Genomic DNA, 57,671 nt, shown 5'->3' with positions numbered 1-57,671 from the left:
TATGCGGGGTTCGAGCTGTGCGAGAACACCCCGGCCAAGCCGGGGAGCGAGGAGTACCTGCACTCGGAGAAGTACGAACTGCGTCCGAGGGACTGGGAGTCGGCGGAACGCGAGGGTCGCACGCTGACGCCCCTGATCACCTCGCTGAACCGGATCCGACGACGCAACCCCGCGCTCCAGCAGCTGCGCGAGGTGCACTTCCACCACGCCGACAACGAGTCGCTGATCGTCTACAGCAAGCGTTCCGGTTCGAACACCGTTCTGGTGGTCGTGAACCTCGATCCTCACCACACCCAGGAGGCCACGGTCTCGTTGGACATGGAGCGGCTCGGCCTTCAGGGGCACGAGCGCGTACCGGTGCGCGACGAGCTCACCGGCGACACCTATCACTGGGGCAGGGCCTTCTATGTGCGCCTAGAGCCGGGCATCACGCCCGCGCACATCGCCGTCCTGCGACCGTCCCCGCCGACCGGAGGGTCACCCACACCATGATCGTCAATGAGCCTGTCCACGACACGTTCGAGGACACACCCGCCAAGGACCGTGATCCCGACTGGTTCAAGCGCGCCGTCTTCTACGAGGTGCTCGTCCGGTCCTTCCAGGACTCCAACGGCGACGGAATCGGCGACCTCAAGGGCATCACCGCCAAACTGGATTACCTCCAGTGGCTCGGTGTCGACTGCCTCTGGCTGCCGCCGTTCTTCAAGTCCCCGCTGCGCGACGGCGGTTACGACGTCTCCGACTACACCGCGGTACTGCCGGAGTTCGGCGATCTCGCCGACTTCGTGGAGTTCGTGGACGCCTCGCACCAGCGGGGCATGCGCGTCATCATCGACTTCGTCATGAACCACACGAGCGACCAGCACGAGTGGTTCCAGCAGTCCCGCTCCGACCCCGACGGGCCGTACGGCGACTACTACGTCTGGGCGGACGACGACAAGCAGTTCCAGGACGCCCGGATCATCTTCGTCGACACCGAGACGTCCAACTGGACCTTCGACCCGGTGCGCAAGCAGTACTACTGGCACCGCTTCTTCTCCCACCAGCCGGACCTCAACTACGAGAACCCGGCGGTCCAGGAGGAGATCCTGGCGGCCCTGCGGTTCTGGCTGGACCTGGGCATCGACGGCTTCCGGGTCGACGCGGTGCCCTACCTCTACCAGCGCGAGGGCACCAACTGCGAGAACCTCCCCGAGACCCACCACTTCCTCAAGCGGGTCCGCAAGGAGATCGACGCCAACTACCCGGACACCGTGCTCCTCGCCGAGGCCAACCAGTGGCCCGAGGACGTCGTCGACTACTTCGGCGACTACGAGGCGGGCGGCGACGAGTGCCACATGGCGTTCCACTTCCCCGTGATGCCGCGCATCTTCATGGCGGTGCGACGGGAGAGCCGCTACCCGGTCTCCGAGATCCTGGCGAAGACCCCGGAGATCCCGAAGAACTGCCAGTGGGGCATCTTCCTGCGCAACCATGACGAGCTGACCCTCGAAATGGTCACGGACGAAGAGCGCGACTACATGTACGCGGAGTACGCCAAGGACCCGCGGATGCGCGCCAACATCGGCATCCGCAGGCGGCTGGCCCCGCTGCTGGACAACGACCGCAACCAGATCGAGCTGTTCACCGCGCTGCTGCTGTCGCTGCCCGGCTCCCCGATCCTCTACTACGGGGACGAGATCGGGATGGGCGACAACATCTGGCTGGGCGACCGGGACGCGGTGCGCACCCCGATGCAGTGGACGCCCGACCGCAACGCCGGTTTCTCCTCCAGCGATCCGGGGCGGCTCTACCTCCCCACGATCATGGACCCGGTCTACGGCTACCAGGTCACCAACGTGGAAGCGTCGATGGCCTCCCCGTCCTCGCTGCTGCACTGGACCCGGCGGATGATCGAGATCCGCAAGCAGAATCCGGCCTTCGGGCTGGGTGAGTACACCGAGCTGCCGTCCTCCAACCCGGCGGTGCTGGCGTTCACCCGCGAGTACAAGGACGACCTCGTCCTGTGCGTGCACAACTTCTCGCGGTTCGCGCAGCCGACGGAACTCGACCTGCGATCGTTCGCAGGACGTCATCCGGTGGAATTGATCGGCGGGGTACGCTTCCCGGCCATCGGCCAGTTGCCCTACCTGCTGACTCTGGCCGGGCACGGCTTCTACTGGTTCCGGCTGCGCAAGGACGCGCCGCCGGCCTGACCCGGCGGCAAGCCGTGCGGGGCGGTTTCCACCGCCCCGCACGGGGCACTCTGACCGAGACGAAAGGCCTGGGGCTCTCACGGTTCCACCGCCTCGGGCCTTCTCTGTTCCGCCGTTCGAGTCCGTACGGACCTTCCTCTCCCGACACGTCCCGCACAGCCGGACAGCCATTGCCGCAATCCGGGACACTCTTCGCATCCTGTGGTGTGCCCGGGGAAAGGACGCGATGCCATGTCGGAGGCTGCATCCACTCACGTCGCCCTGGCGAAGAGCACAAGGAACAGCGCGACCCCCAGCAGTACGGTGGACGGCGCTCTGCTGCCGTCCCTCGCCCCCCTGCTCCATGAATGGCTGCCCCGGCAGCGGTGGTTCGCCGGCAAGGGCCGGCCGGTCACCGGCTTCGCCCTGGTCTCGGCCACCGAGATGCTGCCGCTGGACGGCACCGCGGGCCCCGGCCTGCTCCATCTGCTGGTCCGGGTCCAGCAGCCCTCAGCGTCGGCCCGCCCGGCCGACGACTGCTACCAGCTCCTGATCGGCGTACGCGGCTCGCTGCCGGCCACGCTCACCGCGGCCCTGATCGGGCGGGTGGAGCGCGGACCGCTGGCCGGGCGGACCGTCTACGACGCGCTGCACGATCCGCGCCTGGCGGACCTTCTGCTGGAACGATTCCGCCGGCCGGGCACCCTCGGCTCCCTCCGCTTCGAGCGGACCGCCACGATCCCGGACGGGCTGCCGCCCCGGATGCTGGACGCCGAACAGTCCAACTCCTCGCTCGTCTACGGCGATGCGTACATCCTCAAGATCTTCCGCCGGGTCTTCCCGGGCACCAACCCCGATCTGGAGCTGCCGCTCGCCCTGGCCCGCGAGGGATGCGAACGCGTCCCGGCCCCCATCGCCTGGTTCGAGGCCCCCGGCCCCGAACCGCTCACCCTCGGCGTCCTCCAGCCCTTCCTGCACGGCGCCCGGGACGGCTGGCAGCTCGCCCTGACCGCGCTCACGGCGGGCCGCGACTTCGTCCCCGAGGCGCGGGCGCTGGGCCGGGCCACCGCCGAGGTGCACACCGCGCTCGCCGCGGCGCTGCCCACCCCGGCGCTGCACGGGACGCAGACCCGGCAGCTGATCGCCCAGATGACGCAGCGTCTGGAGGCCGCCGCCCAGGCGGTGCCCGCGCTCGTCCCGTACGTCCCGGCCCTGCGCACCGCGTTCGACGCCGTCACGGCGCTCGGGCACCGGGGCGGCGGCTGGGCGCAGCAGCGGGTGCACGGCGATCTCCACCTCGGCCAGGCGCTCCGCTCCCCCGACGGGTTCTGGTCGCTGATCGACTTCGAGGGCGAACCGGCCCGCCCGCTGGACGAGCGCCGCCGCCCGGCACCCCCGGTCCGCGATGTGGCGGGCATGCTGCGCTCCTTCGACTACGCGGCCCGCTCACACCGCCCGTGGAACCCCGAGTGGGCGGCCCGCTGCCGTGCCGCCTACTGCGAGGGGTACGCGCTCGCCTCGGGCACCGATCCGCGCGGCGAGCCGGAGCTGCTGCGCGCCCATGAGACCGACAAGGCGGTGTACGAGGTGGTGTACGAGGCCCGGCACCGCCCCGACTGGCTACCGGTCCCGATGGCCGCCATCCAGCGACTGGCCCAGTCCGCCGCGGCCTGAGCCCCTCCCCCTCTCCCTCTTCTCCCCTCCGCCCTCCGAACCTCCCGAGGAGGCAGTCCCCGTGACCGCCCGCAAGCCGTCCCGCAAGGGATCCCGCAAGACCGCAGCCGCCGAGGCCAACGCTCCTGTCGAAGCCGCGCGGGTGGAGACGGCACCGGAGCCCGCTCCGGCACCCGCGCCCGCCTCCGTGGAGACCGTCGGAGCCGAGGCCGCCACGACGACCACGGCCACCAAGGCCGCCTCCGCCAAGCGCACCCGGCCCAAGCGGGCGGACGCCGTCCCGCCGCGCCCCCGGCAGGGCGGCGACGGCTCGGGCGCGCGCCCGGCGCCGGCCCTGGACGGGGCGGACCGGGGCCGGCTGCTGGCCGGTGACCACCACGCCCCGCACGACGTGCTCGGCGCCCGTCCGATCCCGGGCGGTGTGCTGGTGCGGGCGCTGCGCCCGTTCGCCCGGTCGGTCACGGTGCTGGCCGAGGGCGTGCGGGCCGAACTGCACGACGACGGTGACGGGTTCTTCTCCGGTGTGCTGCCGGTGAAGGAGGTCCCCGTCTACCGGCTCCAGGTCGCGTACGACGACAACACCATCGAGGTGGACGACCCGTACCGCTTCTGGCCCTCGCTCGGCGACCTCGACCTCCATCTGATCGGGGAGGGCCGCCACGAGGAGCTGTGGCGGGCGCTCGGATCGGAGCCGATGGTCCACCAGGGGGTGGCCGGGACCCGGTTCACCGTCTGGGCGCCGAACGCGCGCGGAGTGCGGGTGACCGGTGACTTCTCCTACTGGGACGGCACGGCCCTGCCGATGCGTTCGCTCGGGTCGACCGGGGTGTGGGAGCTGTTCCTGCCCGGGGTCGGCGAGGGCGCGCTCTACAAGTACGACATCTGCCGCCCGGACGGTTCGCACACGGTCCGGGCCGACCCGATGGCCCGCCGTACCGAGGTGCCGCCCGCGACCGCCTCCATCGTCACCGCCTCGCACCACGAGTGGCGGGACGCCGACTGGATGGCCCACCGGGGCGACCGCCCGGTCCACGAGGCGCCGTTCTCGGTGTACGAGCTCCATCTCGCCTCCTGGCGGCCGGGGCTGACCTACCGTCAACTCGCGGACCAGCTACCGGCGTACGTCAAGGACCTCGGCTTCACGCATGTGGAGCTGATGCCGGTCTCCGAGCACCCCTTCGGCGGCTCCTGGGGGTACCAGGTCACCGGCTTCTACGCGCCGACCTCCCGCATGGGCACCCCGGACGACTTCCGGTATCTGGTGGACGCCCTGCACCGGGCGGGCATCGGCGTGATCATGGACTGGGTTCCGGCCCATTTCCCGCGCGACGAATGGGCGTTGGCCGAGTTCGACGGGCGGCCGCTGTACGAGCACGCCGACCCGCAGCGGGCGGCGCACCCGGACTGGGGGACGCTGGAGTTCGACTACGGACGTACCGAGGTCCGTAACTTCCTGGTCGCCAACGCGACGTACTGGTGCGAGGAGTTCCACATCGACGGGCTGCGGGTCGACGCCGTCGCCTCGATGCTCTACCTCGACTACTCCCGCGAGGACGGCCAGTGGTCGCCCAACGACCAGGGCGGGCGCGAGAACTGGGACGCGGTCGGCTTCCTCCAAGAGATGAACGCGACCGTCTACCGGCGCAACCCCGGCGTCGTCACCATCGCCGAGGAGTCGACCGCCTGGGACGGTGTCACCCGGCCCACCGACAGCGGCGGCCTGGGCTTCGGGCTCAAGTGGAACATGGGCTGGATGCACGACTCGCTGCTGTACATGGCGAAGGAGCCGGTGCACCGCAAGCACCACCACAACGAGATGACGTTCTCGATGGTGTACGCCTACAGCGAGAACTACGTGCTGCCGATCTCGCACGACGAGGTGGTGCACGGCAAGCACGCGCTGGTGGCGAAGATGCCCGGCGACTGGTGGCAGCAGCGCGCCAACCACCGCGCCTACCTGGGCTTCATGTGGGCCCACCCCGGCAAGCAACTCCTCTTCATGGGTCAGGAGTTCGCCCAGGGCGCGGAGTGGTCCGAGAGCCACGGACCGGACTGGTGGCTGCTGGACCCGACGTACGGGGCGTCCGACGACCACCGCGGGGTGCGGAACCTGGTGGGCGACCTGAACGCGGTGTACGGGGCGGTGCCCGCCCTGTGGCAGCGCGACACCGTGCCGGAGGGGTTCAGCTGGGTGGACGGCGGGGCGGCCGAGGACAACGTCTTCGCCTTCCTGCGCTACGACGCGGACGGCTCGCCGCTGCTCGCGGTCTCGCACTTCTCCCCGGTGGTCCGCCACGACTACCGCCTCGGGGTGCCGGAGACCGGGACGGAGGGGTGGGTGGAGGTCCTCAACACGGACGCGGACCGGTACGGCGGCAGCGACGTACGGAACGAGGAGCCGCTGAAGGCGGAGACGGTGCCCGCACACGGCCGCCCGTCCAGCATCTCGCTGACGCTGCCGCCGCTGGCGACGGTGTGGTTCCGGCCGGCCTGAACGCCTGAGCCGTAGGCGGAGAAGGGGCCCGTCCCGTGTCATGGCCGGCACGGGACGGGCCCCTTCCCTTTTGAGGCGGGGTCAGCCGTTGCGGGTCGCCGTGCGGCGGCGCGTCGCGGAGAACAGACCGCCGCCCGCGAGGAGCGCCGCGCCCGCGAGGACCGCCATCGGGAGGGTGGAGTCGGAGCCGGTCGCCGCCAGGCTGCCGCCCGTCCGCGGGGTGGCGCCGCCGGCCGTGGCGCCGCCGCCCGAGGTGGTGGCGGAGCCGGTGGTGCCCGTGTCGCCGCTGGTCGTGGCGCCGGAGGAACCGGCGGTGGAGCCGCCCGTGGAGGACGCACCGCCGTCGGAGCCGCCGGAGTCCGGGCCGCCGGTGGAGCCGGAACCGCCGGTGGAGCTCGCCTCGCCGGTCTCGACCACGATCTCCGCGGTGTCGTTGGCCGCGTTCCTGTCGAAGGGGCGGGCCTGGCCGTCGAAGGAGACCTTGCCCGTGGTGCGGCCGACAGCCTTGTCGATCCGGAGCACGAAGGGGTAGGTCTCGCCGCCCGTGGGCCGGACCCACGACTGGCTGGTGCCGCACGCGTAGTGCGTCCTGGTGACCTTCGAGCAGAAGCCGTTGGCCTTGACCACCGACGTACCGGCCGGGATGCGTACGTCGACGGTGGTGACGCTGGTGTCCAGCTCGCCCTGGACCCAGGCGGGGCCCTTGTTGGTGAACTTCACCCGGGCGGTGACCTTGTCACCCACCGTGCCCTTCAGCTCGGCGCCGGTCAGGGCGAAGTCGGCGGTGCTGTCCGCCGTGACATCCGTACGCACCGAGGTCCGGGCGTGGGCGGCGCGGTCCGTCTCCGTGGCCTCTCCGCGCTCGACCAGCTTCAGGGGCGCGCCCGTACCCGGTACGTGCTCGCTCTCGCCGCCTTCGTCGGGCGCCGGCTCGTCCGCCGAGACCCCGTACCCCGCGTTGTCGCGCAGCGCGCTCGCCCCCGCCCTGAGGCCGAGCGGCTGGTCCGTCCCGTACAGCACGCCAGGCTTCAGGGGCTGGTCGACCGTGCAGACGGCGTGGTTCCGCTCCGGCTGTTCGTCGTAGGAACTGACCCTGAAGTACACGCAGTTGGAGTAGGTTTCGGCGGTCTCCACGCCTGGCGAGAAGCTGTAGGCCAGGTAGACCCTGGGCACGGTGTCCGTCCCCTTGTTGAGCACGCTCACCGGCAGCCCGAACCCGTCGCCCGGTGCGACACCGGTGACGGGGGCGAGTCCGCCGACCCCCAGATCGGGCTCTGTCCCGTCGGCCAGGGCCGGCCCGGAGCCCAGCGCGATCAGGGCGACGGCCGCCAGCGCTGCGGTTCCGCTCAGCAGCGTACGGCGGCCGGAAACGACGTTCCCCATGAGAATCCCTCGGTCGGATGACGGTCGACTGCCCGGCAGGGCAGTGCAGTTGCTCACCCGGAAGACATGTCCCGGCAGCGAATGGTTGTGCGGGGCACGCGCATGGCCGTACGCGGACGACAACAAGGACACCCGTACCGGGGGATACGGGTGTCCTTGCGTGGGGGGTGTCGCAGTGGCTGGAAAGGGCCGGTCAGACCTTGGCGGGCTCCGTCGCCGTCTCGCGCTGCTCGGGTACGTCACCGGAGTCGGCGGAGTCCCGAGCGGGGGCGTGGTCGTCGACCAGCGTGCGCTCGTCGAACGGGATCTGTCCGGCGAGGACCTGGCCGACGCGCTCCTTGTCGATCTCCTTGGTCCAGTGGCCGACCAGGACCGTGGCGACCGCGTTGCCCGCGAAGTTGGTCAGGGCGCGGGCCTCGCTCATGAAGCGGTCGATGCCGACGATCAGGCCGACGCCGTCGACGAGTTCGGGGCGGTGCGACTGGAGGCCGCCCGCGAGGGTGGCGAGCCCTGCGCCGGTCACGCCCGCCGCGCCCTTCGAGGCGATGACCATGAAGATGAGGAGCGAGATCTGCTCGCCCGCGCTCAGCGGGGAGCCCATCGCGTTGGCGATGAAGAGCGAGGACATCGTGAGGTAGATCGCGGTGCCGTCGAGGTTGAAGGAGTAGCCGGTCGGCACGGTGATGCCGACGACGGGCTTGCTGACGCCCAGGTGCTCCATCTTGGCGATCAGCCGGGGCAGGGCCGACTCGGAGGACGAGGTCGAGAGGATCAGCAGGAACTCGCGGCCCAGGTACTTCAGCAGGGAGAGCAGGTTGACCCCGGCGACCAGGCGCAGGATCGCGCCGAGCACCACGAAGACGAAGAGACCGCAGGTGACGTAGAAGCCGATCATGATGATGGCCAGGGACTTCAGGGCGTCGAGTCCGGTCTCGCCGACCACCGCCGCGATCGCGCCGAACGCGCCGACCGGGGCGGCCCACATGATCATGGCGAGGATGCGGAAGACGAGCCGCTGGATGTGGGTGATGCCGCGGATGATCGGCTCGCCCGCCGAGCCCATCGCCTGGAGCGCGAAGCCCGCGAGCAGCGCGACCAGCAGCGTCTGGAGCACCTCGCCCGCCGTGAAGGCGGAGACGATGGTGGTCGGGATGATGCCGAGCAGGAAGTCGACGGTGGACTCGCTGGCGCCGGACGCCTGCTTCTCACCGGCCGCGCGGGCCGCCTCGGTGATGTGCAGGGTGGAGCCGGGCTCCAGGAAGTTGCCGACCAGCAGGCCGATGGCGAGGGCCACGGTCGACATGACCAGGAAGTAGCCGAGCGCCAGGCCGCCCACGGCGCCGACCTTGGCCGCCTTGCGGACCGAGCCGACGCCCAGCACGATCGTGCAGAAGATGATCGGCGAGATCATCATCTTGATCAGGTTCACGAAGCCGGCGCCGATGGGCTTGAGCTCCACGGCCACCCCGGGGGCGACGAAGCCCACCAGGATGCCGAGCGCCACGGCGGCGATCACGGCGATGTACAGGTAGTGGGTACGGTCCCGCTGTTTGGCTGCCACGGCCATGGTGGGGCTCCTCGGCTCGGTCAGGGGGGTGCGCCCCCGTCCCTGGGGGCTCCGGTGACTATCCACCGCCCTGTGACCCCGGTCACCCTTGCGTTCATATCGTTCACGGGCGCTTTCGAGCCACTGGGAGAGCGCGCTCACGCGAGGCAGACTGTGAGCATGCGCCTCCCCCGTACCCGCCCCCGCAGCCTGGCCGGGCAGCTCTTCGCCATGCAGGTCGTGCTGATCGCCGCCGTGGTGGCGGGGTGCGCGGTCTTCGCGTACGTCTCCGGCTCCGCGCAGGCGGAGCAGACGGCGACCCGGCAGGTGCGGGCGGCGGCCGTGGCGGTGGCCGATTCCCCCTCCGTACGGGAGGCCATCCGTACCCCGGATCCCTCCGCCGTACTCCAGCCGTACGCGGAGCAGGTGCGCCGGGACACCGGGATCGCCTTCGTCACGATCATGGACACCGAGCGGCGGCGGTGGACGCACCCCGACGCGTCGCTGATCGGCGAGACGTTCCTCGGCCACACCGAGGAGGCGCTCGCCGGGGCGACCTTCACCGAGACCTACACCGGCACGCTCGGCCCCTCGATCAGGGTGGTCACCCCGGTCCGCGACGGCGAGGAGATCATCGGCCTGGTCAGCGCGGGCATCACGGTGGACCGGGTCTCCTCGCAGGTACGCGAGCAGCTGGGCGCCCTGGCGCTGGCGGCGGGCGGGGCGCTGGCGCTGGGCGGGATCGGCACGTACGTGATCAACGCCCGGCTGCGGCGCCACACCCACGGGATGAACGCGGCCGAGCTGAGCCGGCTGCACGACTACCACCAGGCCACGTTGCACGCGGTGCGCGAGGGGCTGCTCATGCTGGACGGGCAGCGCCGGATCGCGCTGATCAACGACGCGGGGCGGGAGCTGCTGGGGATCGCCCCGGAGACCGAGGCGCTCGGCCGGACCGTGGACGAGCTGGCCCTGCCCGCACCGCTGACCGGGGCGCTGCTGGCGTCCGAGGCGCGGGTGGACGAGCTGCATCTGACGGCGGACCGGGTGGTCGTGGTCAACACCCGTCCGGTGGTGGGCGGGGAGCGGCGCGGCACGGTGGTGACCCTGCGGGACCACACCGAACTCCAGGCGCTGACCGGGGAGCTGGACTCCGAGCGCGGCTTCACGCAGGCGTTGCGCTCGCAGGCGCACGAGGCGGCGAACCGGCTGCACACGGTGGTGTCGCTGATCGAGTTGGGCCGGGTGGAGGAGGCGGTGGAGTTCGCGACGGCGGAGCTGGAGCTGGCCCAGGTGCTGACCGACCGGGTGGTGGGCGCGGTCGAGGAGCCGGTGCTGGCCGCGCTGCTGCTGGGCAAGGCGGCCCAGGCGAACGAGCGCGGGGTGGAGCTGGAGCTGGCGGAGGACAGCCTGATCGACGACGGGGCGCTGCCCGCCTCGCTGGCCCAGCGGGATCTGGTGACGATCCTCGGCAATCTGATCGACAACGCGGTGGACGCGGCGTCGGAGGGCGACGCGGCGGCAGCGGTGCCCGCGCAGCGAACGGCTCCGCAGGGCGGCTCCGCAGGGGCCGTGCCGCACCGTACGGCTCCGCAGGGCGCCGGGCGGGCCCGGGTCACCGTGACCGCCCTCGCCGACGAGCGGGAGCTGCTGCTGCGGGTCTCGGACACCGGGCCGGGCATCGGGCCCGAGGAGGCGGACGAGGTGTTCCGGCGCGGCTGGTCGACGCACGGGGCGGGGCGCGGGCTCGGCCTCGCGCTGGTGCGGCAGGCGGCCCACCGCAACGGCGGGTCGGTGGAGCTGGACCGGGCGCCGGAGGGCGGGGCGCGTTTCACGGTGCGGCTGCCGCTCGGGACCGTACGGCTTCCGGCGGCCGGGCGAAGGAGGTGACCGCGTGATCCGGGTCCTGGTGGTGGAGGACGATCCGGTGGCCGCCGACGCGCACCAGATGTACGTGGAGCGGGTCGCCGGCTTCACCGTGGCCGCCGTGGCCCACACCCGGGCGGAGGCGGTACGGGTGCTGGAGCGCACCCCGGTCGACCTGCTCCTGCTGGACCTCTACCTGCCCGACGGCCACGGGCTCGGGCTGCTGCGCTCGCTGCGGGCCGCCGGGCACGGGGCGGACGTGATCGCGGTGACCTCGGCGCGGGACCTCGCGGTGGTGCGGGAGGGGGTGTCGCTGGGGGTCGTGCAGTACGTGCTGAAGCCGTTCACGTACCCCACGCTGCGGGACCGGCTGGTGCGGTACGCGGAGTTCCGGGGCGCGGCGGGCGAGGCGAGCGGACAGGAGGAGGTGGACCGGGCGCTGGGCGCGCTGCGGGTCACCGAGCCGGCCGCGCTGCCCAAGGGCCTCAGCGGGCCGACCCTGGAGGCGGTGACCCGGGTCCTGCGGGAGTCGGAGGAGGGGGTGACGGCCGCGGCCGCCGGGGAGCGGCTCGGGATCTCCCGGATCACCGCGCGCCGCTATCTGGAGCACCTGGTCACCGTGGGGAGCGCCGCACGGCGTCCACATTATGGGCAGGTCGGCCGACCTGAACTCCACTACCGCTGGCTGGCCGGCGGCCGCTGACCCCCGGTCGGCCCTGCATACGGCAAGCGTTTGCCGCAAGGGCGCACGGAGGTGGAAGGGCGGTGGTACCGGCGGTGAGGAAAGCGCTGGTGGGGCGCTTGATTGCGTACCGCCCGCCCGGTTCGCGCTAGGAGGTTCCTACGAAGCGTGTTCCGTGCGGGACGGACCGTAGCCAGCGGCGAAATGGACTCCTACGGTGGGGCCGTGCACCCCACCCCGCCCTTCAACGCCCCCGCCGCGCGCCGACTCCGTGAGGCACTGGGGATGGCTCCCGGACATGTCGCCTACGGTCTCGCCGCGCAGTACGGGCTCCGGATACCCGCCGAGACGGTCGTCGCCTGGGAGCGCGGTCTCGCGACCCCCGGTGAACGCGAACTGACCGCCCTCGCCGGGGTCCTCTGGTGCGCCCCCGGCGAACTGCTGGCCGCCGCCGCCACCCTGCGCGAGCACCGGCTGAGCCGGGAGCTCTCGGTGGACGACCTGGCGCGGCAGCTCGGGATGACCGGGGCCTCGTACCTGCGGATGGAGGAGACGGGGCGCTGGAAGGGCAACGAGCGGCAGTCCGCCGCGCTGTGCCGGGCGCTCGGCCTGTCACCGGCCCAGTTCCTCACGGCGACGGGGCGCGACGAGGAGCTGGCGGAGCTGCTGACGAGCGCGGTCACCACGCGCTGGCAGGCGTACGTCCGTCCGGTGGCGAAGATCGTCCCGCTGGAGCGGGCCCGGATCCAGGACGTGCTGGAGCAGCTGCACGCCGACTACCAGGCCCTGATGGTCTCCACCCTGAGCTGGAGCAGCACGGGCCAGGAACGGTCCGCGACGACGGGCGACGCGGGGCGGGCGTTCCTGGCCCGGTTGGTGGACCAGTTCTGGCGGACGGCCGGGGCCTGAGTCCCGGAGCATGAGGAGCCCGCAGGCGGCTAGAAGACCGACTCCGCCTCGTACATCCGCTCCAGCGGGACCGTCTTCAGCTGCGTGACCGCGTCCGCGAGGGGCACCATGGCGATGTCGTTGCCGCGCAGGGCGGTCATCCGGCCGAAGTCGCCGCGGTGCACGGCCTCCACCGCGTTCCAGCCGAAGCGGGTGGCCAGGACCCGGTCGTACGCGGTGGGCGTGCCGCCGCGCTGCACATGGCCGAGAATGACCGGCCGGGCCTCCTTGCCGAGCCGGGTCTCCAGCTCGACGGCGAGCCGGTTGCCGATGCCCTGGAAGCGCTCGTGGCCGTACTGGTCGATGGCGCCCTTGGCGTACGGCATGGAGCCCTCGGCCGGGTGCGCGCCCTCGGCGACGCAGATGACGGCGAACTTCTTGCCGCGCGCGAACCGCTCCTCGACCATCTTGACCAGGTCGCCGACCTCGAAGGGACGCTCGGGGAGGCAGATGCCGTGGGCGCCGCCGGCCATCCCGGACTCCAGCGCGATCCAGCCCGCGTGGCGGCCCATGACCTCCACGACCATCACCCGCTGGTGGGATTCGGCGGTCGTCTTGAGACGGTCTATGGCCTCGGTCGCGACGCCGACGGCGGTGTCGAAGCCGAAGGTCCGGTCGGTGGCGGAGATGTCGTTGTCGATGGTCTTCGGGACTCCGACGACCGGCATGCCCGCGTCGGAGAGCATCCGGGCCGCGGTCAGCGTGCCCTCGCCGCCGATCGGGATGAGCGCGTCGATGTCGTAACGGCGGGCCAGCTCCTCGCAGTTCTCGGCGGCCTCGCGCAGCCGGTCGCGCTCCAGGCGGGCCGAGCCGAGGATGGTGCCGCCCCGGGCGAGGATGCCGCTGACCGCGTTGAGGTCGAGGGGGCGGTAGTGGCCGTCCAACAGCCCCTTGAAGCCGTCCTCGAAGCCGATGACCTCGTCGCCGTGGCCCACGACGGCCCGGTGGACGACCGACCGGATCACTGCGTTCAGGCCGGGGCAGTCGCCGCCCGCGGTGAGAATTCCGATGCGCATCGAGGTGTGTCTCCTGCTCGTTAGTCGCGCTTTCCGGAAGCCGACCGAGGCGGCCTCCGTGCCCTGAACCAGCTCGATTGTCCCACGCCGGGCCCGCGGACCGCGCTTTCGGCCGGGTAGGGCGGAGAAGTCGGGAGCGGGTAGGAGGGATACCGGAGGCGGAACCTCCGGCGGGCGGCCTAGCGGCCCGCGCAGGTATCGTCAAGAGGCAATGCAGGCCAATGGCCGCACCCCTCGGAGCGCCGGGGACAGCGCGGGGAGACCCCCCACGTCCCGGACGGACCGCGGGGAGCGGCACCGCACAACGACGGGAGAGCACGCGTGGCGCGCAGCGTGTACGTGACCGGGATCGAGCGGGGGGACGGCCGGCAGGTCGTCGAACTGGGTGTCATGGAGCTACTGACGCGTCAGGTGGACCGGGTCGGGGTCTTCCGTCCACTGGTCCACGACGGACCCGACCGGCTCTACGAGCTGCTGCGGGCCCGCTACCGGCTCTCCCAGACCCCCGCCTCCGTCTACGGCCTGGACTACCACGAGGCCTCCGCCGTGCAGGCGGAGAAGGGGACCGACGAGCTGGTCTCGCTGCTGGTGGACCGCTTCCACCAGGTGGCCCGGGAGTACGAGGTGGTCCTCGTCCTCGGCAGCGACTTCGCCGCCACCCAGCTCCCCGACGAGCTGGCGCTCAACGCGCGGCTGGCCAACGAGTTCGGCGCCTCGGTGATCGCGGTCGTCGGCGGCAAGGGCCAGACCGCGGAGTCCGTCCGCGCCGAGACCCGTAACGCCTACCGCGCCTACGCGGGCCTGGGCTGCGATGTACTGGCGATGGTGGTGAACCGGGTCGCCCCCGAGGACCGCGCGGTGATAGCCGAACGGCTGGCGGCCCGGCTGCCGGTGCCCGTCTCCGTGCTGCCGGACGATCCGGCGCTCTCCGCCCCGACGGTCGCGCAGGTCACCGCCGCCCTGGACGGCACGGTGCTGCTGGGTGACGACGCGGGGCTGGCTCGGGACGCGCTGGACTTCGTCTTCGGCGGGGCGATGCTGCCGAACCTGCTGAACGCGCTGACGCCCGGCTGCATGGTGGTGACGCCCGGGGACCGGTCCGACCTGGTGGTCGGTTCGCTGGCCGCGCACAGCGCCGGGACCCCGCCCATCGCGGGCATCCTGCTGACCCTGAACGAGCGCCCCGGCGAGGAGATTCTCACCCTGGCCGCCCGGTTGGCGCCGGGCACCCCGGTCGTCTCGGTGGCCGGCGGCTCTTTCCCCACGGCGGCCGAACTCTTCACGCTGGAAGGGAAGTTGAACGCGGCGACGCCCCGTAAGGCGGAGACAGCGCTCGGCCTCTTCGAGCGCCATGTCGACACCGGCGCCCTGCTGGAGCGGATCTCGGTGGCCCGCAGCGGCCGGGTCACGCCGATGATGTTCGAGCACGAGCTGCTGGAGCAGGCCCGCTCCGACCGCAAGCGCGTGGTCCTGCCGGAGGGCACCGAGGAGCGGGTGCTGCGCGCGGCGGACGTGCTGCTGCGCCGCGACGTCTGCGACCTCACCCTCCTCGGCGATGTGGACACCATCCGCAAGAAGGCCGCCGACCTCGGCATCGACCTCGCCGAGACCCAGATCGTCGACCCGCACACGTCCGAACTGCGCCAGGCGTTCGCCGAGCGGTACGCGCAGCTGCGCGCGCACCGCGGGGTGACGGTGGAGCTGGCGTACGACGTGGTGTCGGACGTGAACTACTTCGGCACGCTGATGGTCCAGGAGGGTCTGGCCGACGGGATGGTGTCGGGCTCGGTCCACTCCACGGCCGCGACCATCCGCCCGGCCTTCGAGATCATCAAGACGAAGCCGGACGCCTCGATCGTCTCGTCCGTCTTCTTCATGTGCCTGGCCGACAAGGTCCTCGTCTACGGCGACTGCGCGGTCAACCCGGACCCGAACGCCGAGCAGCTCGCCGACATCGCGGTGCAGTCGGCGGTGACGGCGGCCCGCTTCGGCGTCGAGCCACGGATCGCGATGCTGTCGTACTCCACCGGCACCTCCGGCTCCGGCGCGGACGTCGACAAGGTGCGCGAGGCGACCGAGCGGGTGCGGGCCGAGCGGCCCGAGCTGCGGGTGGAGGGGCCGATCCAGTACGACGCGGCGGTCGAGCCGACCGTCGCGGCGACGAAGCTGCCGGGGTCGGAGGTGGCCGGACAGGCCACCGTGCTGATCTTCCCGGACCTCAACACCGGCAACAACACCTACAAGGCCGTGCAGCGCTCGGCGGGCGCGGTGGCGGTCGGCCCGGTGCTCCAGGGGCTGCGCAAGCCCGTCAACGACCTCTCCCGGGGCGCGCTCGTCCAGGACATCGTCAACACGGTGGCCATCACGGCGATCCAGGCGCAGGGCGAGGAGCGCCCCGCATGACGACTTCTCCCGTTCCCGACCACGAAAGCACGGCAGCCCCTGTGGAACCGCACCGCGTCCTCGTCCTCAACTCCGGCTCCTCCTCGGTGAAGTACCAGCTCCTCGACATGCGCGACCGCTCGCGGCTCGCCTCCGGTCTGGTGGAGCGGATCGGCGAGGAGACCTCGCGCCTGGTGCACACCCCGCTGGCCGGCGGCGGCGCCGAGCCACGGGAGCGTACGGGCCGGATCGTGGACCACGACGCGGCGCTCAAGGCGGCGGCCGAGGAGCTGACGGCGGACGGGCTCGGCCTGGACTCCCCCGAACTCGCCGCGATCGGCCACCGGGTGGTGCACGGCGGGCTGAAGTTCTCCGCGCCGACCGTGATCACCGACGAGGTGCTGAAGGAGATCGAACGCCTCGTCCCGGTCGCCCCGCTGCACAACCCGGCCAACATCACGGGCATCCGTACGGCGCGGGCGCTGCGCCCGGACCTGCCGCAGGTCGCGGTCTTCGACACGGCGTTCCACACGACGATCCCCGAGGCGGCCGCCCGGTACGCGATCGACGTGGAGACCGCCGACGCGCACCGCATCCGCCGCTACGGCTTCCACGGCACGTCTCACGCGTACGTCTCCCGGAGGACCGCGAAGCTGCTGGGCAAGGCACCGGAGGACGTCAACGTCATCGTGCTGCACCTGGGCAACGGGGCCTCCGCCTCGGCGGTCGCGGGCGGGCGGTGCGTGGAGACCTCCATGGGGCTGACCCCCTTGGAGGGGCTCGTGATGGGTACGCGCTCCGGGGACATCGATCCGGCCGTCACCTTCCACCTCAAGCGGGTGGCGGGCATGTCGACGGACGAGATCGACGTCCTGCTCAACAAGCGGAGCGGGCTGGCCGGGCTCTGCGGTGACAACGACATGCGGGAGATCCGCCGCCGGATCGAGGAGGGCGACGAGCGGGCCGCGCTCGCCTTCGACATCTACATCCACCGGCTGAAGAAGTACATCGGCGCGTACGCGGCGGTGCTCGGCCGGGTGGACGCGGTGGCGTTCACGGCGGGGGTCGGGGAGAACTCGGCCCCGGTGCGGGAGGCTGCCATCGCGGGTCTGGAGGAGTTCGGTCTCGCGGTCGACGCCGGGCTCAACGCCGTACGGTCCGGTGAGCCGCGGCTGATCTCGCCGGAGTACGCACGGGTGGCGGTCGCCGTGGTGCCGACGGACGAGGAGCTGGAGATCGCCGACCAGACGTTCGCACTCGTCGAGGGGCCCGGTTCGTCCCGGTCCGGGGGCCTTGGAGAGGTCGACAACTGAGCGCCTCCGCGCCCCTTTGTATCTTCCACCAGACGGAATATTCCGCATCGAAACAAACCGATAGGATCCGCCTCATGCGCCGTTCCAAAATCGTCTGCACCCTCGGTCCCGCCGTCGACTCCCATGAGCAGCTCGTCGCTCTGATCGAGGCCGGCATGAGCGTGGCCCGTTTCAACTTCAGTCACGGCTCCCACGAGGAACACCAGGGCCGTTACGACCGCGTCCGCAAGGCGGCCGCCGAGACCGGCCGCGCGGTGGGCGTGCTCGCCGACCTCCAGGGCCCGAAGATCCGGCTGGCCAAGTTCGCCGAGGGCCCGGTGGAGCTCGTCCGCGGGGACGAGTTCACCATCACCTCCGAGGACGTCGCCGGCGACAAGTCGATCTGCGGCACGACCTACAAGGGTCTGCCCGGCGACGTCACCAAGGGCGACCCGATCCTGATCAACGACGGCAACGTCGAGCTGAAGGTCATCGAGGTCGTCGGCCCCCGGGTCAAGACCATCGTCATCGAGGGCGGTGTCATCTCCGACCACAAGGGCATCAACCTGCCCGGCGCGGCGGTGAACGTCCCGGCCCTGTCCGAGAAGGACGTCGAGGACCTGCGCTTCGCGCTGCGGATGGGCTGCGACCTGGTCGCCCTCTCCTTCGTCCGGGACGCCGACGACGTCAAGGACGTGCACAAGGTGATGGACGAGGAGGGCCGCCGGGTCCCCGTCATCGCCAAGGTGGAGAAGCCGCAGGCGGTCGAGCACATGGAGGGCGTCGTCATGGCGTTCGACGGTGTGATGGTGGCCCGTGGCGACCTGGCGGTGGAGTATCCGCTGGAGAAGGTCCCGATGGTGCAGAAGCGCCTCATCGAGCTGTGCCGCCGCAACGCCAAGCCGGTGATCGTGGCGACCCAGATGATGGAGTCGATGATCACCAACTCCCGGCCGACCCGCGCCGAGGCGTCCGACGTCGCCAACGCGATCCTGGACGGCGCGGACGCGGTCATGCTGTCGGCCGAGTCGTCGGTGGGCGCGTACCCGATCGAGACGGTCAAGACGATGTCGAAGATCGTCTGCGCCGCCGAGGAGGAGCTGCTCTCCAAGGGCCTCCAGCCGCTGGTCCCGGGCAAGAAGCCCCGTACGCAGGGCGGCTCGGTGGCCCGTGCGGCCTGCGAGATCGCGGACTTCCTGGACGGCAAGGCGCTGGTCGCCTTCACCCAGTCCGGCGACACCGCCCGCCGCCTCTCCCGCTACCGCGTGGCCCAGCCGATCCTGGCCTTCACCACGGACGAGTCCACCCGCAACCAGCTCGCCCTGAGCTGGGGCGTCGAGTCGCACGTGGTCCCGCACGCGGACAACACCGACGCGATGGTCGACCTGGTCGACGCGGAGCTGCTGAAGCTGAACCGCTACAACCAGGGCGACACGATGGTCATCACGGCCGGTTCGCCCCCCGGCATCCCCGGCACCACGAACATGGTCCGGGTGCACCACCTGGGCGGCGAGCAGGGCTGAGCCCGGTAGGCATTGATGCATGCGAAGGGGGCCCCGGAGAGTTCCGGGGCCCCCTTCGCAAATCATCTTCGTGGAGGCATTGTCCTCAGTGCCCCGCTGGTCGCCCGTCTCGCCCTCGCACGTGCCGATGTGGACATCGACCAGTACGTCTTCCATGAGTGCGAAGAGTCCGCCGACGCGTGAGGCAGCGTCAACGGCCGGTCATTCCGCTGCGGAGCCCGGCCGTTCGCCTTCGCGACCGTGGGCCGTACCCCTGGCATCAGGGGCACGGCCCACGGCTCCGTGCGGCTCCCGGACGGGATCGGGTGGTGGCGGCTAGCCCTTGCCGCCCTCCAGGTAGTTGTTGAGGCCCGGGATCCTGAGTGAGCCGCCGAACTGGCCGGCCTGGACGACCTTGACCTTGGTGAAGAAGGCGAAGGGCACGTTCAGGGGCGGCGGGGTCTGCGGGCTGAAGGTGATCGGGATGAGGCCGAAGAGGTTGCCCTTCAGCTCCTCCGTGTACATCGTCACCGTGCCGTTGCGGATGGTCGACGTGGAGCCCGGACGCGACTTCACGTGGCCCGTGGTGCCCGCCGGGCCGACGGTCAGCTGGTGGAGGTCCTTGATGTCGATGGAGCCGGCGGTGAACTTCAGGACCTTCTTGATGGAGCCGTCCGCCTTCTTCACCTCGACGATGCCCTTGTAGTCCAGGCCGTTGAGCGTGAGCAGCGAGGACTCCAGGATCCACGGGTCGGCCGGGAGCAGCGGGATGCCGGGCTCCAGGGACGCCGCGGCGAGGGCCTTGGGGTCGGGCTCGGGGCAGGGGAAGCGCGGCTTCGCGCCTTCCGGGATGTCCTCGTCCTTCTTGGGGTCGAGTCCCTTGACGTCGTCGTCGAGCTCCTCGACGTCCTTGCCCGCCTTCGCGGCGGCCTCGCGGATGGCGTCGGCCGTCCTGTCGGAGGCGTCCTCGGCCGGATCCTTCGAGGGGCTCCTCGGCGCTTCCTTCTCCGGGGCCTTCGGCTTGTCCGCCGGCTTCGGGGACTCGGCCGTGGGGCTCGGGGACGGGCTCGCCGTCCCCTCGGGCTTCTCCTCGGCCTTGTCCTTGCCCTTGTCCGGGTCGAAGAGGTCCTTGAGCGCGTCGCCCAGGCCCAGCGGGTCGAGGGGGTTCTTCGACTTGGTGGGCGTCGGGGTGGGGCTCGGCTCCTCGGCGGGCTTCTTCGCCGCGTCGGGCTGCTCGGCCGCGTCCGGCTTCTCGTCGGCCGCCGGGTCCTCGGTGGCCGTGCCGCTCTCCGTGGGCTTCGGGGTGGGGCTGTCGTCCTGGCCCGGCTCGTCCGTGGGCGTCGCCGACGGGGTCGGGGTGGCCTTCGGGGACTCGGACTCCGGCTCGCCCGGCTCGTCGGACCGGGTGACGCACGGGCCCGGGGCGAAGGGGATGTCGGCGTTGCCGTCGGCCATGGCGAGCTTGGGCGTGAGGCCCATGCCGACGAAGACGGCGGTCGGCATCGCGGCGAGCGCGAACGCCTTCTTGCCGCTCGGCATGTGCAACTTGGTCAGCAGCGACTTCTTGGGGGCCGCGTGACGGGGGCCCTTGCGCTCGCGGAGGTCGTCGCCGGGGTACGCGTCCGGCCGCTGTTTCTCGTCACCCCGCACGGTGTGTCCCCCCGTCGTAGCCGGAGGCCGTGTCGTGGTCACCCGCCGGCTGTTGCGGTACGGCCGCGCCGTACAGGGCGCCCTCGGCCGCGTACTCGCTCTCCGTCTCCCGCTTGTCCAGCGACAAGGGAGCGTCCTGCGGGGCCTCTTCGGCCGCCTGCGGCTCGCCCGGCGCCCAGGAAATGGACAGGGCTCCGCCGATGAGCGCGAGCAGGAATCCGATCACGAAGCCGCCGATGTTGGCGACCGGTATGGAGATCAGCGCGAGGAGGATGGCCGCGACCCCGGCGAAGACCCGGACGATGGAGTGGAACCACATCGTCAGGCCCAGCGTGATGAGCAGGACCCCGATGATGAGGGATCCGGCGCCGGCCGTGGTGGACATCGCCAGCGTCATATTGCCGAGGTGGAGATCGGCGTACGGGAAGTAGGCGATGGGCGCACCGCCCAGCATGGTGAACAGACCCGCCCAGAACGGCCGGTTACCCCGCCAGGTACGGAATCCCCGCCGGTAGACGGTGAGGTTGTGCTCGTTCTGCCCTGTGGACTCGGGGCTCATGGAAAACAGCTCCCTGGAACCGGTACTGCTGTGAGAAGAGAAAGGGTGGGTGGCCGGAAAACCCCGCCGGGACGTCCCGGCCACCCGGGCGAGTGCTTAGAAGCACTCCTTGACGCCCTTGTGCAGCTTCAGGCTCAGGTTGCTGAGCTTGAAGGTGCCGGCGGTGGTCGCCCACGCCGTCTGCTTCACGTCGGTCAGGGTGGCCTTCTTGGCCCGCTGCGCGAAGCCGTTGGGGTTGACACCCTTCTCGGTTCCGGGCTGGATGCCGGGCGCACCGACGGAACCGGCGGCGACACCGATGTCGATGCTCTCGAAGTAGGCGTCGGCGTCCAGCTGCGCGACGTCCAGGTACAGGTTGGTCGCCCGGACCGGGTTGGCCGGGTTGGTGCCGGCCTTCAGCTGCAGGCTGACGTTGCCGATACCGAAAGGCACCTTGGGCGTGACCACCGACTGGCACATGTTGGTGATCGTGGCATCGCTGAAGCCCGACACCGCGACCGGGTGCGCGGCGTCGTTGCCCTCAAGGTCCTTGCCGACGGCGACGCTGCCGTACTGGACGAAGTTCTCGCCCACCAGCTTGTCGGTGCTGACCTTGAAGCTCTGGCCGGACACGGCGAAGGACGCGGCCAGCGCACCCTGTGCGAGACCGACACCCACCGCCGCGGTCGCGACGACGCTCGGCACCATGACCAGAGCGAAACGCTTCCATCTCGTCCCACCGCGAACTTGGGAACTCATAACTTGCTCCTTCTTCTCGGACGTACATCTCCGACCGGGTATGAGCCCCGGCCTGGGATGGGAGAAGTGCTACGTCCTCGGGAAGGAGAGCGCCCGCAGACGGAGGCATGTACCGCACCCGCTGCACCGGCGTTCACCCCCGAGCGACAAACCACTGGCTGCACGGTGTGTGCAGCCGGTCGGACAGGCCCCGCCGCCTGGCGGGAACCCCCCTGTCCACGGCCGGCACCACTGCCGCCGGCCCACTCGGTGGGGACCCAACAGGCCCTTTCGCGCCGGCTGGAGACCGGGCTGAAGGTATGGGACCGAGCGTGGCCGATCGTGGTGCATTCGGAGCCGCCGCACAAGGGGGTTCGTTACTTGCCAGTAACGACCTGATAACCCTGGCGCGACCGGGCGACATCACGCGGCCACACAGGGTGGCACGAAAGGGACATCGAGATGGCATGAAACGAACCGGAAACGGGACAGAGCGACCTCACCGACTTACTGCCAGTAACAGCACATCCCATTGTCAAGTTTTGGCAAAGCGAGGCCGTCTCTTAACGTTCGGACGGCAAAACGGCCGTGATCCCGGAGAGGGATCACGGCCGTCTTGTCACATCGGAACAATCAGCTCGCGGGCGGGACGATCGGCTAGCGGATCAGAACAGCACCCGCGCCAGCGCGGTGCGGGCGGCGGTGACCCGCGGGTCGTCCGGGCCGATCACCTCGAAGAGCTCCAGCAGGCGCAGCCGGGCGGTGTTCCGCTCGTCGCCCGTGTTGCGCCGGACCGCCTCGACGAGCCGGCCGAAGGCGTCCTCGACATGGCCGCCGACCAGATCCAGGTCGGCCGCGGCGACCTGGGCGGTCACATCGCCGGGGTTGTCCGCCGCGTCCTTGCGGACCGCGTTCGGGTCCATCGTCTGGACGCGGGCCAGCAACTCCGCCTGGGCCAGGCCGAGCTTGGCCTCCGGGTTGGCCGGGTCGTCGGCGAGCACGTTCTTGTACGCCTGTACGGCACCGCCGAAGTCATTGGCGTCCAGGGCGGAGGCGGCGGCCTCCAGCAGGTGGTCGTACGGGCCGGCCGGCACCTCGGCCGGGGCCGCGTCCGGTGAGGCGTTCGGGTCGACGGCGATCCCGGTGAGGCCGAACCGCTCCTCGCCGACCTGGATCAGCTGGTCCAGCGTCTCGCGGATCTGGGCCTCGGGGGCCGCGCCCTGGAAGAGCGGGAGGGCCTGCCCGGCGACGACGGCGAAGACCGCCGGGATGCCCTGGATGCCGAACTGCTGCATCAGCATCTGGTTGGCGTCGACATCGACCTTGGCCAGCAGGAAGCGGCCGTTGTACTCGACGGCCAGGCGCTCCAGCAGGGGGCCCAGCTGCTTGCACGGCTCGCACCACTCGGCCCAGAAGTCGATGACGACCGGGACCTCGGCGGAGCGCTGGAGGACATCGCGCTCGAAGCCCGCTTCATCGACGTCGATCACCAGGGTGGCGGGCGACACGGCGCCGGTGCCCCCTGTGCGGGCGGCCTGTGCACGGGCCTGCTCCGCCTTGGCCTTGGCCTCGCCGGCCGCCTTGACAGCGGCGAGGTCGACGACGCCGCTCATGGACATGTTCCTAGGCTGCATACGTACATCCTCCCCCCTGAGCACGCCGTTCCGGAAAGCGATACGGGAACCGGGCCCGTCCGCTGCACCGGCCGGTGTGCCGGGCGGGCGGACAGTGACGGTCCCGGGGGGCCCTGAAGAACCCCGGCGGGGCTCCGAAAAGACCCCGGTGGAACAGAGACGGGCCCCGATAAGACCCGGTGGACCTTCCGGATCCCCATCCGGCCGGTCCGTGCGGCTCCGGGTCCCCACCCGGCGCCTGGGCCTCCGTGAAGGCCCTGGTGGCTGTCGCTCGTTCGTTCCGTGGCGTACGGGGGCGGGCCTGCCGCCTTCCTTACGCTACGACCCGTAGCGTAACTGCCCATCGGTCCGCCGGACCAGGCCACCCCGGTGATCTGTCTCACGGAACCTGGGGCGGACCGTACCTCCCTACCGGCCGGTATGGTCGCCGCATCATGAGCGACACCGACCCCAGAACCACCCGAACGGGACGTCCGCGATCCACCGCGGCCGATGCCGCGATCCTGGAGGCGACGCGCGCCTCTCTCGTCGATCTCGGCTGGTCGAAGCTGACCATGGGCGATGTGGCGACCCGGGCCGGAGTCGCCAAGACGACCCTCTACCGGCGCTGGGCGGGCAAGAACGAACTGGTGGTGGACGCGGTCGCGGTCCTCTTCGACGAGCTGGAGCTCCCCGACCGGGGGAGCCTGGCCGCCGATGTGCAGGGCGTGGTGCTCCAGTTCGCCGCGCTGCTGGAGCGGCCGGAGGCCCGGACTGCGCTGATGGCGGTGGTCGCCGAGTCCACCCGGGACGACTCGTTGCGCCGCCGCATCCGCTCGGCCATCGTGGACCGGCAGAAGCGGCTGGTGCTCCTGGGCCGGGAGCGCGCCCAGGCCCGCGGCGAGCTGCGGTACGAGGACGACGCCTCGGCCGCCGCCCGCAACGCGGACCTGATCTTCGACGTGATCGCCGGGGCCGTGGTGCACCGCACACTGGTGAGCGCGGAACCGGTGGACGCCGCGTGGGCGAGCGGGTTCACCACGCTGTTGCTGCTGGGGCTGTCCGGGGCGCAGGCCGGCTGACCCGCCGGGGCGGTGCGGACCGACCGACCCGCCCCTCACTGTCAAGGACTCTTCAACCAGGGCGACTTGGGCTCTAAGGTCGGGGCGACCCCCTTCCGACCAGAGGAGTCGCCCGTGCGTACGCGCCTACCGGCCCTGCTCGTCGTCCTGTTGACCGGGGCTTTGCTGGCCCCCACCCAAGCCGCCGCACGCCCCGAGGAGACCGGCCGGGCGGCCGCCCACTCGGCCACCGCGGCCGCCGACCCCGCGCCGCTGCCCGCCTGGACTCCCCCGCTCAGCACCCGGGGCCGCTACATCGTCGACGCGGAGGGCCGCCGCTTCAAGCTCAAGTCCGGCAACTGGCACGGCTCCAGCGGCACCTGGAACGGCTCGGGACCGGAGGACGACCCGGCGAACAACCACGCGGGCGAGGTGGGGCACCGGGCACCGCTGGGCCTCGACCGGATGCCGATGGACGAGATCGTCGCGGACTTCCGCCGGCTCGGGCTGAACAGCGTGCGCCTGCCCTTCTCCAACGAGATGGTCGGCGACACCCGGCCGGTCTCCGGGCTGACGGCCAACCCCCAGCTGAACGGGCTGCGTCCGCTGGAGGTCTTCGACCGGGCGGTCCGCGCGCTGACGGACGCAGGGTTCGCGGTGATCCTCAACAACCACAGCACGAAGAGCCGTTGGTGCTGCGGGGTGGACGGCAGCGAGCGGTGGAACAGCGGGCAGAGCACACAGAAGTGGGTGGACGACTGGCTGCTGCTGGCGGCGCGCTACCGCTCCAACCCCCGGGTGGTCGGCGCCGATCTGCGCAACGAGGTGCGCCGCGACGTGTGGGACGACCCGAACTGGGGGCTCGGCGACGCGCACGACTGGGCCGCCGCCGCCCAGCAGGCGGGTGACCGCATCCTCAAGGACGCCAACCCGGACCTGCTCATCATGATCGAGGGCATCAACTGGGCCGGAATCCCGGTGGACGGCTTCTGGCGCGACCGCCCCCACCTCAAGCCGGTCGCCACGCTCTCGCACACCCTGGTGCGCTCCCACAAGCTGGTGTACGCCGCCCACTACTACGGCTACACCGGCCCCCGGCACAGCGGAGCGACCGGGATCGGCGAGACCAGCGACCCGCGCTACCGCGACCTGGGCCGGGCGGAGCTGTTCGCCGAGATGCAGCGCAGCTCCGCCTATGTGGCGAACACCCCCGACCGGCACTTCACCGCACCGGTGTGGATCAGCGAGTTCGGCGTGGCGAAGGATGCCGACGCCAGGGACCGCGCCTGGTTCACCGACACCGTGGACTTCCTCGTCGAGAACGACCTCGACTTCGCCTACTGGCCCGTCGTCGGCTTCCACGAGAACGACCGGGGCAACCAGTGGGGCCTGGTCCGCTACGACGCGGCCGGCGCCCGGCGCGGCGTCCTGGACGCCGACGACTGGCGCTCCACCGCGTGGCGTGCGCTGACCTCGGCCGCCGGCCGCCAAGGCCCGGTCGCACCGGTGCGGAGCTGGTCGATGCTCAGGGCCACCCACACCGACGCCAACCGCTCGCTGCGGGCGGCGGCGGACTGGGACAGCGGGGCCAGGAAGCTGACCTGCCCGGACGACCAGCGCCTGATCGGGATCAGCCAGCGCGGCCAGGGCGGGCTGTGCACCGATGCCGGGGCCGCTGACCTCGGCGCTCCGGGGGCGCTGACCAAGGTGACATCGGAGGCGGGCGTCACCACCGACTGGGCGAGCGGCTTCACCAAGTACCAGTGCGCGGAAGGCCGCTTCATGACGGGCTACAGCGTGCGCGGCAACCGGGTGTCGGCCGTTCTGTGCTCCCCGGCCCGGATCGCGCTCGCGGGGCCCGGCCGCACGCTCTGGGACGACCGGGGCGACAGCCGACCGGCCTCGGGCGAGGGCGGGGACTACGCGCCGGGCTTCTACAAGGCGCAGTGCCGGGCGGACGAGTACGCGGCGGGGATCGCCTTTTCCACGGCGATCGGCCGCGCGGGCACGCCGGATGCCCTGTACTGCCGGGGGCTGCCCGGCTGAGGGGGCGGGCTGAGGGGGCCGCCTGAGAGGGTCGCGGGCCGCGTACGTACGCGGCCCGCGGCCTCACCGTCTCACCGTCTCACCGTCTCACCGTCTCACCGGAGGGTGTCGGCTCCCGAGCGGCCGAGCCGCCGAGCCCCGGCTCGGGGCCTCGGCACCCGGGGTGCCCACGGCCTCAGAACCCCGGCGGCTCCGTGTACGTCCCCCACTCCTCGCGCAGCGCCTCGCAGATCTCGCCGAGCGTGGCCTCGGCGCGTACCGCGTCCAGCATCGGCGCGATCATGTTCGAGCCGTCACGGGCGGCGGCCAGCATCGCCTCCAGTGCGGCGCTCACCTTCGCACCGTCCCGGGCCGCCTTGCGGGCGGTGAGCTGGCTGACCTGGTCGCGCTCCACCTCGTGGCTGACCCGGAGGATCTCCAGGTCTCCGGTGACCGAGCCGTGGTGGACGTTGACGCCGACGACCCGCTTGTCGCCCTTCTCCAGGGCCCGCTGGTACTGGAAGGCGGACTCGGCGATCTCGCCGGTGAACCAGCCGTCCTCGATGCCGCGCAGGATGCCGGAGGTCATCGGGCCGATGGGGTGCTGCCCGTCGGGGTGGGCCCGGGTGCCGCGCTCCCTGATCTGGTCGAAGATCTTCTCGGCCTCGGCCTCGATCCGGTCGGTGAGCTGCTCCACGTACCAGGAGCCGCCCAGCGGGTCGGCCACGTTGGCGACGCCGGTCTCCTCCATCAGCACCTGCTGGGTGCGCAGCGCGATCTCGGCGGCCTGCTCGGAGGGGAGCGCGAGGGTCTCGTCGAGGGCGTTGGTGTGCAGCGAGTTCGTGCCGCCGAGGACGGCGGAGAGCGCCTCGACGGCCGTACGGACGACGTTGTTGTACGGCTGCTGCGCGGTGAGCGAGACCCCGGCGGTCTGGGTGTGGAAGCGGAGCCACTGCGCCTTGTCGGTCCTGGCGCCGTACGTCTCCTTCATCCAGCGGGCCCAGATGCGACGGGCGGCGCGGAACTTGGCGATCTCCTCGAAGAAGTCGAGGTGCGCGTCGAAGAAGAAGGAGAGCCCGGGGGCGAAGGTGTCGACGTCCAGGCCCCGGGAGAGGCCGAGCTCCACATAGCCGAAGCCGTCGGCCAGCGTGTACGCCAGCTCCTGCGCGGCCGTCGCCCCGGCCTCGCGGATGTGGTAGCCGGAGACGGAGAGCGGCTTGTAGGCGGGGATGTCGCGCGCGCAGTGCTCCATCAGGTCGCCGATGAGGCGCAGGTGGGGCTCGGGCTGGAAGAGCCACTCCTTCTGCGCGATGTACTCCTTGAAGATGTCGGTCTGGAGCGTGCCGTTGAGCACCCCCGGGTCGACGCCCTGGCGCTCGGCGGCGACCAGGTACATGCAGAAGACGGGGACGGCGGGACCGCTGATCGTCATCGAGGTGGTGACGTCGCCGAGGGGGATGTCCTTGAACAGGGTCTCCATGTCGGCGGCGGAGTCGATGGCGACCCCGCAGTGGCCGACCTCGCCGAGCGAGCGGGACTCGTCGGAGTCGCGGCCCATCAGCGTCGGCATGTCGAAGGCGACGCTGAGTCCGCCGCCGCCGGCCGCGAGGATCATCTTGTAGCGCTCGTTGGTCTGCTCGGCGTTGCCGAAGCCGGCGAACTGGCGGATGGTCCAGGTGCGGCCCCGGTAGCCGGTCGGGTGCAGGCCCCGGGTGAAGGGGTACTCCCCCGGCCAGCCGATCCGCTCGAACCCCTCGTACGTGTCGCCGGGGCGGGGCCCGTACGCGGGCTCCACCGGGTCCCCGGAGAGCGTGGTGAAGTCCGCGTCACGCTTGCGGGCCTTGTCGTAACGGGCCTGCCAGCGGAGGCGGCCTTCCTCGATCGCGTCAGCGTCCATGGTTCGAATTTACTAGGACGTCCTAGTAAATGTCGATGGCAAACCGCCCGGCGCTTCTGCGCGGGGCGGTAGGGGTGCCGTGCCGGTCAGGCTTTCGCGGGCTCCGCGGCGGGCTTGGCGATCAGCGCCTGGGCCTCCCGGCTGACCTTCGGCTCCACGAAGAAGGAGGCGAAGGGGATACAGCCGGCCGCCAACACCCACAGAAGCTTGCCGAAGGGCCACTTCGCCTTGGAGCCGAGGTCGAAGGCGAAGATGACGTAGACGATGAACAGCACGCCGTGGATCTGGGAGATCACCATGGTGTCGCCGCTGTCGAACCCGTACTTCGCGATGATCGCCACCGTGAAGACGAGCAGCCAGACGGCGGTGACGTAAGCCATCACCCGGTAGCGGGTGAGCACGTTCTGTTTCATGGACACGAGCGTAACCGGGCGGCCGGGGCGATCTTCGCGGGGGCCCGCCGTCGGGAGGGCGGCCCTGCTCACCCCTCGTCGAAGTCCTGCGCCGCCACCCGCAGCGGCCGGAGCATCGCGAAGATCTCCGCGCACTCCTCGGCGTCGTACACCCCGAGCCCGAAGTCCATCGCCATCAGCTCCTCGGTGGCCGACTCGACGACCTCGCGGCCCTTGTCGGTGATGGAGGCGAGCGTGCCGCGCCCGTCGTTGGGGTTGGGGCGCTTGCTGACCAGACCGGACTTCACCAGCCGGTCCACGGTGTTGGTGACCGATGTGGGGTGCACCATCAGCCGCTCGCCGATCTTGGACATCGGCAGCTCGCCCGCCTTGGAGAAGGTGAGCAGCACCAAGGCCTCGTACCGCGCGAAGGTCAGACCGTACGGCTTGACGACCGCGTCCACCTCCGCGAGCAGGATCTGCTGCGCCCGCATGATCGAGGTGATCGCCCCCATGGAGGGCACGGGCCCCCAGCGCTGATGCCAGAGTTCCTCGGCACGGGCGATGGGATCGAAAGGAAGGCTGAGCGGCTTCGGCACGGCACCGACCTTACCGACTGGTCATATGCCGGTCAGCCCCGTCTCGCCTTTCGGTATCGGACATCTGTCCGGGGCTGTACGGCGGACCTCGGCGACGACGAGGAGCGCGACGGCGGTACCGATGATTCCGGCTCCGGCGACCACGTGGTGCACCGGGAGGAACTCGGCCGCGAGCCCCGCCAGCGCCATCCCCGCGCCCTGGATCGTCATCAGCCCGGCGGTGAGCAGCGTCATGGCCCGGCCGCGCAGCTCCGGCGGTACGGCGTCCACGAACCACTGGTCGAGGCCGATGACGTACGCCGCCCCCATCCCGGCCAGCGCGAGGGCGGCCAGGGCGAGCGGCAGCCCGGGCCGGACCGCGTACACCACCAGCGGCAGCAGGCCCGCGGCGGCGACCGGCAGCACGATCCGGGAGCGGGTACGGGGACGGAGCGCGGACCCCACGAAGAGCTCGGCCCCCACATGTCCGACGGCCATCGCGCAGAGCAGCAGCCCGAGCGCGGCCGGGCCGGCGCCGGTCTCGGCCACGTACGGGGCGGCGAGCGCCTCCGGGGCGACCACGAACATCGGGGGCAGCCAGAACAGCAGGAGCAGCGCGCGGATCCGCCGGTCGCCCAGCACCAGGCGGGCCCCGGAGAGCGACTCCCGGAGCAGGGGGGTGGAGCCGCTCCGGGCGCGGGCCGGGCGGTTGCGGGTGCCGAAGCGGAGAAGGGCCGCCGAGCAGAGGAAGGTGACGACGGTGACGGTGATCGCGCCGCGCGGGGAGAGCACGGTGAGCAGCACACCGCCCGCGCCGAAGCCGATGAGCATCGCGCTCTGCGAGACGATCCGCAGGAGGGACCGGCCCAGGACATAGAGGTCGCCCTCGCCCAGGATGTCGGTGAGCGCGGCCATCCGGGTCCCGGTGAAGACCGGCGCGATCGCGGCGACCAGGCAGCGCAGGGCGAGGAGTCCGGCGACCGGGGTGGCGGGCGCCAGCATCGCGGCGACGCAGGCCGCGCAGACGAGATCGCAGACGACGAGGACGCGGCGGGCCGGGTAGCGGTCGGCGACCCCGGCGAACAGGGTCCCGCCGATCACGTACGGGAGCATCCCGAGCGCGAACGTCAGGGCGCTGAGCAGCGGGGAGCCGGTGAGGTCGTAGACGAGGACGGTGAGGGCGAGTTCGCTGACGACGACGCCGAGGAGCGAGAGCAGATGGGCGGCGAAGACGGCCCGGAACTCGGTGACGGCGAAGACGGCGCGGTAGCCGGCGGGCGGGGTGGTGGCAGGTGCGTGGGGCATGACAGGAGCGTGGGGCGGGAGAGCCGCGCACCCTAGACTTTCGGGTGGGGACGAATCTTCGCAATCCGAGTGGGGGCCGGTATGCCGTTCCAGCTGCACTTCGGTGAGAGCGACCTGCTGCGCTGCCGGTTCGCGCTCTCCCCGCTGGTCGAGACCCAGGAGGCCGTGCGCACCCTGGCCCGCCCCTACCGGCACGGCTACCACCTGCCCTGGCTCCGGCAGATCCGCGCGGCGGCCGACACCCTCGATCTGGAGCCCCTGTGGGTGCTGATGCCGGACGGCGGCCACAACCCGGACTTCATCTGCCCGCCCCCGGCCGGCCCGCCGGCCACCTTCGAGGAGGAGATCGCGGTGGTCCGGGCGGTCGATCCCGAGGTCGCCCGGGCGGACATGGCGCTGGCCCTCTCCGAGCGGCCGGCCGCACTGGAGTCGGCGGTGGGCCGGCGCCTGCTGGCCGATCCCGCGCGGGCCGTGCGCGAGATCGCCGATCTGCTGGAGCGGGCCTGGCGGACTCTGATCGAACCGTACTGGCCCCGGCTGCGGGCGGTCCTGGAGGCGGACATCGCCCACCACTCCCGCCGGCTCGCGGACAGCGGGCTCGCGGGGCTGCTCGGTGAGGTGAGCAAGCAGCTGAGCTGGAACGGCGCGACGCTCACCGTGAAGGGGACCCGGGGCGACCACCAGCAGGTGCTGGGCGGGCAGGGGCTGGTGCTGATGCCGAGCGTCTTCGTCTGGCCCGAGGTGGTGGGCGGCCACCAGGAGCCGTGGCAGCCCGGGCTGATCTACCCGGCGCGCGGGATCGGCGGGCTGTGGAGCGCGGCCGGCGAGCGGACCCCTGACGCCCTGGCGAGGCTGCTGGGCCGGGTCCGGGCGGATGTGCTGTGCACGCTGGACGAACCGGCCGGGACGAGCACCCTGGCCCACCGGCTCGGCCTCGCCCCCTCCTCCGTATCGGCGCATCTGTCGGTGCTGCGCGGGGCGGGGCTGCTGACGTCGCGGCGGTACGGACACCAGGTGCTGTACGAGCGGACGGCGCTGGGGATCGCGCTGGCCGCGTCCACCTGAGCGGTGCCCGGTGACGGATGGTGTGGCGGCACCACTCTCGGTGACCACTATGTCACGATTGCTGGCGTTTCCCTGTGTGCGCTCAGGCGCCCCGAAAGCCGCCCGTACGCATACCCGGTCACCGCATATCGCGTCACCGCGTGTCCCGTCACACGCATCCGTATCCCGTATCCGTGAGCCACCGTCGTCCGAGGGGGCTGGATGTCCGGCCGCAGCACCGTCCACCGAGTCTTCCGGGCCTTGAAGGTTCCCCCCGGCCTGGCCGCCGCCGCTCTCGCGGCCGTCCTCACGGCGGGCTGCTCCGCACCGGGCGGCGCGAGCCCGTCGGCCGCCGATGCCGACCCCGTACGCGGCGAACCGGCGCCGAGCGCGGCCTCCCCGTACTGGGTCGACCCGGACAGCGACGCGGCCCGTCAGGTGCGCGCCTGGGACCGGCAGGGCCGGGAGGGCGACGCGAAGGCACTGCGGCGGATCGCCGACCGGCCGGTGGCGCTCTGGCCCGCCTGGGACGCGCCCGGGCCCGAGATCGTGGCCGCCGCGAGGGCCGCGGCCGAGACCAAGAGGAGCGTCCTGCTCGTCGCGTACAACATCCCCCACCGCGACTGCGGGCTCTACTCCGCGGGCGGCGCCAAGGACGCGGACGCCTACCGGTCCTGGCTCGGGGAGTTCGCCGAGGCCATCGGGGACGCCCCGGCCACCGTGATCCTGGAGCCCGACGCGCTCCCCCACATCGCCGACGGCTGCACCCCGCCCCAGCACCACGCCGAGCGCTACCAGCTGCTCTCCGAGGCCGTGGACACCCTCAAGGCCAACGCCCGGACCAAGGTCTACCTGGACGCGGGCAACCCGGACTGGATCAAGGAACCTTCCAAGATCGCCGAACCGCTGCGGCGGGCCGGGATCGACCGGGCCGACGGCTTCTCGCTGAACGTCTCCAACTTCCAGTCGAACGCGAGCGTGAAGGAGTACGGGGCCCTCCTCTCCGACGCCGTCGGGAACGCGCACTACGTGATCGACACCAGCCGCAACGGCGGCGGCCCGCTCACCGGCGACCGCGCCGAGGCCTGGTGCAACCCGCCGGGCCGGGCGCTCGGCACACCCCCGACCACCGACACCCGTGACGACCGCCTCGACGCCTACCTGTGGATCAAGCGGCCCGGCGAGTCGGACGGCACCTGCCGGGGCGGACCGGAGGCGGGCACCTGGTGGCCGGAGTACGCGCTGGGGCTGGCCGAGCGCGCCACGTCCTGAAGCGCGCGGTGCCGGGGCGCCAGAAGTGTCGCACTTCCGGACCCCCGGCACCGTACTTCAAAGATTGCGCAACCTTTAAAGTGTTGTCATGGGATTCGAATCCAGGGCAGACACGACGCACGAGGACCGGCCGCGGACGCCAGGACCGTCTGACGCGGCGCCAGAGACCGGCGGCGGGACCACCGGCGAGGCCGCCGTCCTGGTCGGCGGCCCGGCGGACGGCACCCGGATACGGGTCACCGGCCGGCCCGCCGTGGTCCAGGTCACCTACCCCTGCGAGCTGGACGGCCCGTCGGACGGCGCTCGGGCGGACGCGCTCTACGTCTACCGCCGCGACCTCCGGGTGGAACGCGAGCCGCTGCGCTACGGAGTCGACCCGGCCAGCCCCTGACCCGTGGCCGCCGGAGCCGGTCGGCGGCCCGGCGGCCACGGGGCGGGACGGTGACCTCGGCGCGCGCCGTCGCCCCGGCTCAGTCCTCGTCGTCCTCGTCCCCGTCCTCATCCATGTCCTCGAACGAGGAGAGGAACAGCGCCGCGAAGCTGGGGAACCTCGTCGTGTCGCCGTACTTCGGCGTGAACTCGTAGGCGGCCCACTCGCCGTCCGGTCCGACGTCGGTGGGATCGAGCAGCCAGTAGTCCTCTCCCTTCGCGATCTCCACGGACCGGCGGAAGAGGCTCACGTCGTCCTCGTTGCCGTCGATCGAGGCGTACACCTCGATCACACCGGCGCCGTCCTCGCCGTCCCGCATCCACCCGACACGACCGCTCGGATGGACACCGTCCACCCAGCCGTCCAGGTGCTCCCATCCGTCGCTCGTCAGGAAGAAGCTCCTCAGCCCCGGCGGCAGCCGCAGCCCGAGCCGCTCCTCGGCTGCCGCCAAGGCATCTTCCCGAGCAGGTTCCGCACCCAGCCAGACGGCTATCCGCTCGCCCCGGTCCAGCGCCTCCGCCTGGTCCTCGTCCAGCAACTCGTCCGCGGCGTCATGGTTCAGCAGGTACCGCTGCCCGTACGCCTCCAGAAACGCGCGCCAGTCCTGCGGCGTGGCCGGGCCGGCCGCATCCATCTCGGGTTCCGTTGTCTCGCTCATGCCGACCATGGTCGCAGGAGGGTGTGACAACGCCCGCGGCCCGCCGCGTGCGAAGGCCCCGGCGTTCAGGACGCCTTGACCCATTTCGCCTCCGACGGGACCCCGTCGGTGTCCGTCACGAAGAGCATGTACCAGCCGGGCGGCACCAGCGTGGCGTCGTCCGGCACGCTCACGCTCACCTCGCCCTTCCCCTTCTTCAGGTCCAGCGCGATGGAGCGCTGCTCCACGTCCGTGGTGTGCGTGACCGCGCTCGGCCGCATCAGCCGGGCTGTCGCGATCCGGTCCGCGTCGGCGCTCCTGAAGGTGACCGTCTTCCCGCGCTCCACCGCCTCGGGGCCATCCCCGATCACCGGCCGCTTGTCCTTGCCGCGGTGGAGGGCGGGCGGGGTGTAGACCTCCATGCGCTGCTCGAACTTGCCGAGCTTGGTGTTGTCCTTGTCGCCGTAGAGCGAGTCGGAGCCGAAGGTGGCGACCCGGCCGTCGGGCAGCAGCAGCGCCTCGGAGTGGTAGTTGCGGCCGACCGTCGGCTCGGCGGCCTCCTTGAAGGTGTTGGACTTGGGGTCGTAGGACTGCGCCTTGAGGATGTTGCTGTTGCCCCGGCCCCGGTAGTCCTCCGAACCGCCGCTGGTGAAGACGGTGTCGTCCGGCATGATCACGCTGTTCAGGTAGCGGGTGCCCTGCGGCAGATCAGGACCGGCCGTGAAGGAGGGGCTGGCCTGCTTGAGGTCGATGACGGCCGTGCGGGCGGTGGACTTCTTGGACTCGCCGACGCCGCCCCCGCCGAGGACCATCACCTTCTGGTCCTGCACCGGCGGCAGCAGCAGCGAGGCCGCCGTCTCCAGCTCGTCGGTGTCGGTCAGCCCGGGCACCTTGGTGAAGGTGTTCTTCCTGATGTCCCAGATCCCCGGCTCACGGCCCTTGTCGGCCGGGCCGTAACCGGCGTTGGCCCCGGGTAGAAGAGCTTGCCGCCCTTGGTGAGGAAGAGCGCCGGGTAGGTCGGGAAGTAGTGGAAGGGGCCCTTGGCCCACTTCTTGGTCTTCGGGTCGTAGATCTCGTTGTCGCCCGGGAGGATCGCGCCGACGTCGTCGAGGCCGGAGACGGCGAGCACCCGGCCGTCCTCCAGGCCGACGAGCGTCGGGTACCAGCGGGCCTCCCGCATCGGGTCGACCTTGATGTACTTCTCCGCCGTCGGGTCGAACTCGTAGGCGGCCCTGATCCCCTGGAAGTCCTGCTTGTCCATGGTGATCTTCTCGGCGATCCCGTACGAGTTGTCGGCCTCCTTGCCCTTCAGCCCGACGATCTCGTACTGGGCGGCGTCGGTCGCCACCGCCTCGACGCTGTCGTCCACCGCCTCCACGAAGACCCGCTGCTCGGCCGCCGTCACCTTGGTCTTCCACGGCTTCATCTGGCCGCTCTTGAAGTACGTGACCTCGAACTCGCGCTTCGCCTTGGGGACGGTGACGTCGAACTTGGCGACGTACTCGGCCCCGGAGGGGGAACGGAACACCGTGCCCTTCTTCAGCTTCAGCGGCTTGTCCGGGTTCTCGTTCTTGACCCGCATCCCGCCGCCGGCCCGCTTCACCTTGTCGTCGAGGACCTCGTAGCGGGCGGTGCCGCCGGCGATCAGCAGCCGTCCGTCGGGGAGTTGGGCGTGGCCGCCGCAGAAGAAGTCCTCGGGGGTGGGGATCTTCCGGAAGGTGTTCTCGGCCGGGTCCCACAGCACGGTGTCGAAGGTGCCCGCGTCGAAGTTCTTCTCGTCGTTGCCGGAGCCCGCGACGATCAGCACCTTCCCGGTGTGCAGGAGCGCCGCGTGGATGGCGTTGGTGCGGTACTCCTTCGGGATGTCGACCCGCTGCCATGAGCCGTACTCCGCCTGGTACTCGGGCTGGGCGATCTTGTACGCGTGGTACTGGTCCTCCGCGAAGGAGAGCGCCGCCGGGGCGTTGAGCCCCGCGAGCACGACCACGGCGCCGCCGCCCAGGAGCGTCTTCCGCATCTTCTTCGAAGGCCGGTAGGCCATGGGTCAGTTCCCTCCTGCGGTGGTGGTGGCGGTGGTACCGGCACTCGCACCGGTGGTGGTGGTCGTCGTGGTCAGATACGTCGGCCCGGGCAGCGCCTGCTGTACGGGGGCGGGGCGGGCGAGGGCGCGGGCGCGGGGACGGCGCTGCCCGCCTGCGTACGCCGGTCCTGCCACTGGGTCCAGGCCCACACCGCGACCGGGGACAGGGCTATCGCCAGGCCCAGCGTCGCCCAGGTCCGCATCGCGACATGGGTGTGGTCCAGGTAGACCGAGGCGGCGAGCGAGGAGAGCAGGACCGCGGCCCAGCCGAGATGGATACGGAAGGTGAGCAGCCGGTCCGGGGACACCTGGCCACCCTTGGGCGTGACGACGAACCGGCCGTCCGTGCGCAGCACCGCCGAGCCGAGCGACTTGAGGTAGACCGGCGCGGAGAGCGCGGACATGGCCATCCCGGCGAGGCCGCCGGAGCCCTCGGGCTCGTGCGGGGAGACGTTGTGGCGCCGGTTCCAGAGGTAGAGCCCGATCTGGAGGGCCGCCGCGTCGCTGTAGAGCATCAGCCAGACGGAGGCGGCGACCTGGGTGCCGGACGCCCCGAACCAGAGGAAGAGGACACAGCTGACCACGCCGAGCAGCCAGTTGACCGCCGTCATCGGGTAGTAGACGAGCATCAGGGTGTAGCTGAGGAGCCGGCCCGGCGGCACCCGGAACAGCGCCTTGCCGTACTGCTTGAACAACGTCTCGTACGTCCCCCGCGACCAGCGCAGCTGCTGGGTGAAGAAGTCCGTCCAGGAGGCGGGCCCCTCGCCGACGGCCAGCACGTCGGGGGTGTAGACGGAGCGCCAGAAGCGGCCGGTGCGGGGGTTGCGGCGGCGGTGGATCTCGAAGCCGGTCGCCATGTCCTCGGTGATGGAGTCGTAGAGGCCGCCGACCTGGCGTACGGCGGCGACGCGGACGACGTTGTTGGTGCCGACGAACATCGGGGCCCCGTAGCGGTTGCCCGCGCGCTGGATCAGCGCGTGGAAGAGGAACTGCTGCGACTCGGCGGCCTTGGTGACGGCCGAGTCGTAGTTCCCGTAGACCTGCGGTCCGACGACGAAAGCGACGTCCGGATCGCGGAAGTAGCCCAGCATCCGCTCCAGGAAGTTGGGCATCGGCACATGGTCGGTGTCGACGGAGGCGAAGAAGTCGTAGTCGTCGCCGTGGAGGGCGATCCAGGCGTTGTAGTTGCCGTGCTTCGTCCTCGCCTTGTGGACACCCTTCTCACGGTTCCACTCGGGCACCCCGCGCCGGGTGAAGTGGTGCACCCCCAGCTCCGCGCAGAGCATCCGGGCGGCGGGGTCGTCCCCCTCGTCGAGGAGCCAGACGTCCAGCGGACCGGCGTGCGTGAGGCGCACCGCGCCCTTCAGGGTGGCGCGCACCATGGAGAGCGGTTCCTTGCCGGGGACGTACGTGGTGAGGAAGGCGACCCGGGTGCCCGGCTCGGGCGTCACGGGTACGGGGTCCCGGGCGACCATCGTGGCGTGCGCGATGGAGACCACGTTGACCAGCATGAAGAGCCCGATCAGGCCGATCGAGACCAGCATCACAGTGTCGGCGACGACGAGCCACCGCTCCCCGTTCTCCCGCTCGGTCCAGTGCGTGGGCCAGACCAGGTAGAGCATCAGGGTGGCGGTGAGCACCGGGGCGAGCGTCATCAGCAGGACGGCCCTTATTCGGTGCTTCTCGCTCGATAGCAGGGATCGGTACCTGACTCGGTATCCCTCGGGGTCCGGCTCGGTGAGCGGACCCGCGAGCCGGCTGTAGGTGTCGTAGTCGTAGCCCTCCGACCGCACCGTGCCTCCCACTGTCGAACGGGTTGATATCCCCACAGAAAGGGACAGGCAGCGGCGTGTCGACTTGGCAGGTCCGAGTGAGGGGTTTTCGATCCGGGACCGGAAAAACCCCCGGCCGTGTGGCGCCGGGGGCTTATCGGGTGAACGCGGGGCGGCGGAGGGCCGACGGGACGTCAGGGGGCGAGGTGGCGCTCCACGGTCTCGACCTTCGAGGTCAGCCCGTCGGTGACACCGGGCCGGATGTCGGCCTTCAGTACCAGGGAGACGCGTCCCGCGCGGGCCTCGACGGCGGCCACGGCGCGCTTGACGACGTCCATCACCTCGTCCCACTCCCCCTCGACGGAGGTGAACATGGCGTCGGTCCGGTTGGGCAGCCCGGACTCGCGGACGACCCGCACGGCGTCGGCGACGTACTCCCCGACGTCCTCACCGACACCGAGCGGCGACACGGAGAAGGCGACGATCATGCGCTGACCGTGCCCTCGCGGCGGGCGCGGGCGGCGATGACGCCGTCGGCCTCGTACTGCTTGAGCCGCTTGTCGCCATAGAGCCCGCCGAAGGGGATGAGCGACAGGACGAAGAAGAGGGCGACGCGCTTGAGCGGCCACTTGGCCTTCATCCAGACGTCGAGCAGGAACACGGCGTAGATCACGAAGAGCACCCCGTGGATCATGCCGAGCGGCATCATCAGGAAGTCGATGTCCGAGACCCGGCTGAGGACCGAGCCGAAGAGGATCAGCGCCGGGAAGGACAGCGCCTCGGGAATCGAGATGAGGCGCAGCCGGTGCAGGGCGGAAGCGGTCTTGATGTCCACAGGGGCACCTTCGGTGGGAGGGTCGCGTGGGCTTGTGAACGCGAGCACAAGCCGCCCCCATTGTGGCATCGCGACGCCCCGCCCCCGGCGCCGGGGGCGGCCCTCGCCGCGGCCGCGCGTATCGCCGCATATCAGGGCCGGTCAGGGCGCGCATCATCAGGACCGGTCCAGGTGCGCATCAGGGGAGCATCAGGGGCGTAACGGTTCCGCAGGACCTGGCCGGAGCGCGCGGCCGGCGGCTACCTTCATCGCGTGGCGATGTTCCGACTCCAAGGCAGCAAGACGCTCGCCGTCGATCTGACGGGCGATGCCGTCAAGGCGAAGAACGGCTCGATGGTCGCGTACGACGGCCGGATGACCTTCAAGAAGATGACGGGCGGCGGTGAGGGGCTCCGCGGGATGGTGACCCGCCGGCTGACCGGCGAACAGATGGCCGTGATGGAGGTCTCCGGGCAGGGCACCTGCTACTTCGCCGACCGGGCGAGCGAGATCAACCTGGTCACGCTCCACGGCGACAAGCTGTACGTGGAGGCGAGCAACCTGCTGGCCACCGGCTCCGGCCTGCGCACGGGGACCACGTTCACCGGGCTGCGCGGCGGGGCGAGCGGCAACGGGCTGTTCACCACCACGGTGGAGGGCACCGGGCAGGCGGCGATCATGTCGGACGGCGAGGCGGTCGTGCTGCGGGTGACCCCGCAGTATCCGCTGATGGTCGACCCCGGCGCGTACATCGCCCACCAGGGCAGTCTGCGCCAGCAGCTCCAGAGCGGGGTCAACTTCCGGACCCTGATGGGCGAGGGCTCGGGCGAGGCGTTCCAGATGCGTTTCGAGGGCGACGGCCTGGTCTACGTACAGCCGAGCGAGCGCAACACCCTCGGAGGCGATGTCTGATGCCGTTCCGCGAGATCAACTCCAAGATGATCGAGGCCACGGTGGCGCCGGGCCAGACGCTGTTCAGCCAGCGCGGCGCGATGCTGGCCTACCGGGGCGAGGTCTCCTTCACCCCGAACATCCAGGGCGGCCAGGGCGGCTTCGCCTCGATGATCGGCCGCCGGGTCACGGGCGAGGCGACCCCGCTGATGACGGTCGAGGGCTCGGGTACGGTGCTGTTCGGCCACGGCGGCCACCACATCCAGGTGATCAACCTGGCCGGCGACACCCTGTACGTGGAGGCCGACCGCCTCCTCGCCTTCGACGGGTCCCTCCAGCAGGGCACGATGTTCATGGGCTCGCAGGGCGGGGTGATGGGCATGGTCCGCGGCCAGGTGACCGGCCAGGGCCTGTTCACCACCACCCTCAAGGGGCACGGCGCGGTGGCGGTGATGGCGCACGGCGGGGTGATCGAGCTGCCGATCACCCCCGGCCGCGACATCCATGTCGACCCGCAGGCGTACGTCGCCCACCACGGCGAGGTCCGCAACAAGCTCTCCACCGCCGTCGGCTGGCGGGACATGGTGGGGCGCGGCTCCGGCGAGGCGTTCCAGCTGGAGCTGAGCGGGAGCGGCGCGGTGTACGTCCAGGCATCGGAGGAGAAGCTGTGAGCACGCCTGTGGTCTTCGATCCGATGACGCTGCCGTCGGACGACAACGTCAACGCGTACACCTTCTGTGTGGAGCTCAAGGGGAGCCGGTGGTTCCTGCAGAAGGGGAAGATGATCGCCTACTACGGGCAGATCAACTTCGACGGCATCGGGCACGGCCGGTTCGACCGGCTGGTGCGCTCCAGCTTCCACTCGCCGCTGCACGCGAGCGACTGGGTGGTGGCCGAGGGCAGCGGGAAGATGCTGCTGGCCGACCGGGCCTTCGACGTCAACTCCTTCGACCTGGACGAGGGCAATCTGACGATCCGCTCGGGGAACCTGCTGGCGTTCGATCCCTCGCTCGCACTGAAGCAGTCGATCGTGCCCGGGTTCGTGACGCTGATCGGTACGGGGAAGTTCGTCGCCGCCTCGAACGGGCCCGTGGTCTTCATGGAGCCGCCGCTGCGGGTCGACCCGCAGGCGCTGGTGGGCTGGGCCGACTGCCCCTCGCCGTGCCACCACTACGACCACGGGTACATGACGGGCGTGATGGGCGGAATCCGGTCGCTGACGGGCATCGGCGGCACGTCGGGCGAGGAGCACCAGTTCGAGTTCGTCGGGGCGGGCACGGTGCTGATGCAGTCCAGCGAGGCGCTGATGGCGGAGCAGGCGACGGGCGCGGTGCCGAGTGAACCGGGCGTTCCGGGCGGCGGCTCGGCACCGCGCATGCCCGGCCAGCTGGGGGACCTCCAGCGCCGCTTCGGCTTGTGAGCGGTAGGCTGCGGAGTGTGACGTCGAACGTCTGCGCCCAGCCGCCGGTCCTTGCATGCCGCCCCGCCGGCACTCCGGCGACTCCGGGGTGCCCGTCATCACACCCTTTAATTTCGTCCGGCTTTCAACATCTTAGGTAGAATCGATATATGGAGACCGAGACGGCCACCCGCTGGCTGAGCGACACGGAGCAGTGCGCCTGGCGCACCCACCTGGACGTCAGCAGGCTGCTGACGCACCAGCTGGAGAAAGACCTCCAGCCGTTCGGCCTGACCATGAACGACTACGAGATCCTGGTCAACCTCTCCGAGTCGGACGAGCAGCGGATGCGGATGAGCGATCTCGCCGCCGCGACCCTGCAGTCCAAGAGCCGGCTCTCGCACCAGATCACCCGGATGGAGACGGCGGGCCTGGTCCGCCGCACCCACTGCGAGTCCGACCGGCGAGGGCTCTACGCGGTCCTCACCGAGCAGGGCGCCGAGACCATGCGCAAGGTCGCCCCGCACCATGTGGAGTCGGTGCGCAACCACTTCATGGACCTGCTCTCGCCGGAGGCGCTGGCGGAGCTGCACGCGGCGCTGACGCCGATCGCGGAGCACCTGCGGGGGCGGCGCGGGAAGCCGTAGGAAGTTGTTACGCCCCCGAAGGGGCGCCGGGTCCTCCCGGCGCCCCTTCGGGCTGCCCGGGGCGGCGCGGGAAGCCGTGACGGACACGGCCTGACCGGCGACCCCACGGCGCCGGCCAGGCCGCGCGGGCCGGCCAGGCCCCTGGTCAGCCCGCGCGGGGCAGCCGGAGCCGGAAGGCCGCGCCGCCCTCCGGGGCCTGGTGGACCGTGAGGGTTCCGCCGTGCCGCGCGGCCACGTCCCGGGCGATGGCGAGGCCGAGACCCGCGCCGCCGTCGTCCCGGCTGCGGGCGTCGTCCAGCCGGACGAACCGCTCGAAGATCCGCTCCCGCTCGTCCTCCGGCACCCCCGCCCCGTCGTCACGGACCTCCACGCGCACCCCGCTCCCCTCCGCCGCGACCTGGACGGTGATCCGGTTCTCGGCGTGGCGCTGGGCGTTGTCCAGCAGGTTGCCGACCACCCGGACCAGCTGCCCGCGCGACCCGTTCACCTCGTACGCCGCGCCCTCGGCCACCTCCACCGTCACCGGGATCCGGTCCCCGGTCCGCTGGGACACCTCCTCGCGCACCAGCGCCCCCACCTCAAGGCGGGCGGCCCCGGGCTTCTCCCCCGCGTCCAGCCGGGCCAGCAGCAGCAGATCCGCCGCCAGCACCTGGAGGCGTACGGTGTCGGCGACCGCGCCCGGGAGGTCCAGCAGCTCCGGGTGGGCGTGGGCCACCTCCAGCTGGGTGCGGAGCGAGGCGATCGGGGACCGCAGCTCGTGCGAGGCGTCCGCGACGAACCGCCGCTGCCGCTCCACGGACGCCTCCAGGACGGTGAGCGTCTCGTTGGTCGTACGGGCGAGGCGGGCGATCTCGTCGCGTGAGTCGGGTTCCGGGACGCGGCGGGCCAGGTCCTCGGAGGCGGTGATCGCGGCCATCTCGCGCCGGATGCCCTCGACGGGCCGCAGCGCGCGCCGGGTCACCAGCCAGGTCACCCCGGCGACGACGGCGAGCAGGATCGGCAGCCCGGTGAGCATGGCCCCGCGCACGGTGCCCACCGCCTCCTGCTCGGCGGCGAGCGGGGCGCCCGCGTGGACGGTCAGGGTGAGCCCGGCGGGGGTGGTGGCCTCGACGGCGGCGAACCGGTAGTCGGCCTGCCGGCCGTCCACGGTGGCGGTGCCGTCGGAGAAGTCCGGGTCGTCGGAGGAGACCTCACCGCGCCCGGGCCGCCCGTTGTCGTCGCCGTCATCGTCGTCGCCGTCGTCGTCCCCGGGCGACGGGGTGGCGCCGACGGATGCCGAGGGTACGGGGCTGACGCCCGCCGACCCGGTCCCGGAGATGGCGCGCAGCCCCTGGGAGACGAAGACCACCCGCCCCTCCTCGTCGGTCACCTGGACCGGGTGGTCCTCCTCGTCGTCCAGGTCGAGGTCCTCGTACGGCGTGTCCAGGGCGAGCTGCCCGGCCACCTCACGGGCGGCCACCTCCGCCTGGAGGTCCGCCTGGTCGATCAGGTTGGCCCGCAGGACGAGGAGGACGGCGAGCCCGGCGGCGACCAGGGCGACGGCGACGACGAGGGTGGCCCCGATGGCGGCCCGGGCCCGCACGGACCTCATCCCGCCTCCAGGCGGTAGCCGGCGCCGCGCACCGTCACGATGGAGGCGGAGCCCAACTTGCGGCGCAGGGTGGAGATGTAGACCTCCACGATGTTCGGGTCGCCGTCGTAGGCGAAGTCCCAGACGTGCTCCAGGATCTCCGCCTTGCTGACCACCTGCCCGGCGCGCAGGGCGAGTTGCTCAAGGACGGCGAACTCCTTGGCGGTGAGGGCGTGTTCGTCCTCACCCCGGTGGACGCGGCGGGCGGCGGTGTCGATGCGGAGGGTGCCGACGGTCAGGACGGGGGCGGCGCTCCCGGCCCCTCGGCGGCGCAGGAGAGCCCGCACCCGGGCGACGAGGACGACATAGCTGAAGGGCTTGGTCAGGTAGTCGTCCGCGCCGGTGTCGAGCCCCTCGGCCTCGTCGTACTCGCCGTCCTTGGCGGTCAGCATGAGGATCGGCACCTCGTGCCCGGCGGCGCGCAGGGCACCGCAGACCCGGTAGCCGTTCATGCCGGGCAGCATGATGTCGAGGATGACCAGGTCGTAGCCGCCCTCGCCCGCCCGGTGGAGCCCTTCGAGCCCGTCGTGCACGACATCCACGGCGAAGCCCTCGGCGGTGAGTCCCCGGGCGAGGGACACCGCGAGACGCTTCTCGTCCTCCACGATCAACAGGCGCATGCGCACAGCCTCGCAAACTCCGCCTGAAGGCGCCTTCAGGTGGCTTCAGGCTGCGTTCAGCATCAGGTCGGCACTGTGGAACCCGTCGAACAGCACAGCAGCTCTCGGGGAGGAACCTCATGAAGCGCAACGTCACCATCGCAGCCGTCACCGCCGCCGTTCTCATCGGCGGCACGGCCGCCGCCACCGTCGCCCTCGCGGACGACGACGGCGACCGCCGGTCCGGCACGTCGGTGCAGCAGCCGGCGGCGGGCACGGAGCGCTCGGACGACCGCGACGACCGCTCGGACGACGCCGGGGAGACCGCGCGGACGACCGGCGGGAAGGACACCCGCGTCACCTTCGACCAGGCGGTGGCGGCGGCCCTGAAGAGCGTCCCCGGCACGGTCACCGAGGCGGGGCTCGACGACGACGATGACGACCACGACGGCCGCACGGTCTGGGAGCTGGACGTGTACGGCTCCGACAGGACCTGGCACGACGTGACGGTGGACGCCACCACCGGCAAGGTCCTCAAGTCCCGCGAGGACGACGACAACGACGACCGCGACCGCAACGCGCCCCGCTCCTCCACGGTCACCCTGGAGCAGGCGGCGGACGCGGCCCTGAAGACCGCGCCGGGCAGCATCATGTCGATCGACCTGGACGACGACGATGACGACGGCAACGGCCGCCGGGGCGACGTCCTGCGCTGGGACGTCGACATCGCCGGCAAGGACGGCAGGCAGCACGAACTCCACGTCGACGCCAAGACCGGCAAGGTCACGGTGGACCGGGACGACGACGGCGATGACCACGCGGACGACCGGAACGACGACCGCGACGACGACTGACGTGCCGCCCGCCGCTCGGAACCCTCGCAACACGACGGCCCCGTACCGCAGCGGCGGTACGGGGCCGTCCGGCGTCAACGCGTGCTCAGGGGCTCCCCGTCAGCCCCGCCACCAGCTCGTCCGCCGCCGCGTACGGGTCCAGGTCCCCGGCCACGATGCGTTCCGCCAGGGCGTGCAGGCGGCGGTCGCCGCGCAGGTCCGCGATGCGTTCCCGGAGGGCCGTGACCGCGATCGTCTCGACCTCGTGGGACGCGCGGGCCGCTCGGCGTTCGGCGAGGACTCCGTGCTCCTCCATCCAGGCGCGGTGCTTCTCCAGGGCCTCGACCACCTCGTCGGTGCCCTCGCCGCGGGCCGCCACCGTCTTCACGATCGGGGGGCGCCAGGCGCCGGGGGCGCGGGATTCGCCCAGGCCCAGCATGTGGTTCAGTTCGCGGGCCGTGGCGTCGGCGCCGTCGCGGTCGGCCTTGTTGACCACGTAGACGTCGCCGATCTCCAGGATGCCGGCCTTGGCCGCCTGGATGCCGTCCCCCATGCCGGGGGCCAGCAGGACCACGGAGGTGTCGGCCTGGGAGGCGATCTCCACCTCGGACTGGCCGACGCCGACCGTCTCGACCAGGACCACGTCGCAGCCCGCCGCGTCCAGGACCCGGATCGCCTGCGGGGCCGACCAGGCGAGGCCGCCGAGGTGGCCCCGGGTGGCCATGGAGCGGATGTAGACGCCGGGGTCGGAGGCGTGGTCGGACATCCGGACCCGGTCGCCCAGCAGGGCGCCGCCGGAGAACGGGGAGGACGGGTCGACGGCCAGGACGCCGACCCGCTTGCCCGCCCGGCGGTAGGCGGAGACCAGGGCCGAGGTGGAGGTGGACTTGCCGACCCCCGGCGAGCCCGTCAGGCCGACGACGTAGGCGTGGCCCGCCAGCGGTGCCAGTGCCGCCATCACCTCGCGCAGCTGCGGGGACGCCCCCTCCACCAGCGAGATCAGCCGGGCCACCGCACGCGGCCTGCCTGCTCGCGCCTGCTCGACCAGCGTGGGGACGTCCACGTCCACGTTCACCGCTCCGTTCGCCTCGCCCTGCCCTGAACCCGTACGGGTACTTACTTGCCCGGGACCCTGATGATCAACGCGTCGCCCTGGCCGCCGCCACCGCACAGTGCCGCCGCGCCCGTGCCGCCGCCGCGCCGCTTCAGCTCCAGGGCCAGGTGCAGCACGACCCGGGCGCCGGACATGCCGATCGGGTGGCCGAGCGCGATGGCGCCGCCGTTGACGTTGACCTTGTCCGGGGTGACGCCGAGGTCCTTCATGGACTGGACGGCGACAGCGGCGAACGCCTCGTTGATCTCGATCAGGTCGAGGTCGTCCACGGTCAGGCCGTCCTTCTTCAGGGCGTGCCGGATCGCGTTGGAGGGCTGCGACTGGAGGGAGTTGTCGGGGCCGGCGACGTTTCCGTGGGCGCCGATCTCGGCGATCCACTCCAGGCCCAGCTCCTGCGCCTTGGCCTTGCTCATGACCACGACCGCGGCGGCCCCGTCGGAGATCTGCGAGGAGGTGCCCGCGGTGATCGTGCCGTCCTTGGCGAAGGCGGGGCGCAGCTTGCCGAGGGACTCGACGGTCGTCTCGGGGCGGATGCCCTCGTCCTTGGCGAAGATCACCGGCTCGCCCTTGCGCTGCGGGATCTCGACCGGGGCGATCTCGGCCTCGAAGACGCCGTTCTTCTGGGCGGCGGCGGCGCGCTGGTGGGAGAGCGCGCCGATCTCGTCCTGGGCGGCGCGGTCCAGGCCGAGGCGGCCGTTGTGCTTCTCGGTGGACTCGCCCATGGGGATGTTCTCGTACGCGTCGGTGAGACCGTCGTACGCCATCGAGTCCAGCATCTCGATCGCGCCGTACTTGTAGCCCTCGCGGGACTTGGGGAGCAGGTGCGGGGCGTTGGTCATGGACTCCTGGCCGCCCGCGACCACCACGTCGAACTCTCCGGCCCGGATGAGCTGGTCGGCCAGCGCGATGGCGTCGAGTCCGGAGAGGCACACCTTGTTGATGGTGAGCGCGGGCACGTCCATCGGGATGCCGGCCTTGACGGCGGCCTGGCGGGCCGGGATCTGGCCCGCGCCGGCCTGGAGCACCTGGCCCATGATCACGTACTGGACCTGGTCGCCGCCGATGCCTGCCCGGTCCAGGGCCGCCTTGATCGCGGTGGAGCCGAGGTCGGCCGCGGAGAAGCTCTTCAGGGAGCCGAGGAGACGGCCCATGGGCGTCCGGGCGCCCGCGACGATCACTGAGGTGGTGGTACCGGTCGTTGCTGGCATGGGCACGGCCCCTTGGGATCGGATGTGAACGAGGGTTTACCTGAATGTACTGAGCGGTACCGCGCCCGTCATCCGGCAGCCGGTGTGACGGCGCGCACGTTGTGTAACCGTGGCGGGAGCGGTGGAGCGACGCCATGCTGAATCCATGCTGACGCGCATCGACCACATCGGGATCGCCTGTTTCGACCTGGACAAGACGGTGGAGTTCTACCGTGCCACGTACGGATTCGAGGTGTTCCACAGCGAGATCAACGAGGAGCAGGGCGTCCGGGAGGCCATGCTCAAGATCAACGAGACCTCGGACGGCGGGGCTTCGTACCTCCAGCTCCTGGAACCCACCCGCGAGGACTCCGCCGTGGGCAAGTGGCTGGCAAAGAATGGGGAGGGCGTCCACCACATCGCCTTCGGTACGGCGGATGTGGACGGGGAGGCCGCGGACATCCGCGAGAAGGGCGTCCGGGTGCTGTACGACGAGCCCAGGACGGGTTCCATGGGGTCCCGGATCACCTTCCTGCACCCCAAGGACTGCCACGGCGTCCTCACCGAACTGGTCACGAGCAACCCGGAGCACTGACCCGGCGGATACCAGGCCCGGTAGAGTGGGTGGTTCCGGGCCGGGGCCGGGTCGGGGCCGTGCCGCGTCCTCGTCGTTTGTCTGTCACCATTCCCCGAGGACAGCTCGTCGGCGAGCCGTCCTCGTGTGCAGAGTTGCGACCAGGGTCGGGGTCTCCCCTGCTCGAAGAGTTGAGAGCTCGGGGAAGGATGGGACCGCGCAGTGCGGGGCTACGAAAGCCAGGAGAGCCACCGAGCTGAAGACGACCATCTCTCGCGGTTCGAAGCCGAGATGGACCGGCTGAGGACCGACCGGGAGAAGGCCGTCCAGCACGCCGAGGACCTCGGTTACCAGGTCGAGGTCTTGCGCGCCAAGCTGCACGAGGCGCGGCGCAGCCTGGCGACCCGTCCCGCCTACGACAGCGCGGACATGGGCTACCAGGCCGAGCAGCTGCTGCGGAACGCGCAGATCCAGGCCGAGCAGCTGCGCAGCGACGCCGAGCGCGAGCTGCGCGAGGCCCGGGCCCAGACACAGCGCATCCTCCAGGAGCACGCCGAGCACCAGGCGCGCCTCCAGGCGGAGTTGCACAACGAGGCCGTCCAGCGCAGGCAGCAGCTCGACCAGGAGCTGGCCGAGCGCCGGCAGACCGTCGAGTCGCACGTCAACGAGAACGTCGCCTGGGCCGAACAGCTGCGGGCCCGCACCGAGTCGCAGGCCCGCCGGCTGCTGGACGAGTCCCGCGCCGAGGCCGAGCAGGCGCTGGCCGCCGCCCGGGCCGAGACCGAGCGGCTGGCGCAGGAGACCCGCCAGCGCGTCGGCGCCGAGGCCGAGGCGGCCCGGGCCGAGGCCGAGGCGATCCTGCTGCGCACCCGCAAGGACGCCGAGCGGATGCTGGGTGCCGCCTCCGCGCAGGCCCAGGAGGCCACCAGCCACGCGGAGCAGCTGCGCTCCAGCACCACCGCGGAGACCTCCCAGGCCCGCCAGCAGACGGCCGAGCTGAACCGGGCCGCCGAGCAGCGGCTCCAGGAGGCCGAGACCCGGCTGCGGGAGTCCCGGCTGGAGGCCGAGAAGGTCCTCGCCGAGGCGAAGGACGCGGCCGCCAAGAAGCTGGCCGCCTCCGAGTCGCAGAACGAGCAGCGCACCCGTACGGCCAAGTCGGAGATCGCCCGGCTGGTCGGCGAGGCCACCAAGAGCGCCGAGGCGCTCAAGGAGGAGGCGGAGCAGGCCCTCGCCGACGCCCGTGCCGAGGCCGAGCGGCTGGTCGCCGAGGCCGCCGAGAAGGCCCGTACGGCGGCCGCCGAGGACGCCGCCGCCCAGCTCGCCAAGGCCGCCCGCAGCGCTGAGGAGGTCCTCACCAAGGCCTCCGAGGACGCGCGGTCGACCACGAAGGCGGCGAGCGAGGAGGCCGAGCGGATCCGCCGCGAGGCGGAGGCCGAGGCGGACCGGCTGCGCGGCGAGGCCGCCGAGCAGGCCGATGAGCTCAAGGGCGCGGCCAAGGACGACACCAAGGAGTACCGGGCCAAGACGGTCGAGCTCCAGGAGGAGGCCCGCCGGCTCCGCGGCGAGGCCGAGCAGCTGCGCTCCGAGGCGGTCGCCGAGGGCGAGCGCATCCGGGGCGAGGCCCGCCGCGAGGCGGTCCAGCAGCTGGAGGAGGGCGCGCGCAAGGCGGAGGAGCTGCTGACCGAGGCGCGCTCCGACGCCGACGAGCTGCGCACCAAGGCCACCGGCGAGAGCGAGCGCATCCGCGCCGAGGCCGCCGAGCGCGCGGCCGCCCTGCGCAAGCAGGCCGAGGAGACGCTGGAGCGCACCCGCGCCGAGGCCGAGAAGCTGCGGGCCGAGGCCGAGGAGCAGGCGGAGGCCACCACCGCCGAGGCCGAGCGGGCCGCCGCCGTGCTGCGCGAGGAGACCGAGCGCGCGGTCGCCGCCCGGCAGGCCGAGGCCGCCGACGAGCTGAACCGGCTGCACACCGAGGCCGAGGCCCGGCTCGCCGCCGCCGAGGAAGCGCTGGGCGAGGCGCGTACGGATGCGGAGCGGATCCGCCGCGAGACGAACGAGGAGGCCGAGCGGCAGCGCGCCGAGGCCGCCGAGCGGGTCCGTACGCTGACCGAGCAGGCCGAGGCGGAGGCCGAGCGACTCCGTGACGAGGCCGCGGCGGATGCCTCGCACTCCCGTGCCGAGGGCGAGAACATCGCCGTACGGCTGCGGAGCGAGGCCGCCGCGGAGGCCGAGCGGCTGAAGACCGAGGCGCAGGAGACCGCCGACCGGGTGCGCGCGGAGGCGGCTGCGGCCGCCGAGCGGGTCGGCGCCGAGGCGGCCGAGGCGCTGGAGGCCGCCCAGGAGGAGGCCTCACGCCGTCGCCGCGAGGCCGAGGAGACTCTCGGCGCGGCCCGGACGGAAGCGGGCCAGGAGCGCGAGCGGGCCCGCGAGCAGAGCGAGGAGCTGCTGGCCTCCGCCCGTAAGCGGGTGGAGGAGGCACAGGCCGAGGCGCAGCGGCTGGTCGAGGAGGCGGACGCCCGGGCGACCGAGCTGGTCGCGGCGGCCGAGCAGACCGCCCAGCAGGTGCGGGACTCCGTCTCGGGCTTGCAGGAGCAGGCCGAGGAGGAGATCGCCGGGCTGCGGTCGACGGCGGAGCACGTCGCGGAGCGCACCCGTACCGAGGCGCAGGCGGAGGCGGACCGGGTCCGCACCGACGCGCACGCCGAGCGGGAGCGGGCCTCAGAGGACGCCGTGCGCCTGCGCCAGGAGGCCAACGAGGAGGCGGCCCGGCTCCGGCAGGAGGCCCACGGCGAGACCGAGGCCGCCAAGGCGCTGGCCGAGCGGACGGTCTCCGAGGCGATCACCGAGTCGGAGCGGCTGCGGGCGGACACCTCGGAGTACAGCCAGCGGGTGCGTACGGAGGCGTCCGACGCCCTCGCATCGGCGGAGCAGGACGCGTCGAAGGCCCGTGCCGAGGCCCGGCAGGACGCCAACCGGATCCGTTCGGAGGCGGCGGCCCAGTCGGACCGGCTCATCGGCGAGTCGACGACCGAGAGCGAGCGCATCCGCAACGAGGCCGCCCAGGCGTCCGAGCAGCTCGTGGTGGAGGCCACCACGGAGGCCAACCGGCGCCGCAAGGAGGCCACCGAGCAGGCCGACCGGATGCTCTCCGAGGCGGGCGAGGAGGCCGAGCGGCTGCGTACGGAGGCGGCCGAGCGGCTCGGCTCCGCGCAGGAGCACGCCGCCCGCACCCGCGAGGAGGCCGAACGGCTGCGCACGGAGACGGAGTCGGCGGCCGAGGAGCTGCGCTCGGAGGCCCGCGCCGAGGCGGACCGGGTGCTGGACGAGGCGCGCGAGGCCGCGGCCAAGCGCCGGGCGGACGCGGCGGAGCAGGCGGACCAGCTCATCAACAAGGCCCGCGAGGAGGCACTGCGTACGGCCACCGAGGCCGAGACGCAGGCCGACACGATGGTCGGCGCGGCCCGCAAGGAGGCCGGGCGGATCACCTCGGAGGCCACGGTCGAGGGCAACACCCTGGTGGAGCGCGCCCGCACCGACGCCGACGAGCTGCTGGTCGGCGCCCGGCGCGACGCGACCCAGATCCGGGAGCGGGCGCAGGAGTTGCGGGCCCGGCTGGAGAGCGAGGTCGAGGAGCTCCACGAGCGGGCCCGCCGCGAGACGTCCGAGCAGATGAAGACCGCCGGCGAGCGCGTCGACAACCTGATGAAGGCGGCGACCGAGCAGCGCGACGAGGCCGAGGCGAAGGCCAAGGAGCTGATCGCGGAGGCCAATTCGGAGGCGAGCAAGGTCCGCATCGCCGCGGTGAAGCGGGCCGAGTCGCTGCTGAAGGAGGCCGAGACCAAGAAGGCCGGGCTGATCCGCGAGGCGGAGAAGCTGCGGGCCGACGCGGCGGCCGAGGCGGAGAAGACGGTCGCCGAGGGCAAGCGCGAGCTGGATGTCCTGGTGCGCAGGCGCGAGGACATCAATACGGAGATCTCCCGTGTCCAGGACGTGCTGGAGGCGTTGGAGTCTTTCGAGACTCCCGGCGGGGGCGGGAAGCCGGCGGACGGAGCGGCGGCCGGCTCCAAGGCCCCCGCGGCGGCGGGCACCCGGTCGGGAGGCAAGTCGTCGGGGAGGTGACGGTCATCCGCAGGGGACGTCCGGAGGCTTTCGGGGGAGAGCGCGGGAGACCTACGGGGGGCGAGCAGCAGACGTACGGGGGAGAAAACCGAAGACGTCCGGAGGCGGCAGGCGTACGGGGGCGCGTGCTTCGTCATGGACATTCAACCCTTCGAGTGGCAAGCACTCCGGGGGTCAGCCACTCAAAAGGGGTGTCGTTCTCCAGATCAAACCAGTATCTGCACGCTGACACGCCGCTATGGCCCCTAGGATTCCCTCTATCACCTCACCGGTCTCATTCGACAGGAACCCCATGAGTGACCCTTCCTCCCCCTTCGGCTTCGAGCACGTGCGACGTGGTTACGACCGCGGTCAGGTGGATGACCGCATTGCCAAGCTGATCGCGGACCGTGACAGTGCCCTGGCCCGGATCACCTCTCTGGAAAAGCGCATCGAGGAGCTGCACCTCGAAACGCAGAACGCCCAAGCCCAGGTGAACGAGGCCGAGCCGTCGTACGCCGGGCTCGGTGCCCGTGTCGAGAAGATCCTCCGCCTCGCCGAGGAGGAGGCCAAGGACCTGCGCGAGGAGGCCCGTCGCGCCGCCGAGCAGCACCGCGAGCTGGCCGAGTCGGCCGCCCAGCAGGTGCGCAACGACGCGGAGTCCTTCGCCGCCGAGCGTAAGTCGAAGGCCGAGGACGAGGGCGTCCGCATCGTCGAGAAGGCGCAGGGCGAGGCGAACACGCTGCGCTCCGACGCCCAGAAGGACGCCCAGCAGAAGCGCGAGGAGGCCGACGCCCTCTTCGAGGAGACCCGCGCCAAGGCCGCGCAGGCCGCCGCGGACTTCGAGACGAACCTCGCCAAGCGGCGCGAGCAGTCGGAGCGCGACCTCGCGTCCCGTCAGGCCAAGGCCGAGAAGCGCCTCGCCGAGATCGAGCACCGCGCCGAGCAGCTCCGCCTGGAGGCCGAGAAGCTCCGCACCGACGCCGAGCGCCGGGCCCGCCAGACGGTGGAGACCGCGCAGCGCCAGGCCGAGGACATCGTGGCCGACGCCAACGCCAAGGCCGACCGGATCCGCAGCGAGTCCGAGCGCGAGCTGGCGGCGCTCACCAACCGCCGCGACTCCATCAACGCCCAGCTGACCAACGTCCGCGAGATGCTGGCCACGCTGACCGGTGCCGCGGTGGCCGCCGCCGGCTCCCCGGTGGACGACGAGCCCGCCCAGCGCGGTGTTCCGGCCCAGCAGACCCGCTGACCCCCGGAGCGGTTCCTTCCGCGCGCCCGGTTCCACCTTTGTGGTGGCGCCGGGCGCGCGGCCGTTCTAGCGTGTCCGCATGATCGAGCTTGAGGGACTGACCAAACGCTATGGCAGCAAAGTTGCCGTCGACCGACTGACGTGCCAGGTCAGACCAGGCATGGTGACCGGCTTCCTGGGCCCCAACGGGGCAGGGAAGTCCACGACCATGCGCATGATGCTCGATCTGGACAACCCGACCAGCGGTACGGTGCGGATCGACGGCAAGGCCTACCACGAGTTGCAGGAACCGCTGAAGTACATCGGGGCGTTGCTCGACGCCAAGTCGATGAACGGCGGCCGGAGCGCGTACAACAACCTGCTCTGTCTGGCGCAGAGCAACCGCATCCCGCGCAGCCGGGTCGCCGAGGTGCTGGACACCGTCGGGCTGAGCGCGGTCGCGAAGAAGAAGTCCAAGGGCTTCTCGCTCGGTATGGGCCAGCGCCTCGGTATCGCCTCGGCGCTGCTGGGCGACCCCGAGATCCTGATGTTCGACGAACCGGTCAACGGGCTGGACCCCGAGGGCATCCACTGGATCCGCAACCTGATGAAGGCGCTCGCCGCCGAGGGCCGGACCATCTTCGTCTCCTCGCACCTGATGAGCGAAATGGCGCTGACGGCGGACCACTTGATCGTGATCGGCCAGGGGAAGCTGCTCGCCGACACCTCGATGGCCGACTTCATCCAGGAGAACTCGCGCAGTTACGTACGGCTGCGCTCGCCGCAGCAGGAGCGGTTGCGGGACGCCCTGCACGAGGGGGGCTTCACGGCCGTGGAGGCGGACGGCGGCACCCTGGAGATCGACGGCGCCACCACCGAGGAGCTGGGCGAGCTGGCGGCCCGTCACCAGGTCGTGCTGCACGAGCTGAGCTCCCAGCGGGCCTCCCTGGAGGAGGCGTTCATGCAGATGACCGCGGGCTCCGTGGAGTACCACGCCCACTCCGGGCCGAGCGGGGCCGAACCCCCGCCGCCGCTGGCCGGTGCGGGCTGGGGCGAGGGCTGGAACCAGCCGGGCGCCACCACCCCGCAGCCCACCGAAGGCACCGACGGCACCGACGGCACCGACGGCACCGAGAACAAGGGGGCCTGACGACGATGGCTTCGGTACCCGCAGTCCTCAACTCCGAGTGGACCAAGATCCGTACGGTCTCCTCCACCACCTGGACGCTCATCTGCGCGTTCGCCGTCACGGTCGCCATGAGCGCGGGCATCAGCGCCCTGCTGAACTCCACGTTCGACGACCTCTCCAAGGCCGAGCAGGCCACCTTCGACCCGACGCTGGTCAGCTTCTCCGGGACGGCCCTGGGCCAGCTGGCCATGATCGTGTTCGGGGTCCTCGTGGTCGGTACGGAGTACAGCTCCGGCATGATCCGCACCTCGCTGGCGGCCGTGCCGCAGCGCGGGACGCTCCTCTTCAGCAAGATCGCGGTGGCCGGGGTGCTGGCCCTCCTGGTCGGCCTGCTCACCAGCTTCGTCTCCTTCTTCCTCAGCCAGGCCGTGCTGGGCGACCGGGGAACCACGCTCGGCGAGGAGAACGTCCTGCGCGCGGTGGTCGGCGCGGGCCTCTACATGGGGCTGATCGCGATCTTCTCCATGGGCGTCACGGCGATCCTGCGCAGCTCCATGCTGTCGATGGGCATCCTGATCCCGTTCTTCCTGCTGATCTCCAACATCCTGACCGCGGTGCCGTACGCCAAGGACGTCATCCGGTACTTCCCCGACCAGGCGGGCTCGAAGATCATGCAGGTGGTCCCGGACGCGATGGGCAGCGATTCGTCGCCCTACGGGCCGTGGACCGGGATGGCGATCATGGTCGCCTGGGTCGTGGCGGCGGTGCTCGGCGGCTACCTGGTCCTGAAGAACCGGGACGCCTGAGGTCTGTCCGGCGGATCCCGGCCAGGATCCGCCGGACAGACCCCGGCGCCGTGACGGTCCGCTCGCAGCCTGTGCCGAACTTGGCCGGAACCGTCAAGGCCTGGTTATCCTCCTAACTCTTACGGGGGTGTGCGGCCAGGCGGTCCGGCCCCGAACGACAGAGTGAGTCGATGGGGCTGGAGAATGATCGAGGCAGTCGGCCTGACCAAGCGCTACGGCGCGAAGACGGCCGTGGACGACCTTTCCTTCCAGGTCCGGCCGGGGGCCGTCACCGGCTTCCTCGGTCCCAACGGGTCGGGCAAGTCCACGACCATGCGCATGATCCTCGGTCTGGACCGGCCGACGGCGGGCCACGTCACGATCGGCGGGCACCCCTACCGGAGCCTGCCCAACGCGCCGCGCCAGGTGGGCGCCCTGCTGGACGCCAAGGCCGTGCACGGCGGGCGGACCGCCCGCACCCACCTGCTCTCGCTGGCCCAGCTCGCCGGGATCCCGGCCCGGCGGGTGGATGAGGTGCTGGGCGTCGTCGGCCTCCAGGACGTCGCCAAGCGCCGATCCAGCGGCTTCTCCCTCGGTATGGGGCAGCGGCTCGGGATCGCCGCCGCGCTGCTCGGCGACCCGCAGGTGCTGCTCTTCGACGAGCCGGTCAACGGCCTGGACCCCGAGGGCATCCACTGGGTCCGCAACCTGATGAAGACGCTGGCGGCCGAGGGCCGCACGGTCTTCGTCTCGTCCCACCTCATGAGCGAGATGGCCCTCACCGCCGATCACCTCATCGTGATCGGGCGCGGCCGGCTGCTCTCCGACATGAGCGTCACCGACTTCATCTCGGCCAACTCCGCCGACTTCGCCCGGGTCCGGGTCCCCGAGAACTCCCCCGAGGAGCGGGAGAAGCTGACGTCCTCGCTCATCGAGGCGGGCGGCAGCGTGCTGTCCGAGCCGGACGGCGCCCTGCGCGTCACCGGCCTCCCGCTGCCGAGGATCAGCGACCTGGCCCACGGTGCCGACGTACGGCTCTGGGAGCTGTCGCCGCACCGGGCCTCGCTGGAGGAGGCGTACATGCGGATGACGCAGGGTGTCGTGGACTACCGGTCGACGGAGGACGCCAAGGCCGGGCTGCTGGAGCCGCCGGAGGGGTTCTACGGGCCCTACGGGGACGCTCAGGGCGGTTACGGGCCCGGGCCCGCCCCCGGGCAGCCCCAGCCGGTGCACGCCCCGCAGCAGAGCTGGTACGCCCCGCCGCCGCCCGGACAGAACCCGTACGCCGCCCCCGGCCCGGCCGCCGCGCCCGCCGCACCGGACCCGGCCGCCCCCTCCCCCGCCGCCCAGGACGGGAAGCAGACCAGCGAGGACCCCCGATGACGACGCCGGCCGCCCCGCAGGCCCACCAGCAGCCGCAGCCCGAGCCTCCGCACGGCCTGCTGGGGTACTACGAGTCGCCCATCCCGATCCGCCGCGCCACGCTCGGCGACGCGATCGCCTCGGAGTGGACGAAGATCCGTTCCGTCCGCTCCACGATGTGGACCCTGGGCGTGATGATCGTGCTGATGATGGCCATCGGGCTGATGTCCGCGCTGCTGATCGCCGCCGCCGACACCGACCTGGGCGGCGAACCGGTCGTCGCCCTCGGCTTCTTCGGCGTACTGCTGGGATCGATCTGTGTGATCACCCTCGGCGTGCTGACCATCGGCTCCGAGTACAGCACCGGCATGATCCGTACGACGCTGACGGCCTGCCCGAGCCGGGCCCGGGTGCTCACGGCCAAGGCGATCGTCTTCTTCCTGCTCGCGTTCACCATCACCGCCGTGACGGCCACGCTCGTCGCCGTGGCGCAGACCGCGATCCTGGACGGCGGCGTCGACTCCGGCTCGGTGTGGCTGCGCGCCACCGTCGGCGTCGGGCTCTACACCGCGGCCCTGGGCCTGGTCTCGCTGGCGGCCGGTGCGATCATCCGGCACTCGGCGGGCGCCATCACCGTCATGATCGGTGTGGTGCTGCTGCCGCTGGTCCTCGCGATGTTCATGTTCTCCGACAGCCTGCGCGGCCTGCAGCGCTTCCTCTTCGAGTACTCGATCCCCAACCAGCTGGGCGCGCTCTACGGCACGGGGGTCACCGACTCCGGCCCGTCCGGCTGGGAGTCGGTGCTGCTGATGCTGGGCATCGCGGCCGTGGCCATGGGCGGCGCCTACCTGGCGCTGGACCGGCGCGACGTCTGAGGCGGCGTACGCAGGGCGCTCAGTAGCGCGGTGCGTTACGGGACCGCTGCACCCGCGTGGTGCGGCGGTCCTTCGCGTTCCAGCAGGCCTTGTGCCAGTGCCTGCGGTCCTCGATGCCGCCGAACTCGGGCCAGGCGACGAGGTGCGGGACGCCGGAGGGGATCTCCTGGTCGCAGCCGGGGCAGCGGTAGCGCTTGCCCTGGGCGCTCGCGCCGCTCACCGGGCGCACCGACCACTCCTCGCCCTGCCAGCTCTCGGTGGCCCCTCCCCCGCCGTACCGCCCCAGCGCCGTACCGGGGTGTTCGTCGGGACTTTCGCCGCCACGGGGGCGGTTGCGGCGCGGGGACACAGGACACCTCACGGGGGCGGCTCGGCACGTTGTCCTCCAAGCCTAGAGGCTGGCACCGGGGGCAGGTGCCGGGTGGGGCGACGCGGTCCGGCACGACCGGGCAGCGGAGTGAGTTAGCGGAAAATCGCAACAACTTCGCGCCGGACCGTGCCTTTGGCACGTGTCA

The 57,671-nt window shown here is 71.5% G+C and carries 45 protein-coding genes and 3 pseudogenes (1 of these 48 only partly in view); 27 read left to right on the top strand and 21 right to left on the bottom strand.

From position 1 onward, the window contains the following. The 4 genes from D6270_RS24155 to glgB form a co-directional block, all read left to right on the top strand. Positions 1-492, top strand: partial view of an alpha-1,4-glucan--maltose-1-phosphate maltosyltransferase gene (locus tag D6270_RS24155; RefSeq protein ID WP_109163528.1) — the 3' end only. It extends 1,527 nt beyond the left edge of the window; 492 of the gene's 2,019 nt are visible here — the last part of the coding sequence; the start codon falls outside the window, past its left edge; the stop codon is at positions 490-492. Then, on the top strand, positions 489-2,195 hold the full coding sequence (gene treS / locus D6270_RS24150; RefSeq protein ID WP_109163529.1) for a maltose alpha-D-glucosyltransferase: 1,707 nt from the start codon (positions 489-491) through the stop codon (positions 2,193-2,195). Before D6270_RS24155 ends, treS begins: the two co-directional genes overlap by 4 nt. A gap of 231 nt (positions 2,196-2,426) precedes the next feature. Then, positions 2,427-3,848: a maltokinase N-terminal cap-like domain-containing protein gene (locus D6270_RS24145; protein WP_109163530.1), complete on the top strand. Its 1,422-nt coding sequence runs from the start codon at positions 2,427-2,429 to the stop codon at positions 3,846-3,848. 61 nt (positions 3,849-3,909) lie between these two features. Then, on the top strand, positions 3,910-6,342 hold the full coding sequence (gene glgB / locus D6270_RS24140; protein ID WP_109163531.1) for a 1,4-alpha-glucan branching enzyme: 2,433 nt from the start codon (positions 3,910-3,912) through the stop codon (positions 6,340-6,342). An 81-nt stretch (positions 6,343-6,423) separates the two neighbouring features. On the opposite strand, the gene D6270_RS24135 is transcribed toward glgB, so the two are convergent. Both D6270_RS24135 and D6270_RS24130 read right to left on the bottom strand, forming a co-directional pair. Next, positions 6,424-7,725 carry an LPXTG cell wall anchor domain-containing protein gene (locus tag D6270_RS24135; protein ID WP_109163532.1) on the bottom strand — a complete coding sequence of 434 codons (1,302 nt, stop codon included), beginning with the start codon at positions 7,723-7,725 and terminating at the stop codon, positions 6,424-6,426. A gap of 193 nt (positions 7,726-7,918) precedes the next feature. Then, the gene (locus tag D6270_RS24130) at positions 7,919-9,292 is read right to left on the bottom strand and encodes a cation:dicarboxylate symporter family transporter (RefSeq protein WP_109163533.1); all 1,374 of its coding nucleotides are present in this window, start codon (positions 9,290-9,292) and stop codon (positions 7,919-7,921) included. A 159-nt stretch (positions 9,293-9,451) separates the two neighbouring features. Here D6270_RS24130 and D6270_RS24125 point away from each other — a divergent pair, with 159 nt between their 5' ends. The 3 genes from D6270_RS24125 (at position 9,452) to D6270_RS24115 (ending at position 12,728) form a co-directional block, all read left to right on the top strand. Beyond that, the gene (locus D6270_RS24125) at positions 9,452-11,161 is read left to right on the top strand and encodes a sensor histidine kinase (RefSeq protein ID WP_151414717.1); all 1,710 of its coding nucleotides are present in this window, start codon (positions 9,452-9,454) and stop codon (positions 11,159-11,161) included. Between the two features lie 4 nt (positions 11,162-11,165). Continuing rightward, positions 11,166-11,840, top strand: a complete 675-nt coding sequence (locus D6270_RS24120) for a response regulator (RefSeq protein ID WP_109163535.1) — start codon at positions 11,166-11,168, stop codon at positions 11,838-11,840. A gap of 183 nt (positions 11,841-12,023) precedes the next feature. Then, on the top strand, positions 12,024-12,728 hold the full coding sequence (locus D6270_RS24115; protein WP_204117059.1) for a helix-turn-helix domain-containing protein: 705 nt from the start codon (positions 12,024-12,026) through the stop codon (positions 12,726-12,728). 29 nt (positions 12,729-12,757) lie between these two features. Here the strand turns inward: D6270_RS24115 and D6270_RS24110 are convergent, their stop codons facing one another. Beyond that, complete coding sequence (locus tag D6270_RS24110) at positions 12,758-13,783, bottom strand: ATP-dependent 6-phosphofructokinase (protein WP_109163536.1); 1,026 nt, start codon at positions 13,781-13,783, stop codon at positions 12,758-12,760. A 321-nt stretch (positions 13,784-14,104) separates the two neighbouring features. On the opposite strand from D6270_RS24110, the gene pta reads away from it, so the two are divergent. The 3 genes from pta to pyk all read left to right on the top strand — a co-directional run bounded on the left by pta (position 14,105) and on the right by pyk (position 18,980). Continuing rightward, positions 14,105-16,186 (top strand): phosphate acetyltransferase, encoded by a 2,082-nt coding sequence (pta, locus tag D6270_RS24105; protein WP_109163537.1) that lies wholly within the window; start codon positions 14,105-14,107, stop codon positions 16,184-16,186. Between the two features lie 41 nt (positions 16,187-16,227). After that, on the top strand, positions 16,228-17,478 hold the full coding sequence (locus D6270_RS24100) for an acetate kinase (protein ID WP_204117194.1): 1,251 nt from the start codon (positions 16,228-16,230) through the stop codon (positions 17,476-17,478). Between the two features lie 74 nt (positions 17,479-17,552). Next, a complete protein-coding gene (gene pyk, locus D6270_RS24095; RefSeq protein WP_109163539.1) occupies positions 17,553-18,980 on the top strand; it encodes a pyruvate kinase in 1,428 nt (475 codons plus the stop codon). A 315-nt stretch (positions 18,981-19,295) separates the two neighbouring features. Here the strand turns inward: pyk and D6270_RS24090 are convergent, their stop codons facing one another. The 4 genes from D6270_RS24090 to D6270_RS24075 all read right to left on the bottom strand — a co-directional run bounded on the left by D6270_RS24090 (position 19,296) and on the right by D6270_RS24075 (position 23,519). Then, entirely contained in the window at positions 19,296-20,609 is a 1,314-nt protein-coding gene (locus D6270_RS24090; RefSeq protein ID WP_109163540.1) for a hypothetical protein, read from the bottom strand. Further along, entirely contained in the window at positions 20,599-21,168 is a 570-nt protein-coding gene (locus D6270_RS24085) for a DUF6114 domain-containing protein (protein WP_109163541.1), read from the bottom strand. The genes D6270_RS24090 and D6270_RS24085 overlap by 11 nt, the downstream gene beginning before the upstream one ends. 96 nt (positions 21,169-21,264) lie before the next feature. Then, positions 21,265-21,906 carry a DUF6230 family protein gene (locus tag D6270_RS24080; RefSeq protein WP_109163542.1) on the bottom strand — a complete coding sequence of 214 codons (642 nt, stop codon included), beginning with the start codon at positions 21,904-21,906 and terminating at the stop codon, positions 21,265-21,267. 644 nt (positions 21,907-22,550) lie between these two features. Continuing rightward, complete coding sequence (locus D6270_RS24075) at positions 22,551-23,519, bottom strand: tetratricopeptide repeat protein (protein ID WP_109163543.1); 969 nt, start codon at positions 23,517-23,519, stop codon at positions 22,551-22,553. A gap of 434 nt (positions 23,520-23,953) precedes the next feature. Between D6270_RS24075 and D6270_RS24070 the strand changes: the two genes are divergently transcribed. Continuing rightward, positions 23,954-24,580: a TetR/AcrR family transcriptional regulator gene (locus tag D6270_RS24070; RefSeq protein WP_109163544.1), complete on the top strand. Its 627-nt coding sequence runs from the start codon at positions 23,954-23,956 to the stop codon at positions 24,578-24,580. 114 nt (positions 24,581-24,694) lie between these two features. Then, positions 24,695-26,605, top strand: a complete 1,911-nt coding sequence (locus tag D6270_RS24065) for a glycoside hydrolase family 5 protein (RefSeq protein ID WP_109163545.1) — start codon at positions 24,695-24,697, stop codon at positions 26,603-26,605. Positions 26,606-26,780: 175 nt separating this feature from the next. On the opposite strand, the gene D6270_RS24060 is transcribed toward D6270_RS24065, so the two are convergent. The 4 genes and pseudogenes from D6270_RS24060 to D6270_RS24045 all read right to left on the bottom strand — a co-directional run bounded on the left by D6270_RS24060 (position 26,781) and on the right by D6270_RS24045 (position 30,756). Beyond that, positions 26,781-28,481, bottom strand: a complete 1,701-nt coding sequence (locus D6270_RS24060; RefSeq protein WP_109163546.1) for a coenzyme B12-dependent isobutyryl-CoA mutase large subunit — start codon at positions 28,479-28,481, stop codon at positions 26,781-26,783. Positions 28,482-28,567: 86 nt separating this feature from the next. Next, positions 28,568-28,894 (bottom strand): DUF3817 domain-containing protein, encoded by a 327-nt coding sequence (locus D6270_RS24055; protein ID WP_109163547.1) that lies wholly within the window; start codon positions 28,892-28,894, stop codon positions 28,568-28,570. A 68-nt stretch (positions 28,895-28,962) separates the two neighbouring features. Then, on the bottom strand, positions 28,963-29,472 hold the full coding sequence (locus tag D6270_RS24050) for a MarR family winged helix-turn-helix transcriptional regulator (RefSeq protein ID WP_093693127.1): 510 nt from the start codon (positions 29,470-29,472) through the stop codon (positions 28,963-28,965). 10 nt (positions 29,473-29,482) lie between these two features. Next, a pseudogene (locus D6270_RS24045) lies at positions 29,483-30,756 on the bottom strand (MFS transporter). A gap of 81 nt (positions 30,757-30,837) precedes the next feature. Between D6270_RS24045 and D6270_RS24040 the strand changes: the two are divergent. The 3 genes from D6270_RS24040 (at position 30,838) to D6270_RS24030 (ending at position 33,463) form a co-directional block, all read left to right on the top strand. Further along, complete coding sequence (locus D6270_RS24040; protein ID WP_109163549.1) at positions 30,838-31,821, top strand: ArsR/SmtB family transcription factor; 984 nt, start codon at positions 30,838-30,840, stop codon at positions 31,819-31,821. A 201-nt stretch (positions 31,822-32,022) separates the two neighbouring features. Beyond that, positions 32,023-33,072: a glycoside hydrolase family 6 protein gene (locus D6270_RS24035; RefSeq protein ID WP_109163550.1), complete on the top strand. Its 1,050-nt coding sequence runs from the start codon at positions 32,023-32,025 to the stop codon at positions 33,070-33,072. A gap of 88 nt (positions 33,073-33,160) precedes the next feature. After that, entirely contained in the window at positions 33,161-33,463 is a 303-nt protein-coding gene (locus D6270_RS24030; protein ID WP_109163551.1) for a hypothetical protein, read from the top strand. A 79-nt stretch (positions 33,464-33,542) separates the two neighbouring features. Here the strand turns inward: D6270_RS24030 and D6270_RS24025 are convergent, their stop codons facing one another. The 5 genes and pseudogenes from D6270_RS24025 to D6270_RS24005 all read right to left on the bottom strand — a co-directional run bounded on the left by D6270_RS24025 (position 33,543) and on the right by D6270_RS24005 (position 38,826). Continuing rightward, positions 33,543-34,169, bottom strand: coding sequence for an SMI1/KNR4 family protein (locus D6270_RS24025; RefSeq protein ID WP_109163552.1), 627 nt, complete (start codon positions 34,167-34,169; stop codon positions 33,543-33,545). Positions 34,170-34,225: 56 nt separating this feature from the next. Beyond that, positions 34,226-36,180: pseudogene (locus D6270_RS24020) on the bottom strand (galactose oxidase-like domain-containing protein). A 3-nt stretch (positions 36,181-36,183) separates the two neighbouring features. Beyond that, positions 36,184-38,012 (bottom strand): annotated as a pseudogene (locus D6270_RS24015) (glycosyltransferase family 2 protein). A gap of 173 nt (positions 38,013-38,185) precedes the next feature. Beyond that, positions 38,186-38,479 (bottom strand): MTH1187 family thiamine-binding protein, encoded by a 294-nt coding sequence (locus D6270_RS24010; protein WP_109163555.1) that lies wholly within the window; start codon positions 38,477-38,479, stop codon positions 38,186-38,188. Next, entirely contained in the window at positions 38,476-38,826 is a 351-nt protein-coding gene (locus tag D6270_RS24005; protein WP_109163556.1) for a DUF3817 domain-containing protein, read from the bottom strand. The genes D6270_RS24010 and D6270_RS24005 overlap by 4 nt, the downstream gene beginning before the upstream one ends. A 258-nt stretch (positions 38,827-39,084) precedes the next feature. Here D6270_RS24005 and D6270_RS24000 point away from each other — a divergent pair, with 258 nt between their 5' ends. The 4 genes from D6270_RS24000 (at position 39,085) to D6270_RS23985 (ending at position 41,742) form a co-directional block, all read left to right on the top strand. After that, positions 39,085-39,717 (top strand): AIM24 family protein, encoded by a 633-nt coding sequence (locus D6270_RS24000; protein WP_109163557.1) that lies wholly within the window; start codon positions 39,085-39,087, stop codon positions 39,715-39,717. Further along, positions 39,717-40,367, top strand: a complete 651-nt coding sequence (locus D6270_RS23995; RefSeq protein ID WP_109163558.1) for an AIM24 family protein — start codon at positions 39,717-39,719, stop codon at positions 40,365-40,367. Before D6270_RS24000 ends, D6270_RS23995 begins: the two co-directional genes overlap by 1 nt. Further along, entirely contained in the window at positions 40,364-41,116 is a 753-nt protein-coding gene (locus D6270_RS23990) for an AIM24 family protein (RefSeq protein WP_109163559.1), read from the top strand. Before D6270_RS23995 ends, D6270_RS23990 begins: the two co-directional genes overlap by 4 nt. 149 nt (positions 41,117-41,265) lie before the next feature. Then, a complete protein-coding gene (locus D6270_RS23985; protein WP_109163560.1) occupies positions 41,266-41,742 on the top strand; it encodes a MarR family winged helix-turn-helix transcriptional regulator in 477 nt (158 codons plus the stop codon). 145 nt (positions 41,743-41,887) lie between these two features. On the opposite strand, the gene D6270_RS23980 is transcribed toward D6270_RS23985, so the two are convergent. Next, complete coding sequence (locus D6270_RS23980) at positions 41,888-43,333, bottom strand: sensor histidine kinase (RefSeq protein WP_109163561.1); 1,446 nt, start codon at positions 43,331-43,333, stop codon at positions 41,888-41,890. Next, positions 43,330-43,992 (bottom strand): response regulator transcription factor, encoded by a 663-nt coding sequence (locus tag D6270_RS23975; RefSeq protein ID WP_109163562.1) that lies wholly within the window; start codon positions 43,990-43,992, stop codon positions 43,330-43,332. Before D6270_RS23975 ends, D6270_RS23980 begins: the two co-directional genes overlap by 4 nt. 119 nt (positions 43,993-44,111) lie before the next feature. Between D6270_RS23975 and D6270_RS23970 the strand changes: the two genes are divergently transcribed. Further along, positions 44,112-44,825 (top strand): PepSY domain-containing protein, encoded by a 714-nt coding sequence (locus D6270_RS23970; RefSeq protein ID WP_109163563.1) that lies wholly within the window; start codon positions 44,112-44,114, stop codon positions 44,823-44,825. Between the two features lie 85 nt (positions 44,826-44,910). Here the strand turns inward: D6270_RS23970 and meaB are convergent, their stop codons facing one another. Continuing rightward, positions 44,911-45,879 (bottom strand): methylmalonyl Co-A mutase-associated GTPase MeaB, encoded by a 969-nt coding sequence (meaB, locus tag D6270_RS23965; protein WP_204117061.1) that lies wholly within the window; start codon positions 45,877-45,879, stop codon positions 44,911-44,913. A gap of 41 nt (positions 45,880-45,920) precedes the next feature. Then, positions 45,921-47,126: an acetyl-CoA C-acetyltransferase gene (locus D6270_RS23960; RefSeq protein ID WP_109167286.1), complete on the bottom strand. Its 1,206-nt coding sequence runs from the start codon at positions 47,124-47,126 to the stop codon at positions 45,921-45,923. 145 nt (positions 47,127-47,271) lie between these two features. On the opposite strand from D6270_RS23960, the gene mce reads away from it, so the two are divergent. The 7 genes from mce to D6270_RS23925 all read left to right on the top strand — a co-directional run bounded on the left by mce (position 47,272) and on the right by D6270_RS23925 (position 57,156). Further along, positions 47,272-47,700 (top strand): methylmalonyl-CoA epimerase, encoded by a 429-nt coding sequence (mce, locus tag D6270_RS23955; RefSeq protein ID WP_109163565.1) that lies wholly within the window; start codon positions 47,272-47,274, stop codon positions 47,698-47,700. Between the two features lie 201 nt (positions 47,701-47,901). Then, entirely contained in the window at positions 47,902-51,795 is a 3,894-nt protein-coding gene (scy, locus tag D6270_RS23950; RefSeq protein WP_109163566.1) for a polarized growth protein Scy, read from the top strand. Positions 51,796-52,087: 292 nt separating this feature from the next. Continuing rightward, the gene (locus D6270_RS23945; RefSeq protein ID WP_109163567.1) at positions 52,088-53,026 is read left to right on the top strand and encodes a coiled-coil domain-containing protein; all 939 of its coding nucleotides are present in this window, start codon (positions 52,088-52,090) and stop codon (positions 53,024-53,026) included. 79 nt (positions 53,027-53,105) lie between these two features. Next, entirely contained in the window at positions 53,106-54,155 is a 1,050-nt protein-coding gene (locus D6270_RS23940) for an ATP-binding cassette domain-containing protein (protein ID WP_109163568.1), read from the top strand. 5 nt (positions 54,156-54,160) lie between these two features. Further along, positions 54,161-54,940 carry an ABC transporter permease gene (locus tag D6270_RS23935; protein WP_109163569.1) on the top strand — a complete coding sequence of 260 codons (780 nt, stop codon included), beginning with the start codon at positions 54,161-54,163 and terminating at the stop codon, positions 54,938-54,940. Positions 54,941-55,123: 183 nt separating this feature from the next. Next, on the top strand, positions 55,124-56,302 hold the full coding sequence (locus D6270_RS23930) for an ABC transporter ATP-binding protein (RefSeq protein WP_109163570.1): 1,179 nt from the start codon (positions 55,124-55,126) through the stop codon (positions 56,300-56,302). Beyond that, on the top strand, positions 56,299-57,156 hold the full coding sequence (locus tag D6270_RS23925; protein WP_109163571.1) for an ABC-2 transporter permease: 858 nt from the start codon (positions 56,299-56,301) through the stop codon (positions 57,154-57,156). The genes D6270_RS23930 and D6270_RS23925 overlap by 4 nt, the downstream gene beginning before the upstream one ends. A 19-nt stretch (positions 57,157-57,175) precedes the next feature. On the opposite strand, the gene D6270_RS23920 is transcribed toward D6270_RS23925, so the two are convergent. Beyond that, positions 57,176-57,505 (bottom strand): Rv1322 family protein, encoded by a 330-nt coding sequence (locus D6270_RS23920; RefSeq protein ID WP_030569090.1) that lies wholly within the window; start codon positions 57,503-57,505, stop codon positions 57,176-57,178. Between the last annotated feature and the right edge of the window lie 166 nt (positions 57,506-57,671).

It is taken from the genome of Streptomyces griseus subsp. griseus, assembly GCF_003610995.1.
Lineage (GTDB): Bacteria > Actinomycetota > Actinomycetes > Streptomycetales > Streptomycetaceae > Streptomyces.
This window is presented reverse-complemented; position numbering and strand designations above follow the sequence as displayed.

What these genes read in the sequence shown, in the direction of transcription:
- treS (WP_109163529.1), top strand. Translation starts at nt 489, where the DNA reads ATGATCGTCAATGAGCCTGTCCACGACACGTTCGAGGACACACCCGCC.
- D6270_RS24145 (WP_109163530.1), top strand. Translation starts at nt 2,427, where the DNA reads ATGTCGGAGGCTGCATCCACTCACGTCGCCCTGGCGAAGAGCACAAGG.
- D6270_RS24135 (WP_109163532.1), bottom strand. Translation starts at nt 7,725, where the DNA reads ATGGGGAACGTCGTTTCCGGCCGCCGTACGCTGCTGAGCGGAACCGCA.
- D6270_RS24130 (WP_109163533.1), bottom strand. Translation starts at nt 9,292, where the DNA reads ATGGCCGTGGCAGCCAAACAGCGGGACCGTACCCACTACCTGTACATC.
- D6270_RS24125 (WP_151414717.1), top strand. Translation starts at nt 9,452, where the DNA reads ATGCGCCTCCCCCGTACCCGCCCCCGCAGCCTGGCCGGGCAGCTCTTC.
- D6270_RS24115 (WP_204117059.1), top strand. Translation starts at nt 12,024, where the DNA reads ATGGACTCCTACGGTGGGGCCGTGCACCCCACCCCGCCCTTCAACGCC.
- D6270_RS24110 (WP_109163536.1), bottom strand. Translation starts at nt 13,783, where the DNA reads ATGCGCATCGGAATTCTCACCGCGGGCGGCGACTGCCCCGGCCTGAAC.
- pyk (WP_109163539.1), top strand. Translation starts at nt 17,553, where the DNA reads ATGCGCCGTTCCAAAATCGTCTGCACCCTCGGTCCCGCCGTCGACTCC.
- D6270_RS24085 (WP_109163541.1), bottom strand. Translation starts at nt 21,168, where the DNA reads ATGAGCCCCGAGTCCACAGGGCAGAACGAGCACAACCTCACCGTCTAC.
- D6270_RS24080 (WP_109163542.1), bottom strand. Translation starts at nt 21,906, where the DNA reads ATGAGTTCCCAAGTTCGCGGTGGGACGAGATGGAAGCGTTTCGCTCTG.
- D6270_RS24075 (WP_109163543.1), bottom strand. Translation starts at nt 23,519, where the DNA reads ATGCAGCCTAGGAACATGTCCATGAGCGGCGTCGTCGACCTCGCCGCT.
- D6270_RS24070 (WP_109163544.1), top strand. Translation starts at nt 23,954, where the DNA reads ATGAGCGACACCGACCCCAGAACCACCCGAACGGGACGTCCGCGATCC.
- D6270_RS24060 (WP_109163546.1), bottom strand. Translation starts at nt 28,481, where the DNA reads ATGGACGCTGACGCGATCGAGGAAGGCCGCCTCCGCTGGCAGGCCCGT.
- D6270_RS24055 (WP_109163547.1), bottom strand. Translation starts at nt 28,894, where the DNA reads ATGAAACAGAACGTGCTCACCCGCTACCGGGTGATGGCTTACGTCACC.
- D6270_RS24040 (WP_109163549.1), top strand. Translation starts at nt 30,838, where the DNA reads ATGCCGTTCCAGCTGCACTTCGGTGAGAGCGACCTGCTGCGCTGCCGG.
- D6270_RS24035 (WP_109163550.1), top strand. Translation starts at nt 32,023, where the DNA reads ATGTCCGGCCGCAGCACCGTCCACCGAGTCTTCCGGGCCTTGAAGGTT.
- D6270_RS24030 (WP_109163551.1), top strand. Translation starts at nt 33,161, where the DNA reads ATGGGATTCGAATCCAGGGCAGACACGACGCACGAGGACCGGCCGCGG.
- D6270_RS24025 (WP_109163552.1), bottom strand. Translation starts at nt 34,169, where the DNA reads ATGGTCGGCATGAGCGAGACAACGGAACCCGAGATGGATGCGGCCGGC.
- D6270_RS24010 (WP_109163555.1), bottom strand. Translation starts at nt 38,479, where the DNA reads ATGATCGTCGCCTTCTCCGTGTCGCCGCTCGGTGTCGGTGAGGACGTC.
- D6270_RS24000 (WP_109163557.1), top strand. Translation starts at nt 39,085, where the DNA reads ATGTTCCGACTCCAAGGCAGCAAGACGCTCGCCGTCGATCTGACGGGC.
- D6270_RS23995 (WP_109163558.1), top strand. Translation starts at nt 39,717, where the DNA reads ATGCCGTTCCGCGAGATCAACTCCAAGATGATCGAGGCCACGGTGGCG.
- D6270_RS23985 (WP_109163560.1), top strand. Translation starts at nt 41,266, where the DNA reads ATGGAGACCGAGACGGCCACCCGCTGGCTGAGCGACACGGAGCAGTGC.
- D6270_RS23980 (WP_109163561.1), bottom strand. Translation starts at nt 43,333, where the DNA reads ATGAGGTCCGTGCGGGCCCGGGCCGCCATCGGGGCCACCCTCGTCGTC.
- D6270_RS23975 (WP_109163562.1), bottom strand. Translation starts at nt 43,992, where the DNA reads ATGCGCCTGTTGATCGTGGAGGACGAGAAGCGTCTCGCGGTGTCCCTC.
- D6270_RS23970 (WP_109163563.1), top strand. Translation starts at nt 44,112, where the DNA reads ATGAAGCGCAACGTCACCATCGCAGCCGTCACCGCCGCCGTTCTCATC.
- D6270_RS23960 (WP_109167286.1), bottom strand. Translation starts at nt 47,126, where the DNA reads ATGCCAGCAACGACCGGTACCACCACCTCAGTGATCGTCGCGGGCGCC.
- mce (WP_109163565.1), top strand. Translation starts at nt 47,272, where the DNA reads ATGCTGACGCGCATCGACCACATCGGGATCGCCTGTTTCGACCTGGAC.
- D6270_RS23945 (WP_109163567.1), top strand. Translation starts at nt 52,088, where the DNA reads ATGAGTGACCCTTCCTCCCCCTTCGGCTTCGAGCACGTGCGACGTGGT.
- D6270_RS23940 (WP_109163568.1), top strand. Translation starts at nt 53,106, where the DNA reads ATGATCGAGCTTGAGGGACTGACCAAACGCTATGGCAGCAAAGTTGCC.
- D6270_RS23935 (WP_109163569.1), top strand. Translation starts at nt 54,161, where the DNA reads ATGGCTTCGGTACCCGCAGTCCTCAACTCCGAGTGGACCAAGATCCGT.
- D6270_RS23930 (WP_109163570.1), top strand. Translation starts at nt 55,124, where the DNA reads ATGATCGAGGCAGTCGGCCTGACCAAGCGCTACGGCGCGAAGACGGCC.
- D6270_RS23925 (WP_109163571.1), top strand. Translation starts at nt 56,299, where the DNA reads ATGACGACGCCGGCCGCCCCGCAGGCCCACCAGCAGCCGCAGCCCGAG.